We start from the raw sequence: 56,604 nt of genomic DNA, 5'->3' as shown, positions 1-56,604 counted from the left end.
TTCTCGACCAGGTGCGGCGCGACCTGGGCCTGGATGGAGACCACCGACATGTGGTGGGCGACCACGTCGTGCAGTTCGCGGGCGATGCGCTGGCGTTCCTCCAGTACGGTGCGCCGGGCGCGCTCCTCCGCCGTGATCACTTCCTGCTCGACCAGGCGGCCGCGTGCCACCCGGCCGGCGCGCAGCGAGGAGCCGACGAGCACCGCGCCCGCCATGTATCCGACGGCCCGGGTGACGCTCCGGTTGTGGGCGTGGCCGGCGAGTTCCACATTGGCGGTCCCGGCGAGGACGGTGATGAGCAGCGCCTGGACCGCGACCCGGGGGCGCACCCGCAGCGCGAGCAGGAACAGCACCAGCGTGTGGAGGACGATGCCCGAGATGCTCCATGGCCACAGCATGTCCGGGCCGACCAGGGGGTCGGCGAGCGCCGCGGCCGCGAAGAGCGCGGCCGCCGACAGCCACCAGCCCGCCACCGGGCGGGACATGGTCAGGGCGACGGCGCCCGTCTGCGCGGTGACGAGCAGCTGGAGGAACACCGCGGACCGCTCGGCCGCGATCCCGTACTCGCTGAGGCCGTAGACGCCCACGATCGCGGCGAGCAGCAGCAGATGGACGTGCGGCAGTCGGCCCAGCGACGGCTGGCGCGGCAGCGGGTCGCGCGCCGTCGTCAGCAGGTCCTGCCGGAGGGCGCGCGGCACGGCGGCCAGCGCCCTCCGTATTCGCTGCCACCCCGTCGCCGTCTTCGCGCCCACCGTCGCGCCCCCCACGCTCACAAGATCCATCCTAGGCTCGCCGGGCCGGCGCGACGCTTCCGGGCAGGCGGGTCCGCACCACCGTGCCGCCGCCCCTCCGCCGCCCCCGCTCGGCGCGGTGGAACACCGCCCAGCAGGCCAGCAGCGCCACCGTGAACACCGGCAGCCAGGCCAGCCGGGCGAGCACCCAGCCGGGGCCGTCGGGGACGGTGTGGAGGCCGGGGAGGTCCGGGGCCGCCGGCAGCCCCAGCGCCGTGACGGCCATCATGGCCGTCTGGTGCCAGAGGAAGACGGTCATCGCCGACAGGTTCAGCAGCGCCACCGCCGCCCACACCGCCGGGCGCCGCAGGACGCGCCGCAGCGGGCCGAGCAGCAGCAGGGCGGCCCCGCACTGGGCGAGGCCGAAGGCGACGGCCGCGAGGGTGGGCGGGCTGAGGTTGGAGACCGGGGCGCCGGGCACCCCGACCATGGAGGCCGGGTAGCCGGCCCACAGGACCAGTCCGGCCGCGGCGGCGGCCCCGCCGAGCAGCAGCGCCCAGCCGGCCGCCCGCCCCCGTATCGCCTCCCGGGACCAGGCGGTGCCCAGGCAGTAGGGGACCAGCCAGCCGGCCGCCACGTTGACCCAGCCCAGCCAGGAGGGCCCGCCCAGGGCGAAACGGCCCAGGTCGGCGAGGGCGACCACGGCGAGCGGCACCACCGGGTTCAGCCGGGCGACCAGCGGCGTCGCCGCCGTCAGCGCGGCGAAGACGAGCAGGAACCACAGCGGCGAGAGGGCCAGCTTCACCAGCGTGCGCACCGTGCCGGCGTCCGCGTCCGCCGCCAGCAGCGCCCCCGTCACCACCGTCCAGACGGCCGGCACGGCCGCGACCGGCCGGAACAGCCGCGTCAGCCGCCCCCGTAGCCACTGCCCGTACGTGGCGCCCCGGGCGCGGGCCGCCCGGTGCCCCGACGCGGCCACCCGGCCGCCGACCAGGAAGAACACGGCTAGGGTCTGGAACAGCCAGGAGAGGGGGGTCAGTTCGGGCAGGTGGGCGAGCGGGCTCGCGGTGCGCAGCGTGCCGTCGCGGTGGACCAGCGCGGTCACCAGCCAGTGGCCCAGCACCACGCCGAGGACGGCGAGGGCACGCAGGGCGTCCACGGCACGGTCGCGGCCGGGCGGCGTCGCGGATTCGATCCGCCGGATGAGTTCACGCATGCCGGGATCGTCCGGCGCGGACACCGTGACCGGCGTCGGCCCGTGGTGCTCACTCGGCCGTCGTACCGGAGTATTACGGGTAGGGGGGGCGGGGGTGCGGGCGGGGGGAACGGGGCAGGATGCCCGCATGGTGACCACCCTGCGAACGCCCCGACTGACGCTGCGCCGTTGGCGCGAGGACGACGTCGCCGCGATGGCGGCCATCAACGCCGACCCGGAGGTGATGCGCTGGATCTGCGACGGCTCGGTACGCGACCGGGCGCAGACCGCGGAGGGCATCGCCGCGTGGGAACGGGAGTGGGAGGAACGCGGGGTGGGGCTGTTCGCCGTGGAGGACCGCGCGTCCCGGCGGCTCGCCGGGTGCGTGGGGCTGACCGTGCCGGCCTACCTGCCCGAGATCCTGCCGGCCGTGGACATCGGCTGGCGGTTCGGACGGCCGTTCTGGGGCCGGGGCCTGGCCACGGAAGCGGCGCGCGTCGTGCTGGACTTCGCGCTGCGCGACCGCGGGCTGGCCCGGGTGGTCGGCGTGCACGCGGGCGGCGACGGCGCCTCCGAGCGGATCATGCGCAAGCTGGGGATGCGGCCGGAGCGCGAGACGACGCACCCGGCCTGCGGACGGCCGCTGCGGGTGCACGTCATCGAGGCGCGGTCCTGAGGCACCCTGGCGGTGTGCCCGTGGACATCACCTGGTGGGGACACGCGACCGTGACCGTGACGGACTCGGGGGTGCGCGTCCTCACCGACCCGCTCTTCGCGCCGCGCCTGGCCCACCTGCGGCGGCGCGCGGGTCCCCCGCCGCCCGCCGAGGCGGCCGCGGCCGACCTGGTCCTCGTGTCCCACCTCCACGCCGACCACCTCCACCTGCCGTCCCTGGCCCGCCTCGCGCCCGGCACCCGGCTGGTCGTCCCGCGCGGCGCGCCGCGCGCGGTGCCGGGCCTGGCCCGGCTGGCCGCCGCGCGCCGGCTGGCCGTCACCGAGGCCGTGCCGGGCGACGAGGTGACCGCCGGGCCGGTGCGGGTGCGGGCGGTGCGGGCCGCGCACGACGGGCGGCGGCTGCCGTACGGGCCGCGCACGGTCCCGGCGCTGGGCTATGTGGTGCGGGGCACGGCCAGTACGTACTTCGCCGGGGACACCGGCTGGTTCGACGCGATGGCCGAGGAGGCCGGGCCGGTGGACGTGGCGCTGCTGCCGGTGGGCGGCTGGGGCCCGTTCCTGGGGCACGGCCACCTCGACGCGCGCCGGGCCGCGCGGGCGCTGGCCGCGCTGGGCGCCGCGAGCGCCGTGCCCGTGCACTACGGCACGTACTGGCCGATCGGGATGGGCGCGGTGCGGCCGTACGAATTCCACGCGCCCGGCGACGAGTTCGCGCGGCACGCCGCGCGGCAGGCACCGGAGGCCGTGGTCCACCGGCTGGGGCACGGCGAATCGGTGCGGCGGTCGTGAGCGGGGCGCTCGCGCAGGCGGTGGGGACGGTCGTCCCGGCGGAGTCCACCCAGCAGGCGGTGGGCTATCCGTCGCTGTTCCTGCTGGTGGTGCTGGGGTCGCTTGTTCCCGTGGTGCCGACGGGGGCGGTGGTGAGCTCGGCGGCGGTGGTGGCGTTCCACCAGAGCTCGCCCCTGCCCCTGGCGGGCGTCTTCCTCGTCGCGGCCCTCGCCGCCTTCCTCGGCGACCTGGCCCTCTACGGGCTGGGCCGGCGCGGCGTCGCCTCCCGCGACGGCTCGCGCCGGCTGCGCGGGCTGCGGGAGCGGGCCGCGCCCGAGCGGCTGGAACAGGCCCGCGCGGGCCTGGAGGAGCACGGGGTGACGGTGCTGGTGCTCTCCCGGCTGGTGCCCGCCGGGCGCGTCCCGGTGATGCTGGCCTGCCTGCTGGCCAGGGTGCCGGCGGCCCGCTTCGCCCGCGGCGACGCCCCGGCGTGCCTGGCCTGGGCGGCCACCTACGCGGTCGTCGGGATCGTGGGCGGCTCGCTGTTCGCCCGGCCGTGGCAGGGCGTCCTCGCCGCCGTGGCACTGACCCTGGCCGTGGGCGCGACGCCCGCGCTGTGGCGGCGGCTGCGCTGACCGCCCGCGTGCCACCGCGCCGGCGTCACCCGTTCGGCCCACCGCGCGTGCCGGGGCCCGTCCCGGCCACCAGCGTGGGAGGTGCTGCGCGCCGCGAGTGAAGGAGGGCCCATGTCCGTGCACTTCGCCGAGCGGGAGTCCGGGGAGCCGGCGGGCGATCCCGCCCCGCCGCGCGCGGCCGGGACGCTGTCCGCCGCGGGCCTGGACGGGCACGGGCAGGTGTCCGGCGTCCTCCGGCAGGCGGCGGACGCGCTGGTCCGCTCCGTCGCCGCGGGCGACTACCACAGCCTGGCCGTGACCGACGAGGGCCGGCTGCTGGCCGCGGGCCTGGACGAGGACGGGCAGGTGACGGGGATCGTGGCGGCGGCGAGCGGGCGGGCCGTCGCGTTCGTGGCCGCCGGCAGTTTCCACAGCCTGGCGGTGACGCGCGACGGGCGGCTGTTCGGCGCGGGCAAGGACGCCAACGAGCAGGTGTCCGGGCTCCTCGCGGCGGCCGCGGACCGGCGGATCGTGGCGGCCGACGGCGGCACCGTGCACTCGGTGGCCGCGACCGGCGAGGGCGAGCTCCTCGCGGCGGGGCACGACGGCGACGGCCAGGTCTCCGGCATCCTGGCCGCCGCCGCGGGCCGGCGCGTGGCGGCCGTGGCGGCCGGGGACTTCCACACCCTGGCGGTCACGGCCGACGGCCGGCTGCTGGCGGCGGGCCGCGACGAGGACGGCCAGGTGTCGGGCATCCTGGCCGCCGCCCGCGACCGGAAGGTCGTCGCCGTCTCGGCCGCCGCCCTGCAGAGCCTGGCGCTCACGGACGACGGCCGGCTCCTCGCGGCGGGGCGGGACGGCAACCACCAGGTCTCCGGCATCCTCCGGGAGGCCCAGGGCCGGCGGATCGCCGCCCTCGCCGCGGGCAGCCTCCACAGCCTGGCGGCGACCCGGGACGGGCAGCTGCTGGCCGCCGGCAAGGACGGCGACGGCCAGGTGTCGGGCATCCTGGCGGAGACGGCGGACCGGCACGTCACCCTCGTCGCCGCGGGCGGCTTCCACAGCCTGGCCGTGGTGCCGCCCGACGGGCCGAAGGGCCGCACGGTCGGCGCCGACCTCCGCCGCGGGGCCGGCCCCGCCGAGGGCCTCACCCTGCGCCTCCTGCCCGCGCACGACGGCATCGACGGCCTCGCCGACGTCGTCCTCGCGGCCGGCGAGGAGGCCCGGGCGTTCCGGGTCCGGGAGGGGACGACGGTGCGGCTGGTCGTCCGGGAGGGGGAGCGGGTCGCGGCCGAGGGATCGCTGGCCTTCAGCTACGACGAGATCACCGGCGTGGTCGGCGTGGACACCCGCGCCAGCCGCCTCCCGTCCGGGCTGACGTGCACCGGCCACGGAGCCAACCGGTTCACGTTCACGTGGCACCCATGAGCTTCCGCGAGGCGCCCACCGGCAGGTCCCACAGGTCCTCCCGGGGGCGCCCGGCGGCCTCCCAGGCCGCTCGCACCCGGTGCAACGGCTCCAGCGGCGGTTCGGCGGACAGCAGGAACGTCCCCCAGTGCATGGGGGCCATCGCCCGGGCCCCCACGTCCGCGCAGGCCCGTACGGCCTCCTCGGGGTCGGTGTGGACGCCGCCCAGCAGCCGGCGCGGCGCGTACGCGCCGATGGGCAGCAGGGCCAGGTCGATGCCGGGGTGACGGGCGCCGATGCGCTCGAACCAGTGGCCGTAGCCGGTGTCCCCGGCGAAGTACACCCGCTGCCCGCCCGGCGCGGTGATCACCCAGCCGCCCCACAGCGAGCGGCAGGTGTCGGTCAGGGTGCGCTTGCTCCAGTGGTGGGCCGGTACGAAGTCGAAGCGCACCGGCCCGGCCGGGCCCGGCAGCTCCACGGCCTCCCACCAGTCCAGCTCGGTGACGCGGGTGAAGCGCCGGCGGCGCGCCCAGCCGGCCAGCCCGGCCGGGAGCAGCAGCGGGGTGTCGCGGGGGAGCCGTCGGAGGGTGGGGGCGTCGAGGTGGTCGTAGTGGTTGTGGCTGACGACGACCGCGTCGACGCGCGGCAGGTCCGCCCAGGGCACTCCCACCGGGGTCACCCGGGGCGGCGTGCCCAGGATGCGGCGCGACCAGACCGGGTCGGTGAGGACCGTGAGCCCGCCCGTGGCGATCACCCAGCTGGCGTGGCCCGCCCAGGTCACCGCCGTGGTGCCGGGGCCGACCACCGGCAGTGGGCCCGGCGCGACCGCCTGCCCGGCCAGCTCCCGCAGCATCCGCGGCGTGGGCCGCGGCCGGCCCCGGCGCGCGAGGCGGGCCAGGGCCCGTACGCCCGGCAGCGGAGCGGTGAGGCGGTCGGCGAAGGACCGGGGCCAGGCGCGCACCTCGCCGAGCGGCCGGGGCTCCGCGAGGGGGCGCTCGGTCTGTTCGGACATCCGGGGCTCCATTCGTGGTGAACCGGAACCGGGGGCGCGGCGCGGGCCGCCGGGGGCGGGCGGGCCGCGGGTTCCCCGATCGACGGTAGATCAGGGACCGGCCAGTTCGCTGAACGCCGTTCCAAGAGCGGACAACGCCTGCGCGACGTCCGGTCGCCGCGGCAGGTCCGGCGCGTCGAGGGCGTGCCGCGCCTCCTCCTCCCCGGCGCCCAGCAGCGGGAGGACGGAGAGCCGTACCCGCAGCGTGTCGGGGGCCTCGCCGAAGCGGTGCCCGCCCGGCACGAGGTGGCCCAGTGCGGCGCTCAGGTGGGTCTCCAGCTCGAAGGAGTCGGTGATGCCCCGGGCGGCGAGCGCGTCCCGCAGCTCGCCGAGGTCGGCGTAGAGGTGGGGCCCGGTGCGCGGGGGCCGGCACAGCACCCCGGTGCGGTCCAGCCGTTCGCGGAGCGCGGCGCCCAGGACGCCGTACAGCCGGGCGGCGGCGGCCGTACGGGCGCGCACCGGCGCGGGTTCGGCCAGCGCCCAGCGCGCCGCGGCGGCGACGGGCGGGGCCAGCTCGGCCCGTACGGCCGTCAGGAGCGAGGCGGCGCGGGCGCGCAGGGCCTGCCCGGTGCCGCCGGCCGGGAAGCGGGCGACGGCGACGGGCCAGGTGGGCGGGGCGAGGGCGCCCCCGAGGTCGGTGAGGACGACGACCCGGTCGGGGTCCATCTCGGCGGGGCTGACGAAGACCGTCCCGTGCGGGTCGTGGCGGGTGTCGCGCCAGGTCTCGTCGCTGACGACCGTCAGGTCCTCGGCGGCCGCGACCTCGCAGACCTCGTGGACGAGCTCGGGCGGGGCGACGGTGCCGGTGGTGTCGTCGGCGACGGACAGCACCAGGAAGCGCGGCCGGCCGCCCTCCGCGCGGATCCGGCCCACGGTCTCCAGCAGCGCGAACGGGTCGGGCACGCCGCCGGACTCGGCCGGCACGGGCACGTGGTAGGCCAGCCGCCCGGCCAGCCGGGCGAGCGGGCTGTACGAGGCGGCGCACGGCCGGGTCAGCAGCACCTCGCCGCCCGCCGACGCGAACAGCGCGAGCAGCAGCGGCTCGGCGCCGGGGGCCGCGAGGACCAGGCCGGGGTCGCAGGACAGACCGCGCCGGGCCCAGTGGCCGGCCGCGGCCGTGCGCAGGTCGGGGCCGCCGCCGACCGGCTCGGGGGTGGTCGTGGCGGCCGCCTCCGCCAGCCGCTCGGCGAGTTCCGGCAGCACGGGCAGCCCGCGCTCGGGCGCCGGAAGGGCGGAGAGCGCCGCAGAATCCCGCCGCATCCGCGCCTCCTCCGTACCTCGGCCGGGACCGTGCCCGCCTCTGCCGTCCACCTTGGCAGACGGGAGCGCCCGGGGCCGGGCCGACACGGGCGGGCGGGTGAGGAGGCGTCCCACATACCGGGACGGGGCTCTCGTCATGCGAGACGTGAGGCGTACCGTGGAGACGGCCGCCCACCGCCGCGGCCGCCGTCACCGAGCGAAGGGAACCACCATGCCCGAAGCGCGCGACGAACGGGAAGAACAGCCCAAGGAGCACGTCTACATCCACGGCCACCACGAGTCCGTGCTGCGCTCCCACGGCCGGCGCACCGCCGCCGACTCGGCGGCCTACCTGCTGCCCGCGCTGCGCCCCGGGCACCGCGTCCTCGACATCGGCTGCGGCCCCGGCAGCATCACCGCCGACCTCGCGACGCGGGTCCCGGACGGCCGGGTGACCGGCCTGGACGCGGCCGAGGGCGTCCTCGCCCACGCCCGTGCCACCGCCCGCGAACGCGGCGTCGCCAACGTCGACTTCACCACCGGCGACGTGCGCGCCCTCGCCTTCCCCGACGGCTCGTTCGACGTCGTCCACGCCCACCAGGTGCTCCAGTACCTCCCCGACCCCGTCGCCGCCCTCCGCGAGATGCGCCGCGTGACCCGGCCCGGCGGCGTCGTGGCCGTGCGCGACGTGGTCTTCACCTCCATGGCCTGGTACCCCCGCGTGCCCGGACTCGACGACTGGAGCCGCCTGTACGAGCGGGTCGCCCGCGCCGGGGGCGGCGAACCGGACGCCGGCAGCCGGCTGTTGTCCTGGGCCCGGCGCGCGGGCCTGACCGACGTCACCTCCTCGGCGGACGCCTGGTGCGTCGCCGCTCCCGCCGACCGCCTCTGGTGGGGAGACCTGTGGGCGGACCGCACCCTCTCCTCGGCCTACGCCGGCCACGCGGTCGGCGGCGGCCACACGGACCGCGCGGGCCTGGAGGCGATCGCGGACGCCTGGCGGACATGGGGACGTCACGAGGACGCGTGGTTCTCCGTGCTCCACGGCGAACTGCTCTGCAGGGTCAACTAGCCTGGTTTTCATGAACATTCTGGGGACTTCGCTACGGGTGTGCGTCAGTGATCTGGAAGCGTCCATCGCGGTGTACGAACGGCTGACGGGGGCCGAGGCGCTGCGCTTCCGGCGGGGCGCGGTCTCCGTCGCCGCGGTCGGCTGCTTCTTCCTGATGAGCGGCCCGGAATCGGAGGTGTCGGTCCTGCGCAGGATCACGGCGACGATCGCCGTCACGGACGTCGACGAGGCCCTCGCCGACCTCCAGGCGGTCGGCGCGGACATCATCGCGGGCCCGGTGCCCACGCCCATCGGGCGCAACCTGGTGGCCCGGCACCCGGACGGATCGGTGTTCGAGTACGTGGACCGCAGGGCGGCCTGACGCCACACCGTGACCACCCCGGACGGGCCGCCCACGCGGCCCGTCCGGCACGCTCAGGCACGGACCCCGAAGTCGTAGCGCTCCGGCAGCGGATGCAGCTCCCGGGCCCGCTCCCGCACCTCCCGCGTCACCGGGCCGTCCCCGGCGACCAGCCGCTCGGCGATCGCGAACCACACCTCCGCGAGCGCCGTCTCGCCCTCCCTCGCGTCGTCGAGGTCGAACCCCTCGTCGAACACCGCCCGCGCGGCCGCCGCCTCGCCCCGCGCCAGCGACACCCGCGCCCCCAGCAGCCGGAAGCGGCCCCGGGCGCGGTCGGCGGGGTGCGTCCCCGCCAGCACCTCCGCCGCCGCGTCGGCCCGCCCGGCGGCCAGCAGCGCCGTGACCGCCTCGTGCGCCAGCGCGGCCAGCGCCGCCCGGGACGCCCGCCGCTCCCGGGCCCGGCCGATCGCGTCCGCGTAGCGGTCGGCGGCCCGCTCGTGGTGGCCGGCCGCCCGGTCGGCGGCGGCCAGGCAGCGCAGCGCGGGCCACTCCAGGCCGTCCCGCAGGGCCCGCTCCCAGCTGCGCACGGCCTGCGAGCGGTCGCCGGCGTGCCACTGGGCGACCCCCAGGTGGTAGGCGGCGTACGGGCCGGGCTCGGCGTGCTCCAGCAGGTCCCGCCAGCGCGGGGAGACGAGCGACGGCCCCGGCTCGGAGCCCTCCTCGGTGAGCGCGCCCGTGTGCAACAGCTCCTGCCACGGCCGCTGTTCGGGGCCCAGCGTCGCCGCGGGGAAGGGCGTCCCGGGCAGCTTCAGGCCGCCGCGCTCCACCTCCAGCGCGCCCCAGCCCGACCCGGTGGCCAGGAACTCCCCGGGCTCGTGGTCGGCGTACGGCCGCCAGGCCGCGTGGGCGGCCTCCACGTCCGCGCGGGGCAGCGCCGCCTGGAGCCGGTCCGCGACCTCGGCGCGCGCCGCCCGCCAGTCGGCGCCGTGCACGAGGGCGGGGTCGGCGGCCAGCGGCCCGTACGCCTCCAGCCAGGCGAACTCCCCGCCCGCCTCCAGCGGTACGTGCTCCAGCTGGGTGCGCGCCAGGCCCGCCTGGATCTCGGCGTAGCCGCCGGTCCCCGGCTCGGTGAGCCACCCCTGCCGGCGGCGGCCGGCCGGGCCCCCGCCCCACAGGAACAGCTTGCGGCCGCGCAGCAGGTCGGTGGACGTCTGGACGAGCCCGCGGCCGTCCGCGTCCAGCGAGGCGATCCAGCGGCGCTCGCCGTCGGGCAGGTCGTAGAAGTAGTCGGCGGGCCGGTCGCCGTCCGCCGGGTAGGAGCGGTCGGCGTCCTCCCAGCGCGGCACCGGGACGTGGCGCAGTGAGCGGGTGTAGCCGAAGTGCCAGGCGGACTCCGCCGGGGCGAGGACGCGGGTGCCCGGGGCCTCCGGGACGGCGGTGTTGGACCACCAGTACACCGGCGCCGGGCGGTCGTGCGGATTGCGGACGCGGACGCCCGCGTAGAGGAAGGCCGAGCCCCCGGGCAGCCAGAGGTCCACCTGGAACGGCAGGTCGCGCAGCCGCTCCCACTCCCACAGGCGCAGCATCTCCCCGCCGTCGGGCGCCGGGACGCGGGCCGCGTGGAGCGGGGCGACGGACAGCGGGCCGTGGCCGGTGGCGCCGGTGTTCCACTCGATGCCGCCGGAGAACCAGGCGCCGTTGAGCGCGTAACCGGCGGGCTGCACCACGGGGTTGCGGTAGACGAGGGAGCGGCCGCCGGCCTTGTCCTCCAGGGAGTGCACCCGGCCGCCGAGCGAGGGCAGGACGGTGGCGCGCAGCCGCTCGTTCTCCAGGACGATCGCGTCGATCGTGGTGGGGACGCGGGTACGGGAGTAGTCGTCGCGGCGGCGCACGGGCAGCAGGGAGCGCAGCGGCGCGTAGCGCATCTGCCGGGCCATGTCCGCGGGGAAGCCGTCGAGCCCGCCGGGGCCGAGCCGGTGTACGTCGGCGAGGACGGCCAGCGGCGGCAGCGGGTTCTCCGGCCCCAGGGGCGCGGCGGGCAGGGACAGCACGGTGCGACGGATGGTCGTGACCATGACGGACTCAGCTCCTCGTACGGGCCGCCGTGCGCCCGGCGCCCCCCTCATGACTCCATGTCTCCCCGGACACCGGAGTGCTTCCCCCCGCCGCCCGTGCGTGAACGGTCGCGGACGGACTCATGGAATGCCGTTTATCACTTCCTGGCCGGCCGGGGTCCGCCGCCGTCCGTCCGCCGTCCCGCCCCCGCCCGGGATCACCCGGACGGGTGACATCGGGCGCACACGCCGCACGGTCGCCGCCGAGGTCTACGCTGAGGGCCGGTGAGCGACCCCGTGAGCGACGAAGACGACCGCCCGCCCGCCCCCGGGCCCGAGGGCAGGACCTGCCAGTGGTGCCACGGCGCCGGATACGTGACCCGCGCGCTGGCCTACGTCCCCGGCCCGGACCCGTTCGAGGGCCCGGCGGAGACCGTCCACCGCGCCGGGCAGTGCCGGCACTGCCGGGGTTCCGGCCTCTACGACTCCGATCTCGACCCGACGCTCTGAACGGGCGTTCTACCCTTCCCGCATGGGTCTTGTGCGCGGCGCCGCCCATCGCGTGGGCCGGCTGATCGGCGAACGGTGGCTCGGCGTCGTCCTGCCCTGGGTGGTCTCCACCGGCACCCTGCTCCTCCTCGCCGCCCTGCTGCCCGACTTCCGCATCCACCCCGCCGGCGGCGACGGCCCCTCGCGCACGGTGCTCGCGGCCGCGCTGGGCGCGGGGGCGTTCGGGCTGCTCGGCGCGGTGGTGTGGCCGCTGCTGGTGCGGGCGCTCCTGCTGGTGCCCGCCGTCGTCCTCGGGCTGCTCGTCTTCGTCCTCAACGGCACGCTGCTGCTGACCGCCCTGGCCCTGCTGCCCGTCGGCGGCGGCACGGCCCGCCCCGGCACCGCCGTGGTCGTCGCGGCCGTCGTCTCGGCCGCGTCGTCGGCGGCCGGCGCGTTCGTCGCCGTGCGCGACGACGGGGCCTACCACCGCCGGCTGGCCCGGCTCGCCGACCGCCGCCGGCGCCGCCGGGGGGAGGCGACCGGCCGGCAGTCCGTGCCCGGCACCGTCTTCCTCCAGCTCGACGGGGTCGGCCACGACGTCCTGCGCGAGGCCCTGCGGGAGCGGACCGGCCCGCGCGGCCGCCGCCGGCCGCCCCTGATGCCGACCGTCGCCGCCTGGGCCGCCGACGGCCACCGGCTGACACCCTGGCGCACCGACTGGTCCAGCCAGACCGCGGCCAGCCAGCTCGGCATCCTCCACGGCTCCAACGAGGACGTACCCGCCTTCCGCTGGTACGAGAAGGAGACGGGCGAGGTGATGGCGGGCAACCGGCCCGCCGCCGTGGCCGAGCTCCAGCGCCGGGCCGCCGCCCGCACCGGCCACGGCGGGCTGCTCACCACCGACGGCGCCAGCCGCGGCAACCTCTTCACCGGCGGCGCCGACCAGCTGGCGCTGGTGCTGTCCGTCGCCGCCCGGCGCGACCGCCACAACCGCTCGCGGTCCGGCTACTTCGCCTACTTCTCCGACCCGGCCAACGCCACCCGCACCGCCGTCTCCTATCTCGCCGAGGTCGTGCGCGAGATCAGCCAGTCCCTGCGCGCCCGGCTCCGCCGGGAGCGGCCGCGCCTCGGCCGGGGCGGCCTCTACCCCTTCGTCCGGGCCTTCGTCACGGTCGTGGAGCGCGACGTGATCGTCGCCGCGGTGCTGGGCGACATCCTCTCGGGGCGCACCTGCGTCTACGCCGACCTGGTGGGCTACGACGAGGTCGCCCACCACTCGGGGCCCCGCGGCCGGGACACCCACCAGGTGCTGCGCGGCCTCGACCGGGCGATCGCGCTGATCGCCCGGGTCATCGAGCACGCCCCGCGCCCGTACCGCGTCGTGCTCCTCTCCGACCACGGCCAGAGCCCGGGCGAGCCCTTCGCCGCCCGCTACGGGCTGACGCTCGCGGACCTCGTACGCGGCGGGCTGACCGCCGGCCCGGGGCGCGGACGGCGGCCGGTCGTGCTGGCCTCCGGCAACCTGGGGCTGGTCTCCTTCCCCGACGTGCCGGGCCGGGCGAGCCGGGAGCGGATCGACGCGGACCACCCCGCCCTGCTGCGCACCCTCGCCGACCACCCCGGGATCGGGTTCCTCCTCGTCCACTCGCGCGAGCACGGGCCCGTGGTGCTGGGCTCCGGCGGCCGGGAGCACGTCCTGGACACCGGCGAGGGCGCCGCGGACAGCCCGCTGCGGGCGCTGGGGCCCGGGGCCGAGGAGGCCGTACGGCGCACCGCGGGCTTCCCGCACGCGGCGGACATCATGGTCAACTCCGCCTACGACCCCCGCACGGGCGAGGTGCACGCCTTCGAGGAACAGATCGGCTCGCACGGCGGGCTGGGCGGCGAGCAGAGCCGGCCGTTCCTGCTGTGGCCGGGGGAGCTGAGCCCGCCGGTGGGGGAGGGGGAGGAGCTGGTGGGCGCCGAGCGGGTGCACCGGGTGCTGCGGCGCTGGCTCCGCGAGGCGCGTGGGCGTCCGCAAATTCCGGCCGTGCCCCCTCCGGCGGCCGCGCCGGCACCGGAGCGTGCCGGAGTGGACGAATCGCGGTCCGGGGCCGTGATCGCGCAACCTTTTGCGGTCGGCGGGCAGGCCCCGCGGGACAAAAAAATCTAATTTGGCGGTGCGCGGGGCTGCGGTCAATATGTGCTGTCGCACATACCTGTGCCCTTGCACGGGTGTGCGACGTCGCCCCAGAATCGGCGACCTGTCCGCAGCACGAGAGGTGCGATCACCCCATGCACGACACCGACGGCACACCCTCACGCCGTTTCGGCCTCCCCACCGCCATCACCCTGGTCATGGGGAACATCATCGGCGGCGGCATCTTCATGCTGCCCGCCTCGGTCGCCCCGTACGGCACGGTGAGCCTGCTGGCCTTCGGCGTGCTGACGGTGGGCGCGATCGCGCTCGCCCTCGTCTTCGGCCGCCTCGCCGGGCGCTTCCCGCGTACCGGTGGCCCGTATGTCTATGCACGCGAGGCCTTCGGTGATTTCGCCGGATTCCTCTCGGCGTGGTCGTACTGGACCATGACCTGGGTGAGCAACGCCGCCCTCGCCGTGGCCGGTGTCGGCTACCTCCACGTCCTCACCGGCAGCGGGTCCAAGGAGCTGGACCTGGTGCTGGCCCTCGCGCTGCTGTGGCTGCCCGCGCTGGCGAACCTCGCCGGTACGCGCTGGGTGGGCGCGGTGCAGCTGGTGTCGACGGTGCTGAAGTTCCTGCCGATGCTGTTCGTGGCGGTCGTGGGTCTCTTCTTCTTCGACCCGGACAAGCTGGGCCCCTTCACCGAGGGCGGCGGCAGCTGGACGGGCGGCCTCACCGCCTCCGCCGCGATCCTCCTCTACAGCTACGTGGGCGTGGAGTCGGCCGCCATCAGCGCGGGCGAGGTGCGCGACCCCGAGCGCAACGTGGGCCGCGCCAGCGTCATCGGCACGATCGGCGCCGCCGTGGTCTACCTGCTCGGCACCGTCGCCGTCTTCGGCACCGTCGCGCACGACAAGCTGGTGGACTCCACCGCGCCGTTCTCCGACGCGGTCGACGCGATGTTCGGCGGCCACTGGGGCGGCACGCTGATCGCGCTCGCCGCCGTGATCTCCATCACCGGAGCGCTCAACGGCTGGACCCTCATGAGCGCCCAGATGCCGTACGCGGCGGCCCAGGACGGGCTGTTCCCGGCCGCCTTCGGCCGGAAGCGGCGCGGAGTGCCGACGGCGGGCGTCATCGCCGCCGCGGTGCTGGCCTCGGCCCTGACGGTCATCAACTACACGGCGGGCGTGGGCGGGGTCTTCGAGATCCTGGTCCTCATCACCACCTTCTCCGCCACCGTCCCCTACCTGCTGGCCACCGCGGCGCAGGTGTACTTCCTGCTCAACGGCGAGCGGGACAAGGTCCACGCGGGCCGCATGACCCGCGACCTGGTGCTCGCCCTCGGCGGCTTCGCCTTCTCCTTCTGGCTGGTGGCCGGCGCCGGTTACGCGGCCGTCTACCAGGGCGTGCTCTTCCTCTTCGCGGGGATCATCGTCTACGTGTGGATGGTGGCCCGCCGCCCGGCGAAGGCGCCGGAGGCGGAGGGAGCCGCGGACGCCGCGGAGCGGCAGGCCACCGACGAGCCGGAGCTCGTCGCCTGAGGGTGCCGGAGCGCGGCCGTCAGGCCGTGACACCGCCGTCGAGCACCAGCTCGGTGCCGACGGCATAGCCCGCCTCGTCGGAGGCGAGGTAGAGGACCGCCGCGGCGATCTCCTCGGGCGTGCCCGCACGGCCCGCGGGGACGTCGCGGCGCATCCGTTCCGCCTTGGCGCCGGCGGTCTCGCCCGGCCGGGTCGACATCGGGGTCTCGACGGGGCCGGGGCTCACCGCGTTGATGCGGACACCCTCGTCGATGTGGTCCAGCGCCGCGCCGCGGGTCAGCGTGGAGACGGCGGCCTTGCTGGTGGCGTAGGCGCCGAGGCCGGCCAGGCGCTTGTGGCTGCCGAGGTTGGACGAGACGTTCACGATGGCGCCGCCGCCGTTCTCGCGCATGTACGCGATCTCGTACTTCATCGACAGCCACGCGCCGGTGACGTTGGTGGTCAGGGTGGCGTGCCAGTCCTCCTCCGGGATGTCCGCGACCTTGGCGGGCGTGGCGAGCACGCCGACGTTGTTGACGGCCACGTCGAGGCCGCCGTGGCGGGCGACCACCGTGTCGACCAGGGCCCGGACGTCCTCGGCCCTGGTGACGTCGGCGGTCACGGCGCCGGCGCGGCCGCCCTCGGCCTCGACGAGGGCCACCGTCTCCTTCAGCGGCTCCTCCCGGCGGCCCGCCACGACGACGGTGGCGCCCTCACGGGCGAAGGCGAGCGCCACGGCCCGCCCGATGCCGGTGCCGCCACCGGTGACGAGGACGGTCTTTCCGGTGAAACGTGCGGTCATGGTGCCGTCTCCTCTGTGGATGTACACGCTATTTGAGAACGATCGGTCTTGAATGCGGGCAGGGGTCCCCCCTGGCGGGGTCGTCCCGGTCAGTCCAGCAGGGTCAGCGCCTGCTCGGCCGCGCCGTGCAGGAGCTCGGGGGCGGGGGAGACCTTGCCGACCACCCGCAGGCCCTGGAGGAACACCAGCAGGGTCCGGGCGAGCGCCACCACGTCGCGGTCGGCCGCCAGCTCCCCCTGGGCCCTGGCCCGGGTGAGCGCCGCCGTCAGCAGCGTCTCCACCGCCTGCCAGCTCGCCTCCACCCGGCGGGCGCACTCCGGGTCGTGCGGTCCGAGCTCCACCGCCGTGTTGGTGACGAGGCAGCCGCGTCGCAGCGTGTCCCGCGACGCCTCGTCGGCGAACCGCCGCACCAGCCCCCGTACGGCCGGCAGCACCGGCCCCGGCCGCGAGAGCTCCTCGGTCATCAGGGGCCCGTTGAGCTCCCCGTAGCGCTCCAGTGCCTTGAGGTACAGCTCCCGTTTGCCGCCGAAGGTGGCGTACAGGCTCGCCCGCGCGATGCCGAGGTGCGCGACGAGGTCCGCCATCGACGTCGCCTCGTAGCCCCGCCGCCAGAACAGCTCCATGGCTGCCAGCAGCGCGGCGTCCGGATCGAATTCCTTGGTCCTGGCCACGTCGACGATCTTAGGTTTTTCGAGAACGATCGGTCAAGAATGGTGGAGTGGTTCGCGGGAGTGGTTCGCAGGAGTGGTTCGCGAAGGCGCCTACCCCAGGTCGAAGACGTTGCGCAGGCCGAGGCGGTGGCGCGTGTCGTCCTGCCGGCGCAGGAGCTCGAACTCCGGGGCGCGGTAGAGCGGGGTGACGGCGCAGCGCCCGGCCGTCGAACCGGTGGCGTCCAGCAGGGCGTTGACCGCCGCGCGGGCGGAGGCGTTGGCGCCCTCCATGGTGGCCAGGTCGATGTCCACGGCCACGTAGTCCCCGGCGAGGAAGAGGTTGGGAACGGCGGTGCGGGCCTCGGGACGGTCGTACCAGGTGCCGGTGGGGTGGATGAGGAGCTGCTCGTCGTTGGTGGCGGTGGAGCCGCCGAGCTCCACCGCCGGGTCCAGGAACCACGAGTGCAGCCGGGAGTCGCTCAGGACCGTGCGGCCGGTGTCGTTGAGGCTCGCCTTCATCTGCGCCCACACCTCGCGGGCGACCTCCTCGCGGGTGCACTGCTTGGCCGTCCTGCCGTAGAGGATGCCGGGCCGGTCCCACTCGGAGACGTCCACCGACAGGCAGTCGGCCACGGTGCCGTCGCCGTAGTCCCGCCGGAAGTCGCGCCCCGACCAGTACTGGGCCTGGCCCACCGAGGTGATGGACCACGGTGAGTCGATGTGGTTCACATGACCGTGGATCACCGGCGTCGGCTCGGTCAGATAGAACTGGATGCCCGTCATCCAGTCCGTCCGCAGCCGGTCGCAGCGCGCGAGGCGGGGGTCGGCGGCGCGCAGCCGGGCGTTCCAGGTCCGCCGGGCGTGCTCGACGGGCATCGCGGAGACGAAGTGGTCGGCGACGGCCGTCGCCCGCTCGCCGCCCGCGCTCCGCAGTACGGCCCCGGTGACGCGGCCGCCCTCGAACGTGAGGTCCTCCACGGCCCAGCCGGTCCGGAAGGTCACGCCCAGGGAGCGCAGGTGCGCCACCCACGGGTCGATCCACGCCTCGTTGGTGGGGGCGTTGAGCACCCGGTCCGGCTCGCCGTCGGCGCCGCGGCCCAGCGCGTTGTAGAGGAACGCCTCCATACAGGTGGCGACGGTCTTGGTGCTGGCCACCTCGGCCTTGGTGGCGACGATGTTGCGGGTGATGCCGACCGCGAGCAGCTGCCGGTAGTTCGCCGACATCCGCGCCGCCTTGGTGAACTCGAACCAGGGCACGCGCTCCCAGCTCTCGGCGCGCCGCCGCTCGCCGCTGGTGAACCACACCAGCAGCCGGCCCGCGAAGTAGGCGATCTCGTGGGCGGGCAGCGCGGCGAAGGTCTCGAAGAAGGCGGTCAGCGCGCGCAGGAACGCGTCCGGGGTGAGGACGGGCGGCAGTGTGCCGATGCTCGCGAAGGGGATGCGGATGTCCTCGCGGCCGCCGGAGCGGGCCAGCATCACCTCGGTGGAGGGCACGAGGTTGTCGTGGCAGCCGTGGGCGTTGCCGGGGAAGGGGATGCGGCGCAAGGTGTCGGGCAGGTTGCGGTAGAAGCCGGGGATGAAGCGGAAGCCGTGCTCGCCGGGCAGGGGTCTGCGGCCGCCGCGGGCGCTGCCGGGGACGTCCATGCTGCGCGCCTTGCCGCCGAGGGCGGACTTGCGCTCGTACACCGTCACCGTGAAGCCCCGCTCGGCCAGTTCGTGCGCCGCGGTCAGCCCCGCGACGCCGCCGCCGAGCACCGCGACCGTACGCCCGGCGGCGCGCCGGGCGGCCCGGGGTGCCGTACGGGGCGCGGCCCATGCCGTCGCCCCGCCGCCGAACGCGGCCGTCGCGGCGGTGGCCGTGGCGCCGCCGATGAATCCTCTGCGCGTGCTCCCGCTCGTGCCGTCCGCCATGACCACAGCCCCCTGCCGCCGGTAACGTGTCATGTCCGGCGCAGGAGCATAGGAGTGTCCCCTGTACCCCGGAAGGCCGCGGCGGACGCTCCCGTGACACCGGCCGCACATTGGCGCGAATGTGCCCCCGCCCCATGGGACGCTGGCGTCGACACCCGTGACACCGCGGAAGGGATGTGTGATGGCAGTCGAACCGCTCTCGCAGCAGGACGTGGAGGACCGCCTGAGGGAACTGCCCGGCTGGACCACCGACGGGCTCCGGATCGCGCGGCGGTACGCCTTCGACGGGCACTTCCAGGCGGCCGCCATGGTCGTGCACATCGCCCAGATCCAGGAGGAGCTGAACCACCACGCGGACGTGACGCTCGGCTACAACACCGTCGCCCTCTCCGTGAACACCCACAGCGTGGGCGGCAAGGTCACCGGGCTGGACGTGGAACTGGCCCGCCGGATCGAGGCGGTCGCCGCCGGGCACGGGGCGCGCTGAACCGGGCCCCGGGGCGCGTCGCCCCGGGACCCGGCGTCCCGTCCGGTCCGGCCGAGGGCCGGCGCCGGGTCAGCTCCAGTCGAACTCGTCCGGGTCCGGGCCCAGGCGGGTGCCGGTGTCCAGGCCCGCGATCGCGGCGAGGTCCTCGGCGTCCAGCTCGAAGCCGGTGACGTCGATGTTCTCGCGGATGCGGGAGGGGGTCACCGACTTGGGGATGGCCACGTTGCCCTGCTGGAGGTGCCAGCGCAGCACCACCTGGGCGGCGGACTTGCCGTGCTTGGCCCCGATCCGGGCGAGCACCGGCTCCTCCAGCAGACCGCGGCCCTGGCCGAGCGGGGACCAGGCCTCGGTGGTGATGCCGTGCTCGGCGTGGAAGGCGCGCAGCTCGGTCTGCGGGAAGTTCGGGTGCAGCTCGACCTGGTTGACCGCGGGGACGAACGAGGTGTCGGCGATGACGCGCTCGAGCTGCGGCCGCTTGAAGTTGGACACGCCGATGGCCCGGACGCGGTCGGTGCCCGCCAGCTCCACGAGCGTGCGGTAGATGGTGACGTAGTCCTCGCGCATGGCGCGCGGCCAGTGGATGAGGTACAGGTCCACGTAGTCGAGGCCCAGCCGCTCCAGGGAGGCGTCGAACTCGCGCAGGACGCTGTCGCGCGTCCAGGTCTCGGAGGCGCTGTTCCACAGCTTCGTCGTGACGAACAGCTCGTCACGGGCGATGCCGGAGGACGCGAGCGCCTTGCCCGTGCCCACCTCGTTCTCGTAGATGACCGCCGTGTCGATGCTGCGGTAGCCGGCCTCCAGGGCGGTGGAGACGGCCGCGGTCGCCTCGTCGTCGGGGACCTGCCACACGCCGAAGCCCAGCTGCGGCATCACGACGCCGTTGTTCAGGGTGATGGACGGGACGTTGCTCACGGGCAATCGATCCTTACTTCCGTCGAGGGGTCTCCTTGCCCCGGGAACAACCCTGGCGTTCCGCTTTACATTCCCGGTACAGCCATCATGGCGTCACGCATCGCCGTAGAGCGCCTCCACCTCCCGGGCGTAGGCCCGCTCGATCGCCTTCCGCTTGAGCTTGTGGGTGGGCGTCAGCAGGCCCAGCTCCTCGGTGAACCGGCCCGCCAGGATACGGAACGCGCGGATCGAGCCGCCGGGCGGCTCCGGCGCGTTGGCCGCCAGCACGGCCCGCCCTATCTCGGCCTCCAGCTCCGGATCGTTCACCAGCTCGGCCGCCGCCATCCGGGGCCTGCCGCGCATCGCCAGCCAGTGGGCCACCTCCCCGGGGTCGAGGGTGACCAGCGCGGCCACGTACGGGCGGGCCTCGCCGACGACCACGCACCGGTCCACCAGCGGATGCGCCCGTACCCGCTCCTCCAGCGCCGCCGGCGAGACGCTCTCCCCGCCCGCGGTCCGCAGCACCTCCCGCTTCCGCCCGGTGATCGTCAGATAGCCGTCGTCGTCCAGCCGGCCCAGGTCGCCGGTGGCCAGCCAGCCGTCCCGCAGCACGGCCTCCGTGGCCCGCGGGTCGCCCAGGTAGCCGGCGAAGACCTGACCGCCCCGCAGCAGCACCTCGCCGTCGCCGGCGAGGCGCACGGACGTCCCCGGCACGGGCAGGCCGACCGTGCCGAAACGGGTCCGCTCGGGAGGGTTGGCGACGGCGGCCCCGGTGGTCTCCGTCAGCCCGTACCCCTCGAGGACGGTCACGCCGGCGCCCGCGAAGAACAGCCCCAGCCGGCGCTCCATCGCCGAGCCGCCCGACATCGCGTAGCGGACCCGGCCGCCCAGCGCCTCGCGGATACGGGTGTAGACGAGCCGGTCGAAGACCTGGTGCTGCACCCGCAGCGCGGCGCCGGGCCCCGCGCCGGTGCCGAAGGCGCGCTCCTCCACGGCCCGTGCGTAGCGCACCGCCACGTCCACCGCCTTCTCGAACGGCCTGCCCCGGCCCTCACGTTCGGCCGCCCGCCGGGCCGCGTCGAAGACCGACTCGAAGACGCGCGGCACCGCCAGCACGAACGTCGGCCGGAACCCCCGCAGGTCGGGCGGCCCGTCCGGGCCCGCCGCCGGCTGGTGGCCCAGCTTGACGCGCCCGCGGACCGCCGCGACCTCCACCATCCGGCCGAGGACATGGGCCAGCGGGAGGAAGAGGAGGGTGGCCGCCTCCTCGCCGGGCCGGGAGCGGAAGACCGGCTCGTAGCGGCGCACCACGTTGTCGGCCTCGGCCATGAAGTTGGCGTGCGTGAGCACACAGCCCCGGGGCCGGCCCGTGGTCCCCGAGGTGTAGATGACCGTCGCCGGCGACTCGGGGGTGAGGGCGTGGCGGTGGCGGTGCACCACGTCGTCGTCGATCACCGCCCCCGCCGCCGTCAGGTCGCCCAGCGCGCCCGCGTCCAGCTGCCACAGCCGGGCGAGGCGCGGCAGCCGGTCGACGACCGAGCCGATGGTCATCGCGTGGTCCTCGTGCTCGACGACGCAGGCCGAGACCTCCGCCTCGTGCATCATCAGGAAGACCTGCTCGGGCGAGGAGGTGGGGTGCAGCGGCACGGGCTGCGCCCCGATGCACCACAGCGCGAAGTCGAAGAGGGTCCACTCGTAGCGGGTGCGCGACATGATGGCGACCCGGTCGCCGAACCGCACGCCCTCCGCGAGCAGCCCCTTGGCCAGCGCCAGCACCTCGTCCCGGAAGGCCGCGGCGGTCACGTCCCGCCACCGGCCGTCGGCGGTCCTGCGGCCGAGCGCCACTCTGCCGGGGTCCTCGTCCGCGTGCTCGAACACGGCGTCCGCCAGTCCTCCGACGGGGGGCGCCGTCACCAGGGAAGGGACGGTGAACTCGCGCAACTCTCGCTCCTCGCGACGCTCCGCACAGCGCCGTGACCGTACCCGGTCCCGTCCCCGGCCGAACCCCTCCCGCCCGCGCCCGTCTCGGGGCGTACGCCGCGGCGACCGGATCCTTACGGTTCCCCGCCCGGCGCGGGCGAGGAGGCCGGCGCGGGACCCGGTGCCGTCAGCCGGTCCAGGGGCAGCCGGAGCACCGTCTCCCGCGCCGCCGGCGGGGTGTTCGCCTCCCGCAGCGCCGCCAGCTCACGGTCGGTCAGCCCGCGCGCGTACACCCGGACCTCGTCCAGCTCGCCGGTGAGATACGCCCTCCCGTCCGGCTTCTGCCCCAGGTGCACCCCGAACGTGGTGTTGCGGCTCACCGTCCCCGGCACGTCCGGCACGGAGGTGGACACGCCGTCGACGGTCAGCGTCAGCCGGCCGCCCGCGCGGCGCAGCGCCAGCTGGTGCCACCGCCCGTCGGCGTACGCCTCCGCCGCCCGCACCGTCGCCGTCCGGGCCGGCTCCACCCCGCCGGGCCGGGCGGTCAGCTGCCCGGCGATCCGCCCGGTGCCGGGCTCGCCGCGCAGCGCCACCTGTGGGGCCCCGCCGACGCCACCCATCCACAGCAGCGGCTGCTCCCCGGTGCCGGCCCCGGCCCGCCGGCGGAACCACAGGACCGCCGTGAAGTCCCGGCTCCCCAGCGGCAACGCGTCCCGGTACGGCAGGAGCACCGCGTCGTCCACGCCGTCGAAGCCGAGCCCCGCCCCGAACCGGCCCGGCACCGGCCGTGCCCCGCCGAGCACCCGCGCAGGGCGGGCGCCGGGGGCGCGATCCGGCGTCGTCGGATCCGGCCCGCGGCGCGGCCCCAGCCACTCCTCGGTGAACCGGGCGAAGCGGATCTCCTGCCGCGCGTCGCTCCGCCCCGCCTCGTAGAGCAGCCCCACGGTGCCCGGGCCGGTGACCGCCATGTCGGAATAGCCGGACCAGTCGGTGGTCACCCGCCGCCCGCGCTCGGCGCCCTCCCAGGTGCGCCCCTGGTCGTACGAGGAACGGATGGTCATCGTCCGGCGGCGGTCGGGGTCGGCCGGCGCCGAGAACAGCCAGCGCCCCGGCCGGGCCGCGACCACGGCCGCCTGCACCATGGGGGCGTACAGGCCGGGCAGGGCCCGGAAGGGCGCGGCGAAGCGCGACCCGCCGTCCACGGCGACGGCGTCGTCGCGGTGGCCCAGGTCGGTGCCGTCCTGCTCGCGGCCGTTGACGTAGACCGAACCGTCGTCGCGCTCGGCCGGCGTCAGCTCGGAGGGCTTCTGCCGGTAGGTGCCGTCGGGCTCGTAGCGGTGGGTGTCCACCGCGCCGAGCCGCCAGTGCTCCCCGCCGTCGTCGCTGAGGGCCAGCGCCGCGTGATTGGCGGTCATCCGGACGCCGTCGTGGCTCTCGGCGTTGAGCCCGACGACCAGGCGGCCGCGGTGGGGGCCGTGGGCGAGCTGGACGCCGTGCCCCGGCCCGGTGGCGTACCAGGAGTTCCAGCCGGGCGGGCGGAGGTCCGCCGTCACGTCGCGCGGGCGCGACCAGCTGACGCCGTCGTCGTCGCTGTACTGCGCGTGCGGCGTCCGGTCGCACGGCACGTCGCAATTCCCGTCGTCCTCCCGGCCGTCGTTGTACGTGCTGAGCAGCGCGACGCGGCCCGTGTCCCGGTCCACGACGGGGGCCGGGTTGCCGTGGGTGTCGCCGTCGCCCGGGTCGACGACCGTCGCCGGCTCCCAGGTGCGGCCGCCGTCGGTGGAGCGTTTGACGACGATGTCGATGTCGGTGGCGTCTCCGCAGTTGTCCCTCCTCCCTTCGGCGAAGGCCAGGAGCGTGCCGCGGTTGGTGGTGACGAGGGCCGGGATGCGGTAGCAGGCGTACGCGCCCCCGTCCGGCTCCAGCCCGGCCCGGAACAGCACCAGTTCCTCGAATCCGCCCTCCGGCGCCCCGTCCGGCCCCGTCGCCGCCGAGACCCCGCCCGGCAGGACCGGAAGGGCGAGCAGGGCACCGGCCAGGGTGACGGAGGCGGCGCGGCGCACGGCCCGGGGGCCGGCACGGCGGCCGGGGGAGCGTCCCGCCCGCGTGGTGGTCGCGGGGCGCCGGTCACCGTCAGCAGGATGCGCCGCCATGGCCCGTCCCTTTCGCGTCAAGGCCGTCGCGGCCCCACGTGTCCGGTGGGCCAACGTACGGGGCGGACCCTCCTCCCACAAGGACCGCGCGCCCGACGGCTCACACGGGTCGCAGCACCACCTTTCCCCGATTGGCGCGCGCCTCGATGATCCCGTGGGCCCTCGCCGCCTCCTCCAGCGGCAGCTCGGCGTGGATGTGCGGCCGCAGGCGCCCCGCGAAGAACAGCTCCCACAGCTCCCGGCGCCACCGCTCCATCAGCTCCGGCCGGTGCCGGGCTATGAGCGCCATCTGGAAGCCGATGGCCGATTTCGCCCCCACCAGCAGGTCGTAGGCCTCGATCGTGCCGCCGCCCGAGCCGTAGGTGACCATCCGGCCGTGCGGCGCCAGGGCCGCCACCGCCGGCCCGAGCAGCTCCCCGCCGACCGACTCCAGCACGATGTCCACGGGCTCGCCCCAGGAGGCGTCGCCGTAGACCACGACCTCGTCCGCGCCCAGCGACCGGACGAAGTCCGCCTTCGCGGGCGAGCCGACCGCCGCCACCACCCGGCCCGCCCCACGCGCCTTGGCCAGCTGCACCGCCAGCTGCCCGGCGCCGCCCGCCGCGCCCGTCACCAGCACCGACTCGCCGGGCACCGGCCGCGCGGCCTCGTAGGCGCCGAGGGCCACCAGCCCGCACCGGACGAGCGCCACGGCGTCCACGGCGCTCGCCCCCGGCGGGACGGGGGAGGCCATGGCCACCTTCAGCACGGAGTACTCGGCGTATCCGTCGCCGAAGCACAGCCCCGTCACCCGGTCGCCGACCGCGAAGCCGCTCACCTCCGGGCCGAGGGCCACGACCTCCCCGGCCACCTCGCCCCCGATGCTCGCGGGCAGCGGCAGACCGCCCTCGCGGACCTTGCGGACGACGGGCAGGGTGACCCCGACGGCCTCGGTGCGCAGCAGCAGCTCGCCCGGGCCGGGCACCGGGATCCCGGTCTCCTCCAGCCGCAGGACCTCGGGACCGCCGTTCTCGTAATACCGGACGCGACGCACGCGCACCCACCTCCGCACCATGGGATCTCCCAACGTTGGACCCCCCAACGTTGGTGGTCCCTACGGTACACCTCTTCGTTGGGAAGTCCAACGGTTTCCCGGGTACGCTCGCCCCATGGCAGAACACGCGTCCGTGACCGGGGCCGGGCCCGCCACCGAGCCCGCGCTCACCCGCATCCGCACCCTCCCCAGCTGGCTGCTCAACCGGGCCTCCGCGCGCGGCCGCCGCCTGGTGGCCGAAGCGCTCGCGCAGGACGGCATGCGCATGGCGCACCACGCCGTGCTCTCCGCCGTCGCCGACCTCGGCCCCGTCGCCCAGGCCGAGCTGGGCCGTACGACCGGCTTCGATCCCAAGGACATGGTCGGACTCCTCAACGACCTCCAGGCGCAGGAGCTCGTCACGCGCGCCCCCGACCCCGCCGACCGGCGCAAGAACGCCATCACGCTCACACCCGCCGGGCGCCGTCGTCTCACCCGCCTCGCCCGGCTGGGCGACGAGGCCAACGAGGCCCTCCTCGCCTCGCTCACCCCCGCCGAACGCGAGCTCTTCCTCGCCCTCCTCACCCGCGTGGTGGAGGACGACGACTGAACTTCCCGCGAAATCCCGGGCGGCGGCCCACCGGATCTGGTGGGATGTCACCCGATGTAAGGAAGAGGATGTAAGAGATGTAGATGTAAGAGAAGAGAAGGACGAGAGGGCGAGAGGCGCGAGGGGTGCGTGTGATCCTGCAGCAGCTGCATTACACCTCCACCGCCGTCGCACCCGGCCCCAACGGCTCCGGCTTCCGCTTCACCGCCGCCAGCCCGGAACTGCCCATCACCCTGCTGGGCGAGGCCGAGCAGCTGATCGGCTACGAACCGCCCAGCGACGCCCCGGGCTGCCCCTCCGCCGAGGAAATCGCCGTCTTCCCCGTGGCGTTCAGCCACAACCGGCTCTCCGACGGCAGCCGGCTGCTCTGCCGCACGGTGCGCACCGGCCCCGGCCGCGTCGGCCGGCACGGCAACTTCCACGCCCACGCCGTGCGCCTGCCCGAGGGCGGCGGACTGCCCGGCGGCCTGCTGCCCATCGAGGCCTGGGAATCACCCACCTGGGCGGACCGCACCCCGGACGGCGGCATCCCGCAGCCCCTGGCCGGCCTCGTGCCCGCCCGGCGGATCGACAGGACGGGCCTGTTCGAGTTCGTCCACGCCCGTCAGGAGCGCCTGGAGCCGTTCCTGACGGACGTACGGACCCTCTTCCGCACCCCGGACGCCCAGCAGATCCTCGTCATCGAACGGGACAGCGCCCACATCGCCCACTGGATCGCCATCGCCAGCGCGGTCCTGCCCCGCGAGCTCGCCGACCGGCTCACCTTCACCACCTACACCCGCCGCCCCATGCTCGCCCGGCACCAGATCGTCGGCGCCTTCCCCGACGCCGATTTCGACTACGTCTCCGCCGCCGCCCAGCACCGCTACCGCGTCCACGACTGCACCGGCGGACCGTGCAGCCCCGCCCGCGCCGAGCGCGACCTGTGGGCCGCCGTCGCCGCCCGCGTCTGGCTGGCCGGCCGTCCCGCGCTCTTCGCCGAGGCCGCGCGGCGCACCGGCATCGGCCCCGGCGGGACGGACGAGGCCGACCGCCTCGCCGCCCTGGCCGCCCGCGAGGGCATCGCCCTGGAATCCGGCGGCCGCACCGCCGCCGCCCGCTGGACCCGCGAGCAGGCGCTGCGCGGCGACCTCGACGACACCCTGCGCACCCGCCTGCTGGCCACCCTCGCCGCCGGCGGCACGGACCGCACGCCCGAGGAGTGGACCGTGCTCGCCTCGCTCGCCGAGGAGTTCTCCCGGCCGGCCTCCCGCACCGCCGTCGCCCCCCTCCGCCGCGACCTCCGCGCGGAGCTCACCCGCGCCGCGGAGAACGCCGACACGCCCCTCGTCCGCTTCCTGACCCTCCTCCGCCTCGCCAAGGCGCTCCGCGTCGACCACGGCCCCGTCCTCCCGGTGCTGACCGCGCGTCTGACCGCCGTCCTGCTCGACGACACGGCCCCCGACCGGAAGGTCGTCCGCGCCGCCATCGACGCCCACAAGGAACTGCGCGCCGCCGTCCTCGACGGACTCGACCGCACCGCCGCCACGGAGGACCCCCGGCCCATCACCCGGCTGCTGGCCGCCGAGCTGCCCGGCGCCGACCTCACCGGCCGCCCCCATCTGCGCATGGCCGCCGCCATGGACGGCCGCCCCGCCCCCGAGGGGTACGACCGCCCGGCGCTCCTCCACACCCTCGTCAGGACCGCCGGACGCGAGCACGGGGAGACGCCGTCCGTGCTGCGCACGGCCTTCCGGCTCATCTGGGGCGACGCGCCGCCGACCACCGCCGAGGCCGACGCGCTCCTCGGCTCGCTCCCCGACTCCTGGCCGCACGCGGACGGCCTGCACGACGCCTTCGTGCGCGCCGCCCTCGGCAGCGACCACGACGACCCGGTCGCGCCCCGGCTCGCCGGCCGGCTGCTCGCGTGCCCGCCCGCCGGCGGCGCGGAGCTCCCACCGCGCCCACGGGCCGCGCTGACGCTCCTTCAGGAGGCCGGGGCGCTGGCCGCCGGGGAGGCCCCGCCCGGCTGCGTCGTCCGGATCACCGCCCTGCGCCGCCGGGCCGCCCCGCTGGAGGCCGGGGTCGACGAGCGGCTGACCGGCGCCGTCGCCCGCCACCTGCTGTCCATGGACCCGCCGCCCGACCCCGGCGAACTGCCCGACCTCGTCCACGCCGAGGACGAGCGGCTGCTGGAGGCCTACGCCGAGGAGGCGCGCGGCGAGGCCGTGGCCGACCTGCTCGCCGCCACCCCCACGTACGCCGCCGTCTGCTTCATCGCCTGGCACACCGCCCCCGGCGTGAGCGACCTGTGGGACGGCCTGCGCACCGAGCTGCTGAACACCGTGCTCCGCCCCGAGGTGCGCCGGATGTCCGCCGACGACGTCGAGGAGGTCCGGCACTGCCTGCGCCAGGTCGGCGGGCAGTGGGCGGAGATGTTCCACGAGTGGGACCGGTTCGGGGTCCTGGGCCGGCTCAGCGGCCGCTGGCGGGGCTTCGGCCGCCAGGGCTGACCCCGGCGCTCACTCCCCGTCGGCCCGGTCCAGCACGACGCGTTCCTCCCCGGCGTAGACGTTCATCGACGCGCCGCGCAGGAAGCCGACGAGCGTCATCCCCGTCTCGGCCGCCAGGTCGACCGCCAGCGACGACGGGGCCGACACGGCCGCCAGCACCGGGATGCCGGCCATGGCCGCCTTCTGGGCGAGCTCGAAGGAGGCGCGCCCCGACACCAGCAGGATCGTGCCCGACAGCGGCAGCAGCCCCTGCTGCAGCGCCCGCCCGACGAGCTTGTCGACCGCGTTGTGCCGCCCCACGTCCTCGCGCACGTCCAGGAGCTCGCCGTCGGCACTGAAGAGCGCGGCGCCGTGCAGCCCGCCGGTGCGGTCGAAGACCCGCTGGGCCGCGCGCAGCCGGCCGGGGAGCTCGGAGAGCAGGGCGGGCTCGATCCGCAGCGGCGCCGGCCCGTCGGAGAGGGGCCAGCGGGCCGTGGTCCGGACGGCGTCCAGGCTGGCCTTGCCGCACAGGCCGCAGGAGGAGGTGGTGTAGACGTTGCGCTCCAGCCCGGTGTCCGGGACGGGTACGCCGGGCGCGAGCCGGACGTCGACGACGTTGTACGTGTTCGAGCCGTCGTCCGTGGCGCCCGCGCAGTAGACGATGTTGGTCAGTTCGTCGGCGGCCCCCAGCACGCCCTCGCTGACCAGGAAGCCGGCGGCGAGCGCGAAGTCGTCGCCGGGGGTGCGCATGGTGATGGCGAGCGGCTTGCCGTTGAGCCGGATCTCCAGCGGCTCCTCGGCGACGAGGGTGTCCGGGCGGGCGCTCTGGGCCCCGTCCCGGATGCGGATGACGCGGCGGCGTTCGGTGACCCGTCCCATGGCGATCAGTCCCGGAGTGAAGTGAGTGAGTACGCGACGAACGCTCTCACGCGACGGGGGCCCCGCCTCGGTCGGGGGCCCCGCCTCGGTCGGGTGCCCGCCCGGGGGTGCCCTAGCCGATCCCCTGGCGGTCCGGCAGCAGCGCGAAGTCCCGGTCCGCCGCCTCGCGCTCCGTGCGCTCCACGGCCTGCTCCAGGAGCGTACGGTGCCGCTCCAGCGGCGTCCGCCGCTCGGCGGGGGCCAGCCACCACAGGTCCTCGAAGGCGGCCATCAGCCGGCGGGTCACCTGGGGGCTGTCCGTGGCGCACCCCCGGACCTCGGTGAAGCCGAGGTCGACGAGGTCGCCCCAGCCGGGCAGGTCCTGGACGAGCCGGACGGCACCCCGGCGGTCGCGGTGGTGCAGCGCGCCCAGCGGTCGGCCGGCGACGGCGGCGAGGAACTGCGTGATCCGGTCGAGGCACTGCACGGCCGTCGTGGGGTCGTTGACGGCGGGGGAGAGGGCGCGCTGGGCGATGTCCGACAGCTGCCGGAGGCCGAACCCCAGGTCCTGGTGGAAGGTGCGCTCGACGCCGACGTAGACGGTCCAGCGCAGGGCGCGCCGCGGCGGGGCCGTCGTGCCGCCGTGCACGGCCAGCAGCGGGGTCCCGGGCACCACGAAGTCCCCGATCCGCGGGACGAGCCGCAGCACCACGCCCTGCCGGCGGGCGGCCCGCACCAGCCGGGCGATGTTGACGTCCCGCAGCACGCCCGCGGCCCCCGTGTGGGCGACCTCGGCCCCGGCGTGCGGCAGCGCGACCGACCGGTCCTCGCCGGCCGCGTACCGCTCGATGACCCGGAAGGACTCCCGGGTGATCCGGTCGATGACGTGGCTCACCCGCATCAGCCGCAGCGTGGAGTTCACATAGGCGATGAAGAGGCCCAGGCTCACCAGCACCAGCAGGACGCACGCGATGCCGGAGACCACGGGCACGGTGGTGACGGTGCGCGGATCGTCGTTCCCCTCGTACGACGCCTGCACCAGCAGGGTGAAGAGGAACGTGGCCAGGAACACCGCGAACGTGCACTTGGTGATCCGGCTGCGGACGTAGAGCCGTACGACGCGCGGCGAGAACTGGCCGCTGGCCATCTGGAGCGCCACGAGCGAGATCGAGAAGACGACGCCGATGAAGGTCAGCATGGCCGAGCCGACCGTGGTGATGATCGTCTTGGCGTCGTCGGCGATCCCGATCAGCGACGCGACGGCGGCGTCGTCCCCGTGCTCGCGCAGCGTCCTGATCAGCAGCTCGTCCACCGCCAGCGCCCCGGTGGCCAGCACGCCGGCGCCCACCAGCCCCACCGTGGGCGTGAACCAGAAGGTGTCCCGGAGGTGCTCCCGCAGGGGCGACAGGGCCCGCGGCCGCCGTCTGGGGCCACCCGGGGCGGTGGAATGTCCGGGATCGACCATGCATGGACCTTATGCCCCGGACGAAAGGCCTGGTGAAAGGCACTCCGAAACCTTGATAGAGTTATCCATGTCGCCGCGGGGAACACCCCGCAGAGACAGACACCTGGTCCGGGTGGCGGAATGGCAGACGCGCTAGCTTGAGGTGCTAGTGCCCTTTATCGGGCGTGGGGGTTCAAGTCCCCCCTCGGACACAACGAAAAACCCCAGCTGAGCTGGGGTTTTTCTGTGTGTGCAGTTCCCAGCGGAGATCCATCAAGCATGAACGTTTCCACCACCGAACGCGCGGACAGCGTCGCCGGTGACCGGTCCGCCACCGATGTGACGGGCCGCCGTCCCGTCCGCGTGGGTGTGCTGGTCACCGCGCTCCTGACCGCCTGTATCGCCTTCCAGCTCAACGCCAGCATGCTCAGCCCCGCGCTGAAGAGCATCGAGGACAGCCTGGGCGCCAGCTCGGCCGAGATCGGGCTCACCCAGACCGCCTTCTTCACCTCGGCGGCGCTGTTCTCGCTCTTCCTGCCCCGGCTGGGCGACATCGTCGGCCGCCGCAAGGTGCTCGTCGGCATGCTGGTCCTCATGGCCGTCGGGTGCGTCGTCGCGGCGCTGGCGGAGAGCGTGCCCATGCTGTTCGCCGGGCGCATCCTCCAGGGCGCGTCCGGACCCACCGTTCCGCTCTGCCTGATCATGCTCCGGGTCGAGGTGACCGAGCCCAAGCGCTACGGCACCCTGCTCGGCGTGATCACGGCCGTCAACGGTGGCGTCGCCGGCGTCGACTCCCTCGCGGGCGGCTTCCTGGCCGACGAGCACGGCTTCCAGTCCGTGTTCTGGGTCATGGCCGTCGTCGCCGTCCTCGCGGCCGCCCTCGCCGCGTTCATGACCCCGGAGTCCAAGGTCGCCGGTGCGGACCGGATGGACTGGCCGGGCGTCGCGCTCCTCGTGGTGTCGGTCGGCTCCCTGCTCGTCGCGCTCAACGAGGCCGGCAAGCTGGCCGCCGCGAACTGGGCGATGATCGCCGCCCTGGCCGCCGTCTCCGCCGCCGCCTTCGCGCTGTTCTGGCGCACCCAGGACCGCGGCACCCGTCCGCTGGTCGCCACGCGCCACCTCAAGCAGCGCGGTACGTGGGCGACCCTGCTCACCACGGTGCTCACCATGACCGGCGTCTTCGCGGTCATGAACGGCCTCATCCCGTCCCTCGCCCAGGACGTGCACGCCGGTCTCGGCATGTCCGCCGAGGCCTCCGCGTGGTGGACCCTCACCCCGTACGCCCTCGCCGGTCTGGCCATGGGCCCGGTCGCCGGCCGCCTCGCGGCCACCTACGGCTACGGTCGCGTGCTGCGGCTGGGCCTCGTCGGGTCCGCGGCGTCCGTCGTGCTGATGATCCTCACCGTTCCCGCCCACTCGCGGGTCCTGCTGCTGGTGACCTCGCTGCTGGTCGGCATCACCTACGCGGGCGTGGCGAACATCGTCCTCAACGGTCTGGGCATCGTGCTGTCCCCGAAGGAGAACCCGGGCTTCCTGCCGGGCCTGAACGCCGGTGCCTTCAACCTCGGCGCGGGTCTGAGCTTCGCCCTCCTCTACGCGGTCAAGACGGCCACCCAGCCCTCGGACCCGTCCTCGTCCACCGGCTATACGGCCGGCATGATCGCGGGCGTCGTGATCATGGCCGCCGCGCTGGCGACGTCCTTCCTCGTCCCGAAGCCCTCGGGCGCCGAGGAAAGCGCCTGAGCGTTCGGCGGAACCCATGAGAACCCCGGCCTCCGCCGGGGTTCTCTCTTTTGCCGGTACCCCCGCGCCGACTTCCGAGGCAAGGTGGAGGCAGGGCCTTGAGCGCTCGACGGGGGGAGACAGTGATGGGGGACTTCCGGGACGTCGTGGTCATCGGGGCGGGGCCCACCGGGCTCGCGCTCGCCATAGGACTGCGGCGGTACGGCGTGGACGTCGTCGTCGTGGAGAAGGAGGCGCGCGGCAAGCGCGAGGCGCGCGCCGGGGTGGTGTGGCAGCGGGCGCTGGAGGTGCTGGCGGACCTGGGCTGCGCCGAGGAGATGGTGGCGGCGGGGGTGCTGCTGCGCGGGGTGGAGCTGTTCGCCGAGGGGCGGCACGTCGGGGGCATGGCGATGGGGTGCGGGGGGACCGCGTTCCCGTATCCGCTGTCCATCGAGCAGGACACCGTCGAGCGGCTGCTCGGGGAGCGGCTGGCGGCGGTGGGCGGCGAGCTGCTGTGGTCCACCGAGGCGCAGGCGGCGCGGGTGACGGAGGACGGGGCCGAGGTCGACCTCCGGTACGCGGGCGGGGGCACCGGCACCGTCCGCTGCGGCTGGGTCGTGGGCTGCGAGGGCGCGCACAGCGTGGTGCGGAAAGGGCTCGGCATCCCCTTCGAGGGGGATCGGCGGCCCGACCTCCAGTGCGTACAGCTCAACGCCACGGCCGAGTGGCGGCATCCGCACCACTCCGACCGGATCTCCTTCTTCCTGGAGCGCGGCGCCTCGCTCGGGGTCTCGCCCCGGCCGGGCGGCGGCTACCGCTTCTTCTGCTTCCGCACCGACCCCGACCCCTCGGTGGAGGAGCCGCCCGGGGTGGCGGAGATGCGCGACCTGGTGGCCAGGACCGCGCACGACCCCGGCGTACGGCTGACGCCCACGGACCCGCCGTGGGCCAACCGGGCGCGCTTCCAGGACCGGGTGGCCGCGACGCTGCGCTCCGGCAGCGCGCTGCTCGCCGGGGACAGCGCCCATCTGTGGGCGCCCATCGGCGGGCACGGGCTCAACACCGGGCTGCGTGGCGCCCACAACCTCGCCTGGAAGCTCGCGTCCGTGCGGCGCGGCCTGGCCCCCGTGGAGCTGCTCGACACCTACGACACCGAACAGCGGCTGACCGCCCACAAGGTGATGCGGGAGATGCGGCACAACCTGCTGGAGCTGCCGCCCACCGCCGTCACCCTCAAGGGGATGCGGCTGGCCGGGCCGCGGCTGATGGGCAGCGAGCGGTTCGCCGAGCGGATCCGGACGACGCTCAGCGACCTGGCCATGCACCACCGCGAGAGCGCGCTGTCCGAGGGCGGGGGCGGTGACCGACTGGCCGATCCGCCGGTCACGCTCGCGGGCCGCAGGGGCAGGCTGCACGACGCGCTCTCGTACGGGCGCTGGACCCTGCTGGCGGCCCCCGGGGCGCGTCTCGACGAGGGCCGCCTCCTGGCGTTGACGGGGCGTCATGCCGACCGGGTCGCGGTGGTGCGGCCGCGACTGGACCCGGGGATGGAACGCCGGCTGCCCGCGACGGCTCTGGTGCTCGTCCGCCCCGACCGGCACATCGGGCTCAGTACCGATCGGGTGGAGGAGCTGGAGGCGTACATGCGACGGTGGTTCGTACGAAATAGCTAATATCGGAGAATAGCCTCCTATTGAACCCCCGGCGGGTCATCCCGGACCATGAGGAAGAGGGATGAAGCGGAAACGGGGGGACACCATGACCGACGACTCCTGCCGGGATGTCCTGATCATCGGCGGCGGGCCCACCGGCCTCGCGCTCGCCGTCGCGCTCCGGCAGTACGGGCTCGACGTGGGCGTCGTCGACAAGAAGCCCGGCACCCAGCGCGAGGTGCGGGCGAGCGTCATCTGGCAGCGGGCGCTGGAGATCCTGCGCGACCTCGGCTGCGCGGACCGCTTCATGGACCGCGGACTGCCGCTGCGCCGGGCCGAGATGCACGTCCGGGGGCGCTTCGTCGGCGGGCACGACAACGCCATGCCGCACACCGCCTTCCCCCGGCCGCTGGGCATCGAGCAGATCGCCATGGAACGCCTGCTGGCCGAGCGGCTGGCCGAGACGGGCACCGCGGTGGAGTGGGAGACCGAGGCCCTGGCCGTCCGCACGTCCGCCGGCGGCGCCGAGGCCGACGTGCGCGGTCCCGGCGGACGGCGGCGGACGATCTCCTGCCGCTGGGTCGTGGGCTGCGAAGGGGCGCACAGCCTCGTCCGCAAGACCCTGGGCATCGCCTTCGAGGGCGAGCGCCGCGCCGACCTCCAGGCCCTCCAGATCAACGCGGTGCCCGAGTGGAAGTACCCCGTCGCCACCGACGTCACCTACTTCTTCCTGGAGCACCGGGTCTGCCTCATCGCCTCCCCGCGCCCCGGCGGCGGCTACCGCTTCTTCGCCTTCTGCCAGGACCCCGACCCCGGCCTCATGGACCCGCCCGGGCCGGCGGAGATGCGGGACCTGGTGGCCCGGGCGGCCCACGACCCGGCCACCCGGCTGCTGCCGACGGAACCGCCGTGGCTCAACCGCGCCCGCTTCCACGACCGCCTCGCCGCCTCCCTGCGCCACGGGCCGGCCCTGCTGGCCGGCGACAGCGCCCACATGTGGGCCCCGGTCGGCGGGCGCGGCCTCAACACCGGCTTCCGCGGCGCCCACAACCTCGCCTGGAAGCTGGCCGCCGTGCACCGCGGCTGGGCCGTCGACGCCCTCCTCGACACCTACTCCGCGGAACAGCGGCGCGTGGCCCAGGAGATCATGCGGCAGATGCGGCGCAACCTCCTGGAGCTGCCGCCGGCCCCCGCCACCCTGGGCGCCATGCGGCTCCTGGGCCCGGTGCTGCTGGGCAGCGAGCGGTTCAACCGGCGCGGCAGGGCCCTGCTCAGCGAGCTCACCCGGCACCACCGCGACAGCGCCCTGTCCACCGACACGGCGGGCGCGCGCGGCACGCTGCGCGCGGGGGACCGGCTGCCCGACCTCCCGGTCGGCGAGGGCGGCAAGCGGGGCGGGGCGCACGACCTGCTGGCCTACGACCGGTGGACGCTGCTGCTCGTCACCGAGGGCGACGCGGTCGGCAACGACCACCAGTTCGCCCCGCTCAGCCGGCTCGTCGGCCGGTACGCCATCCCCGCCGACGTCTCCGTCCTGCGGCCCGGGCAGCTCGACGACGGCGCGCTGCCCGGGGGCACGATGCTGCTGGTACGGCCCGACGGCCACATCGGGCTGCGGGCGCGGCTGGCCGACCAGCGGGCCCTGGAGGACTACCTGCGGCGGTGGTTCGTACCCAAGAACTGACCTCGGCCGGTCCTCATGACGCCGTCCTTATGACCATCCGCGACGGCCCGTGGAAGACCAGGTCGTCGGCGTAGCGCACCGGCTCGTCCGCCAGGGCGAGCCCCGGCAGCGCGCGCAGCAGCTCCAGCAGGCCGGCCTCGGCCTCGGCGCGCGCCAGCGGGGCGCCGACGCAGTAGTGCGCGCCCATGCCGAAGCCGGCGTGCCGGCGCGCGTCACGGCGGACGTCGAGCAGATCGGGGAGGGGGAAACGGGCCGGGTCGCGGTTGGCGGAGCCCAGCACCAGGGTCACCTTGTCACCCTTGGCTATCGCCCGGCCCCCTATCCCGTCGTCCGCGTACGCCCACCGGCTGATCATCTGCACCGGCGAGTCGTAGCGGATCAGCTCCTCCACCGCGCCCGGCATCAGCTCGGGCCGGGACCGCAGCAGGGCGAGCTGATCCGGGTGGACCAGCAGTGCGAGCAGGCCCTTGGACAACAGGTTGGTGGTCGTCTCGTGACCAGCCGTCAGTAGGTGGATGCAGGTGCCGACCAGGACGTCGTCCCCCAGCGGAAGCCGCTCCTCGGCGCGCAGCATCCCCCCGATCAGATCGGCGTCGTAGCGGTGCTGGGCCGCCCTGCGGCGGGCCAGCTCGGCCCGGAAGTACGCGTCGAGCTCCCGCGCCGCCGCGTCCGCCACGGCGAACCCGTCGGCCCGCCGCGCCGCCCGTGCGCTGGTGGCCTGCTGGAGGTCCACGGCCCGGGCGCGGAACCACGGGCGGTCCGCCGCGCGGACGCCCAGCAGTTCGCTGATGACCAGAATGGGGAGGGGCGCGGCGAAGCGGTCCACCAGGTCCGCGGTGGCCGACTCCCGCAGCCCCTCGGCGAGCTCCGCCGCCAGTCGGCGGATGCGCGGGCGCAGCCCGTCGACGATGCGCGGCGTGAAGCTCCTGGCGACCAGCGCGCGCACCCGCGTGTGCTCCGGAGGGTCCATGAAGACCATCCAGTTGGCGGTGGTCCGCCGCAGATGGGGACAGTCCCCGGGCAGCCGGGACGGCAGCGCGCCGCGCCCGTAGTGCCGGCTCGTCAGCACCCTCGCCACGTCGTCGTGGCGGAAGAGCAGCCACCCGTCGGCGGCCCTGTGCACGGGGTCCCGCTCGCGATAGCGCCGGTAGAGGGGGTACGGGTCGGGGACGGGGACGTCCGCCGTACGGAACGGGGGCAGGGGCGTACCGCTCATCGCGCGCCCCCCGGGGTGACGGTGCCCCGTACCGTGTCCGCCAGGCCGTCCGGGTCCGCCGGAAGGGCCGTGCCCCGCCAGGCGACATGGCCGTCGGGGCGGACCAGCACGTGCGATCCGCGGTACGGCTCCGGCGCCGCCGCGCGGTCCCAGCGCGTGACGTCGAGCGGCACGCCCCGCCGGCCGAACGCGTCCTCGAACTCCTTGAGCCGTGCCTCGTCCGGCTCCGCCGCGCACAGCAGCCGGAAGGAGCGGCCGAAGAGGTCGAGCACCGAGCGCCCCGGTGCCAGCCACGCGTGCGGCGCCCGGCCGCCCGGCAGGGGTGTGTGCCGCCAGTCCCCGTCGCCCGCGTCCCCCGCCTCGTCGGCCGCGATCAGCGGGGAGTCGTAGCGGTGGCCGAAGTGCACGTCGGGCGACTCGAACTCGCGCCGGACCCCGCTCTTCCGCAGCCCCTCCGCCAGCCGCGCCCGGGCCGCCGCGCCCTCGGGGGCGTCCAGCAGGATCTCCTCGGGCACCGGGCGGCGCACCGTGCGGAGCAGATGGGCGTTGGCCTCCTCCAGGCTGTGCGCCGCGACCGGGCGGCGCTCGGCGTCGTAGGAGTCGAGCAGCCCGGGGCCCGCCCAGCCGGCCAGGTCGCCCGCGAGCTTCCAGCCGAGGTCGGCGGCGTCCGCGATGCCGGTGTTCATCCCGAAGCCGCCGGAGGGCGAGAGCGTGTGCGCGGCGTCGCCCGCGAACAGCACCCGGCCGGCGCGGAAGCGCTCGGCGACGCGGTGGGTGAGGTGCCAGACGTTCTCGGAGAGGATCTCGACCGGGGTGTCGAAGGCGATGGCCGAGTGGACGAGGGAGAGGGCGTCGCCCTCCAGGGCCAGCTCGTCCCCGGCCGTGAGCCGGAAGAGCTCCCGGCCGTCCATCGACCGCAGCGGGAAGCGCAGCCCGCCCGGCCGGACCAGGAAGTGGACGAGTGCGGTCCGGTCGCCCAGGCGTTCGCGCAGCCCGGGCGCCCGGAAGAGGATGTTGCGGAAGACCCGCGTGGGGTGCGCGGCGGGCGCCGCGACACCCAGCGCCTTGCGTACGGGCGAGGAGGCACCGTCGCAGGCGACCAGGTACCGGGCCCGAACGGTCCGGAGCCCGGCGTCCCCGTCCGGGCCGGTCACCGTGGCGGTGACCCCCTCGTCGTCCCGGGCGACCTCCTCCACGCGGTGCCGTAGCCGCAGCGGCCCCGCAGGGTGGACCCCCACCGCCCGCGCCAGCAGCGGGGACAGCCAGTGCTGGGGGCACACCTGCTCGGGCTCGGGCGTCCAGGGCAGCTCCGGCCGGCCGGCGACCGTGCCGAAGTCCAGGCGGTGGATCTCGTGCCCGCCCAGCGCGGTCACCCAGGCGACGTCCAGGGGGTGGTCGGCGGGCCAGCCGGCGGCGCGGATGGCGTCCGCGACGCCCCAGCGCCGGAACAGTTCCATCGAACGGGGCCCGACCGTCCCCACCTTCGGGTGCGGGACGGCGCCGTCCGATGCCTCCAGCACGGTGTGGGCGACGCCCCGGTACGCCAGGTCCAGGGCCAGCGCCAGGCCGACCGGGCCGGCCCCCACGATCAGGACGTCGGTCTCGTCGTACGTCGTCGCGGTGTTCCTCATGCCCCTCGTTCCTCACTCCGGCGGAAGAAGTCGGCGTAGAAGGCGGCCATGTCGGCGACCTGCGCGGGCACCGGCTCGCACTTGCGCGCCGCCGCCGACAGGTGGTCGAGGCGCAGGGCCAGCGAGCGGCGGGCCACGTCGGGCCGGGGCACGCCGGCCGGCCGGGCGTCCAGTTCGAAGGTGGGGCCCGCGGTCCGGCCGCGCCGGCCCGACTCCATCGTGACCAGCAGCTCCGCCAGCGGGCGCATCATGCCGGTCATCACGTCGATCGACGCGTTCATCAGCCTCGAGCGCCGCAGGCTGCCGTCCGGGCTCTCGGTGAAGTGCTGCGCCATCAGTTGCAGCATCAGGTGGTAGGAGTGGTTGAAGAGCCGCCCCACGGCGCGCGCCTCGGGGTCGGTGACCGCCTCCTTGGCGCCGCCGCCCCGGCCCAGCGTGGGGTTGCGCGGGACCGGGTAGGCCGGGTTCCACGGCAGGAGCCGCCCGTACGGGCCGGGCACGCGTTCGGTGGTGAGCGCCTCGCCGATCCGCAGGAAGCTCTGGAAGTGCGAGTCCTCCGAGGACGCCGAGGACTCCGCGGGCGCCGCGCCGCCGAGGACCCCGCCCTCGCCCTGCTCGGTGATGAAGTCCACCGCGAACAGGGCGCTGGAGAGGTCGTCGACCTCCAACTGGTAGTCGGGGTGCGCGGTGTTCACCGACTCGCGCATGAACAGGTGGTGTTCGCCGCCCCCGCGGCCCTTCTCGACCAGGAACAGGTCGGGGACGCGCCGCAGGCCCTCCCGGATGCCCGCGTACAGCTCGCTGACCGAGCTCCAGGTGAAGCCGAGCGGCCGGGGCCCGCCGTTCCGCCCGCCGCCGCCCTCCCGGTGGACGTCGGGGACGAGCCCCGCGGGCTGCTCGATGGCGATGTAGCGCTGCACACTGCCGACGCTCAGCCCCTCCAGGGCGAAGTCCAGCGGCACCGGCAGCTCGGTGTTGATCGTGCCGAAGTCGACGAGCGGGATGTGGAACGGCTCGCCCATCGCCGTGATGATGTTGTTGACCAGCAGGAAATGGATCATCTCCTCCCGGGCCACGTCCAGCAGAACGCCCCGGATCCCGTCGTCGCGGGTCGCCCCGCCCTGTCCGCACGCGAGCTCCAGCTGCCCGGCGGTCCACTGCCCCCGGCGCACGTACTCCCGGCCCGCGCCGTGTGTCGGCACGGAGAACGCCGCGTAGAGGTACTGGAGGGTGACCGCCAGCTCCAGCGCCGCCGCCTGCTTCAGTACGGTCCACAGCTCGCCGCGGGTGCTGATCGGCGGCCCCGAGCCCAGCACCGCCGGGACGGTGAGCGGGGGACGCGTCCTCGCCTGCTGGTTGCGCAGATATGCGAGCAGCAGCCGGGCCTTGGCGTCGGTGAGGTCGCGGGTGGGCGGCATGTAGTACGTCTTGTCCTTGTTGCGGGGGTCGCACATCTGCCACACGAGCTCGGCGTAGGTCTCCACCTTGCAGCGGTCGGCGAGGCTGAAGACCTCCGCCCGCATGAAGCCCGACAGATGCTCGTAGTAGGCGAAGACCTCCCGGTGCAGCAGCGCGAAGTCCACCTCGGGCCGGGGCACGTCGTCCAGGTGCCAGTCGTCGGGCAGCACGCGCACGGCCAGCGACCCGGCGCCCGCCCAGAAGCCGAGCGCGTCCGCGTCGTCGTACGCCGCCCACGCCGACCCGGGCGCGGCCGGGTCGACGGGCGGCACGGCGGCCGGGTCCGCGGCGAGCAGGACGCGGCAGGTGCCGGCCGCCTCGCCGCGCAGGGTCAGCAGGCCGCGCCCGTGCGCGTCGGTCTCCACCGCGCAGGAGGCGGCGTACGGGCCCTCGTCGCGCATCCCGAGGAGCACGGCGTCGTCGCACCGGGCCGCGGCGGCCCCCGCGACGGGGTCGGCGGGCAGGGCGCGGGGATTGAAGTACTGGAGGGCGCGGACCGTGCCCGCGCTCGCCGGGCGGCCGCGCACGAACGACCGCAGCGGCACGCCGACCGCGTGGTCGTGGCCGTGCGCGCGGTCGCGGTGGTGGAGGACGACCAGGGCCTCGTCCGTCTGGACGTTGACCTCCCGCTCGGTCAGCAGCGTCGCCCGCCGCCCCGTGCCGTCCGGGACGGTGCCCGTCAGACACAGCCCCTCGTCCGCCGCCGCCTCCCAGCCCGGCTCGGCGGGGACCGTGACGACGCCCGAGGTCGCGTCGGAGGGGTAGGCGCCGGCCGGCACCCGGGCGATCAGCCGCCCGGAGCCGGCCGTGCGGAGCTCCAGTTCGCCGGCGTCCAGCGGCGGCCCGAGCCGGTGCAGCGGGCCGGGGCCGGCCCCGGGCGCCCGGTGGGTGAGGGGCACGGCGGAGACCATGTTGAGGCCGGCCCGGCCCTCCGCCACCTCCACCGTCATGTGGTGCAGCGCCCCGCCGGCCCCCGGCGCGGGGACGAGCAGCCGCCCGGCCGGGTAGGAGCGCATCTCCGTGGCCCGCCAGGGGGCGATCGTGCCGCGCACCCGCCAGTGGCTGGGGGCGTCCGGCACCGTGGGCGACGTCATGGCGTCCAGCGCGAACTGGACCACCAGCCCGTCGGCGTCCTCCGCCGCCCGGCGCAGCGCGCCGACGGCGGGGGAGAGGGCGCTGTCCGGCAGCCACCCGAGCCCGCCCGCCGGGCCGCCGGGCGGTGTCAGGACGAACTGGTGCACGGCGCAGTAGCGCAGCTGGTGGGCCAGGACGTGTTCGCCGACGTCCAGGATGTGCCCGAAGTCGATCCAGCGCGGCGGCTGGAGACCGGCGACGGGGCCGGTGAGCATATAGCCGTCGTCGTGGGACCGGCCGAGGCGGCCGAAGCCGAACCGGCCGATCATCAGGGCCGTGGTCCACCCGGAGGCCGGGTCGAGGTCGAAGACCCGGGCCCGGTTGACGGTGGTGCGCAGGTAGTCGTTGTAGTGGCCCCAGACGTCCACGGCGCGCCCGACGACCGGGTCGTCCGTGGCCGGCGGGTCGCCGGGCGCGGCGTCGGGGCCCTCCACGGAGACGACCTCGGCGGTGATCCAGAAGTGGCCGTTGCCGTCGAAGTTCCAGCCCTTCGCGGCGCTGAACTCCCCGTCCGGCGTGGGTCGTCCGGCCGCGTCGTAGTGCGGGCCGCGGCGTCGCAGCCAGTCGTGGTACTCGGTGGCGGGCCGTTCGGCGGGGAACGGTCCGTCGTCGGTCAGCGCCCGGTGGGCCGCCAGGTCGGCCAGCCCGCAGCGCGGGCCGGTCGGCAGCTTGGTGGTGGCGGTTCCGGCGAAGTGCAGCCTGGGCAGGTCGAAGACGCTCATCACAGGGCTCCCGCGGGGTCGTGCCGCCCGGCGGCGGTCGTGGTGCGGTGGGCCGGCTCGTGCCGCTCCACCGCTTCGACGGCGCGCAGCGCGGACTCGATGCCTCCCTCGATCCACGCGGAGGCCGCCGAGCAGTGCTCGCCCGCGAAGAACAGCCGGCCCACCGGTCGGAAGGCCCGGCGCAGCTCCTCCGCGCACCGTTCGTCGCTCTTGCCCCAGCGGAAGGCGCAACCGCCGCCGCTCCAGGCGACGTTCCCCCAGGCCACGCTGACGACGTCCAGCACCATGCCGGGGGTCATCAGCTCGGGGTGGGCCACGCTGAGCTCGTCGAGGACGAGGCGGTGACGGCGCCTGACGGACATCCGGCCGAAGCGGGCCGCCTCCTCGCCGATGGTGTAGCTGGCCAGCAGCGCGGCGCCGCGCCCCGGATCGCCGTCGGGCACCGGGTAGTACGTCTGGCGTACGCGGCCTCCGGTGAACGAGGCGCCGCCCTGGATTCCGCTCTCGCGCCAGAACGCCTCGCGGCAGTGGACGGCCACCTTGGTGGCCGGGCAGTAGTCCACCTCCCGCAGCACGGCCAGCTTGTCGGTGTCCAGGCCGCGCAGCCGCATCCGGCGGACGGCCGGGAACGGCGCGGTGCACACGACGAGGTCCGCGTGCGCCGCCCAGGTCCGGGCGCCGGCGCGGACCGTGAGCAGCACCCCGTCGTCGCGTACGTCGATGCCGGTGACCCGGTGGCCGAGCAGCACCGGCCCGCGCAGCCGGCCGGCCACGGCACGCGTCAGCTGGTCCATGCCGCCGTGCAGCCGCAGCAGATCCGGGCTGGTCTCGGCGAGGATGTCGTCGAGGAAGCTGTTGAGCCGGGCGCTGCAGCCGGCCCGGATGCCCGGGTGGTCGGCGAACAGCGCGTGGAGGTCCACCCGGTCGCCGGCCGGTCCGCGCAGATACGGGTGGGGGTCGACCCCGGCGACGAGGTCCAGCAGCTGGTGGCGCAGGTCGGCGCGGAGCGCCGCCCGCAGGTCGGGCGGGGCGATGGCGTCGACGATGGCGGTGAGCCAGGCGCCGAAGACCACCAGGCCCTCGTCGTGGCCCCGCCGCGGGCGGTCGCGTTCCAGTTCGCGCCGGAAGTCCTCGCGCAGGGTGCGGGCGGCGTCCCGGACACGTATGAATCCGCTTCCGGTGCGCAGGAACGTGTTTTCGTCGGACAGGAGTGTGGGAAAGGAGCGGAGTTTCCCGTCCAGTCCCGTACGGTGAATGTAATCCAGGGTGTTCCGGTGGTGGGACGGAATGCGCATGGCGCCGAGTTCCACGGATGGGGCGCCGGGGCCGGATCCGAACCGGTGGGTGTGAATGCGTCCGCCGATGCGCGTGGTACCTTCCAGTACCCGGACGAAGTACCCCCTGCGTTCCAGTTCGAGGGCGGCTGTGAGGCCGGAGATTCCGGCTCCGATGACGGTGACCCGGCGGCCGGGTCGTTCGAATTTATCGAATGTGTGAGCATGCCAAACGCGCTCGGCGCCGTCCATGGTGTTCCCCCCGTGACCTGCTCAATTCCCCGGTCGAGCTCGCTTAGATATTTCATATGCGCGGGCTCCCGGCAATGGTAATTCAGGCCGATGCCTTTCCGGCGAGGGGTTTTCGGGGGGCGTCGACAAATGTTTAGACGGCATACGCAGGAAAGCGTCCGGAGGTCGTCCGGGAATCCCATCGGGGAATGCGCAGAATCGGGTCGGGGAACCCGACGCCGGCCCCATGTCACCCATGGGTCGCTCCCGCCACGGCGGCGTACTCCCTGAGGAGTACGGAAAAGCCCGTACTCAAGTACGACGCCCCGGGTGTGCGGAAGAGGCATCGTGGAGGTATGGATCAGCAGGGGACGGGGAACGCGGGAGGGAGGGGCCGGCGCGGCCCGGGCCAGGGGGGACGGCCATGAGCGCGCTCGTGGCCTCGGTGCTGCTGTGCCTGGTCTCCGCCCTCTGCTATGCCGCGGCCGCCATCGCGCAGGAGCGCGTGGCCGCCACCGGCTCCTCCGGCACGCCCTTCGGCCCGCTGCGCCGTCCGGGCTGGTGGGGCGCCGTCGGCCTGACCGGCCTGGGCGCCGGCCTCCACGTCGTGGCGCTCGCCCTCGGACCGCTCAGCCTGGTGCAGCCGCTCGGCGCCCTGACCATCGTCTTCGCGCTGCCGATGGCCGCGCTCTTCGCCCACCGGGCCGTCGGCCCCGCGGGCCGGCGCGGCGCGTTGCTGGCCACGGTCGGGCTGGCCGGGCTGCTCGGCCTGACCGGGCCGCCCCGCACGGAGTCCCTGGGCGCCACCGAGCGGCCCGTCCTCGCCTCCGTCGTGCTGGGCTTCATCGCCCTGGTGGCGCTCGCCGCGCGCCGGGTGAACCGCCCGGTCGTGCGGGGCGTGACGCTGGCGACGGCGGCCGGCGCGGCCTTCGGCATGGCGTCGGTGTTCACCAAGGACGTCGCGGAGGACGTCGCCGACGGCACGGCCGTGGCCGCCCTGCTGCCGAGCCTGGGCGTCGTCGCCCTGCTCGCCGCGGCCGGCATGCTGCTCTCGCAGGCCTCCTACCGCGGCGCCGGCCTCGCCGCGCCGCTGGCCACGCTGACGGTCGTCAACCCCGTGGTCGCCGCGGCGGTCGGCGTCGTCGCGCTCGGCGAGGACTTCCGCTACGGCGTGACGGGCGGCCTCCTCGCGGGCCTGGCGGGCGCGATGGCGGCGGCGGGCGTGGTGGTGCTGACGCTCCAGGGCCCGTCCGGCGGGACGCGGGAGATCGTGGTGGCCGCGAGGCGGCCGGCGGGCGGGGAAGCGTGCCCGACGGCCCCCCGGGTGCCCTCGCCGCGCTCGCGCGGCCGGTGCCCGGTTCCCACCCGTTCCGGCGGCAAACGCGGCTGAGGGGAAGGGCCTTGCGGCCGGTCACGCGTCCGTCCGGGCGCGGACGCGCCATGGCGCTCGTAGGCCGGCGCACGCCACGATGGTGATCCCGCCGCCTCTCCTCGGAGGAGCCCCATGGACTTCGACGTCGTCGTGGAGATCCCGCAAGGCAGCCGCAACAAATACGAGATGGACCACGCGTCGGGGCGCATCCGGCTGGACCGGATGCTGTTCACCTCGACCCGCTACCCGGCCGACTACGGCTTCATCGACGGGACCCTGGGCGCCGACGGGGAGCCGCTGGACGCCCTCGTACTGGCCGGCGACCCGACCTTCCCCGGCGTCGTCATCCGGTGCCGCGCCATCGGGCTCTTCCGGATGCGCGACGAACGGGGGCCGGACGACAAGGTGTTGTGCGTGCCCTCCGCCGATCCCCGGCACGAGCACCTCAGGGACCTCAGGCACCTGCCGGAGTTCGACCGGCTGGAGATCCAGCACTTCTTCGAGGTCTACAAGGAGCTCGAGCCCGGCAAGTCGGTGGAGGCCGCCCGCTGGGCGGGGCGCGACGCGGCCGAGACGGAGATCGCCGCCTCCCGGGCGCGGGCCGAGCGGGCGGGCCCGGACGAGAGGTGGTGAGCGGCCGTCCCCGGGGCCGCGAGGAGTCGCGGCCCCGGGGACGGCCGCCCCGGGTCTCAGGCCTGGCGCAGCAGGGCCGCCAGGTCGCTGTCCACGTCGAGGTGACCGCCCTCGCCGCCGGCCGGCACCAGCGTGTACGTGCGGGCCAGGAACGCCCGCAGTTCCGGCGTGTCGATCTGCACCATGGCCACGCCCTCCGGCGCGTGGAACTCCAGCACCGTGCGGTGCGGGCCGCACGGCCACACCTGTACGTCGCCGCCGCCCGCCGAGCGCAGCAGCCCCCGGGCCAGCAGTTCCCGGCCGAAGGCCCACTCGACCTCCTCGCCGTCCAGCGAGGCCGCCGGCGGGAAGGCCACGCGCACGGCGAAGGGGTCGGTGCGCCGGTACAGCAGCCGCGCGGGAACCGTCCGGGACGGCGGGGCCGACGCGATGATCCGTGCCTGGACAGCCTGCTCGATGACCATGGACAACGCCAGCTCCCTTGCGGTTGTGTTCCGGTCGTGCTCTTCCGTGCCGTTACGACTCACGACGTCCTCGAGTGAGACGTCCTCGAGTGATGAGACGAGTGAACGATCGCGGTAGTGCACATGATTCGAGCGTGAGCTGCATCACGGCCCTTGAAAAAGAAGACATTTGTGTTCTACGTCAATGAACTTGAAGGAATAAGGCCAAGGGTGGCGTGACGGTGGCGTACTCATGGGGCACACGAGCTCAACGCCGCACCGGCAGCACCGCCCAGTCGCCCTCCGGCGACGGCCCCGCCGTCGTCGCGCACCGACACCACCAGCCGCTCGCCCGCCCTCCGGCTCCTCCCGGCGGCCACGGTCCGGTGGCCAAAAGGATGAAAGTTTGATGGCTTTTGTGCCCTGCCGTACGCGTGGACGCCCGCCCGGGGGTCCGCTAGCTTCCCGCCTCATGAGACGGATGAGGATGTCGTTACGCGGAGCGGCGGCGGTGGTCTGCGGGGCCGCCCTCGCCCTGACGGGCATGGTGTCCCCGGCCCAGGCCGGACCGCCCCCGCACCCGCCCCGGCCGTCCTGGGAGACCCGGGACACCGGCACCGACGCCCGCTTCCGGGGGCTCGCGGCCGTCAGCGGCACCACCGCCTGGGCGGCCGGCACCCGGGGCACGGTCCTGCTCACCCGGGACGGCGGCCGGCACTGGCGCGACGTCTCGCCGCCCGGCGCCACCGGCCTGGAGTTCCGCGACGTGGAGGCGTTCGACGCCCGGCACGCCGTGGTGCTGGCCATCGGCGAGGGCGAGGCGTCCCGCGTCCTGCGCACCGACGACGCCGGAGCGACCTGGACCGAGACCTTCCGCAACACCGACCCGAAGGCCTTCTACGACTGCCTGACCTTCTTCGACCGCCGCCACGGCATCGCCCTGGGCGACCCCGTCGACGGCCGGTTCCGGGTCCTGGCCACCGACGACGGCGGCCGCGCCTGGCGGGTCCTGCCCGCCGCCGGCATGCCCGCGGCGCTGCCCGGCGAGGCGGCCTTCGCGGCGAGCGGGCAGTGCGTGGTGAGCTCCGGCCCCCGCGACGCCTGGATCGCCACCGGCGGCGCGGCCGTCTCCCGCGTGCTGCGCTCCACCGACCGGGGCCGCACCTGGACGGCCGCGGAGACGCCCGTCCCGGCCGGCGACCCGGCCCGGGGCGTGTTCGGCCTCGCCTTCCGCGACCGCCGGCACGGCCTCGCGGTCGGCGGCGACTACCGCGCCGGACAGCCGTCCCCGCAGGCCGCGGCCCGCGGCGGCGACGGCGGCGCGCGCTGGACGGCGGCGGCCCGTCCGCCCGCCGGCTACCGCTCCGGGGTCGCCTGGCTGCCGGGCACCCGGGACGCGGCCGTGGCCGTCGGCCCGGCGGGCAGCGAGGTCAGTACGGACGGCGGCCGCACCTGGCAGGGCTTCGACACGGGCTCCTACGACACGGTCGACTGCGTGCCCGGCGGCTGCTGGGCGGCGGGGGAGCGGGGGCGCGCCGCCCGGCTGCGGACCCGGTGAGACGGGGCGCCCTTCACCGCCCGGCCCGGCGTCAGGAGCGCGGGTCCTGCCGGTAGGGGGCCATGGCCTCCGAGGTCTTCGTCGGGACGAACTCCGTGATCGTGTACTCGCACACGCCGGCCACGGTGAACGGGTCGCTCCGGGTGATCTCCTCGATCTTCTTCCGGTCGTCGCCGAGGGCCAGGATGATGCCGCCGTCGCGGGGCACCTTCCGGCCGGAGGCGATGAAGATCCCGGAGGCGTAGTGGGCGTCCAGCCAGGCGACGTGCTCGGCCAGGGCCGCGTCGATCCGCTCGATGGGGGCGATATAGGTCAGTTCCAGTACGAACATGATCCACAGGCTACTTCGCCGGGTGCCCCGGGGGTGCCCGGCGGCGGGCGTGGCGCGCGTGTCCCGTAGCGTGGGGGCATCATGACCGAGACCCCGCACGCCCTGCCGCCCGACTGGCCCGTCACCGAGGCGGAAGCGACCGCCGTCCAGGAGGAGTTGCGGGGGCGGGTGGTGCTGGACGAGCCGGGGCCGCCGCCCGGCACGCCCCTGGTGGCGGTCGGCGTGGACGTCGCGTACGACGACGAGCGGGACGTCGTGGCGGCGGCCGCCGTCGCGCTCGACGCCCTGACGCTGGAGGTCGTCGCCGAGGCGACGGCCGTCGGACGGGTCTCCTTCCCCTATGTGCCGGGCCTGCTGGCGTTCCGTGAGATCCCCACCGTCCTCGCCGCCCTCGACCGCCTGGACGCGATCCCCGGCCTCGTCGTCTGCGACGGCTACGGCCTCGCCCACCCCCGCCGGTTCGGCCTGGCCAGCCATCTCGGGGTGCTGACGGGCCTTCCGGTCGTCGGCGTCGCGAAGAACCCGTTCACCTTCGCCTTCGAGCCGCCCGGCCCCCGGCGCGGCGACACCTCGCCGCTGCTGGACGGCGCGGAGGAGGTCGGCCGGGCGCTGCGCACCCAGCCGGGCGTCAAGCCCGTCTTCGTCTCCGTCGGCCACCGGGTGGGCCTCGACCGGGCGTGCGAGCACGTCCTGCGGCTCGCCCCGCGCTTCCGGCTGCCGGAGACCACCCGGGCCGCGGACGCGCTCTGCCGGCGGGCACTGGCGGGCACGGCCACTTCCTAGGGCCGGACAGGCCCTGGGGCGCCCTTGACGCCGTCGGCGCGGTGGGCGAGAGTCGGCGCGTGCTGGTGTCCGGGGTCGTCCCCCCGCTCTGTACGCCGCTCACCCCGAGTGGCGAGGTCGACGTCCGCTCCCTCGGCCGGCTGGTCGAGCACGTCCTCGCGGCCGGCGCCCATGGCGTGTTCGTGCTGGGGACCAGCGGGGAGGGTGCCCATCTGGACGACGCCCGGCGGCGGACCGTCGTGGCGGCCGCGGTCGAGGCGGCCGGCGGCCGGGTGCCGGTGCTGGCCGGCGTCATCGACATGACCACGGCCCGGGTCCTGGACCACGCCCGCGCCGCCGCCGCGGCGGGCGCAGACGCGCTCGTCGTCACCGCGCCCTTCTACACCGGCACCCATCCGGCCGAGACCGCCGGCCACTTCCGGCGGGTCCGGGAGGGCGCCGGACTGCCGCTGTTCGCCTACGACATCCCCTCCGCCGTGCACAGCCGGCTGCCGTCGGCGGTGCTGCTGGAGCTGGCCGCGGACGGCACGCTGGCCGGGCTCAAGGACAGCAGCGGGGACCTCGGCTCCCTGCGGCGGCTGCTGGTCGCCCTCCGCGCGGACGGCCGGGCGCCCGGGTTCACGGTGCTCACCGGCTCCGAGCTGACGGTGGACGGGGCGCTGCTCGCGGGCGCCCACGGCGTCGTGCCCGGGCTGGGCAACGTCGACCCGGCGGGCTACGTACGCCTGTACGAGCACGCCCGGGCCGGGCGCTGGGAGGGGGCCGCGGCCGAACAGGACCGGCTGGCCGGGCTCTTCGCCCTGGTCGACGCGGGGGACCCGGCGGTGATGAGCGGGAGCGCGTCCGCGCTGGGGGGCTTCAAGGCGGCGCTGCACGCCCTCGGCGTCATCGACTGCCCCGCCGTCAGCGCCCCCCTGACGCCCCTTCCGGACGCCTCGGCGGCCGAGGTGCGGCGGCTGCTGGCGGAGGCCGGCCTGCTGTAGCGGGCCCGCCGGGCCTCCGGGCGTGGGGCACCATCGGACACGATGATCCTCAAACGTCACACGGAGGCACCAGTGTCCCGCACGAAACGCGCCCAGGTCCGCGACTTCGCCCTCTCCCTCCCCGGCGCCGTCGAGGAGTTCCCCTGGGGCGACGACGCGGTCGTGAAGGTCAACAAGAAGATCTTCGTCTTCCTCGGCACCGAGGGGGACACCGAAGCCCCCGGCATCTCCCTCAAGCTCGCGGACGACGAGGCCCACGGGCACGCCCTGGCCGTCCCCGGCGCCGCCCCCACCGCGTACGGCCTGGGCCGGTCCGGATGGGTGAGCGTCCCGCTGGCCGGCGCCCCCGCCGAGCTGCTGTGCGACTGGGTCGAGGAGAGCTACCGCACCATCGCGCCCAAGCGGCTCGTAGCCCAACTGGACGCCGAATAAAGGGGGGAATGAGGGGCGGTGGGGGCTTGTGGACGGTGGAACACGTTCTTAACATCCTCAACAGCATGAGTGTTACAGCGGTTGTGTCATAGGGCATCGGATCGGACGTGGGGGACCGCATGGCGGAGACGAAGAACAGCGGTCCGCTCACCGGAGTGCGCGTGGTCGAGCTGGCCGGCATCGGGCCGGGGCCCTTCGCCGCCATGCTCCTCGCCGACCTGGGCGCCGACGTCGTCCGGGTCGACCGGCCCGGCGGCCCGGGGCTGCACGTCGACCCGGCGTACGACATCACCAACCGCAACAAGCGCTCGGTGCTCGTCGACCTCAAGAGCGAGCACGGCCCGGCCGCCGTGCTCGGCCTCGCCGAGCGGGCCGACATCCTCCTGGAGGGCTACCGCCCCGGCGTCGCCGAACGCCTCGGCGTCGGCCCCGACGCCGCGCTCGCCCGCAACCCCGCCCTCGTCTACGGCCGGATGACCGGCTGGGGCCAGGAGGGCCCGCTCGCCCGCGCCGCCGGGCACGACATCGGCTACATCGCCGTCACCGGCGCCCTCGGCATGACCGGCCCCGCCGACGGCCCGCCCTACCCCGCCGCCAACCTCCTCGGCGACTACGCCGGCGGCTCCCTCTACCTCGTCGTCGGCGTCCTCGCCGCCCTCCAGCACGCGCGCGCCACCGGCACCGGCCAGGTCGTCGACGCCGCCATCGTCGACGGCACGGCCCACCTCACCGCGATGATCCACGCCATGCTGGCCGCCGGCGGCTGGCAGGACCGGCGCGGCGCCAACCTCCTCGACGGGGGCGCGCCCTTCTACGGCACCTACGAGACCGCCGACGGCGGCCACATGGCCGTCGGCGCGCTCGAACCGCGCTTCTACGCCGAGTTCGCCCGCCTCCTCCGGCTCGGCGAGGCCGCGGAGCTGCGCGCCGACCCCGCCCGCTGGGGCGAGCTCCGCGCGGCCGTGGCCGACCGCTTCCGGCGGCGCACCCGCGCCGAGTGGACCGAGGTCTTCGAGGGCACGGACGCCTGCGTGGCCCCCGTCCTGTCGCTGCGCGAGGCGCCGGACCACCCGCACCTGGCCGCCCGCGGCACGTTCGCCGAGCACGCCGGTCTCACCCAGCCGGCCCCGGCGCCGCGCTTCTCCGTCACCCCCGGCGCCCTGCGCCGCCCGCCCGCGCGGCCGGGGGCCCACACCGCCGAGGTGGCCCGCGACTGGGACGTGCCCGGCCTCGAACCGACCGAGCGGCAGAAAGGCAGTCCCGACCGATGAAGCGTGAGATCTTCACCGCCGACCACGAGGCCTTCCGGGAGACCGTGCGCGCCTTCCTCGCCAAGGAGGTCGCCCCGCACTACGCGCGCTGGGAGGAGGCCGGCGTCGTCGACCGCTCCGCCTGGCTGGCCGCGGGCCGCCAGGGCCTGCTGGGCCTCGCCGTGCCCGAGGAGTACGGCGGCGGGGGCGAGCCGGACTTCCGCTACAGCGTCGTGCTCTCCGAGGAGTTCGCCCGGGCCCAGGTGGCGGGCCTCGCCGTCCCGCTGCACAACGACATGGTCGGCCCGTACCTCACGGGCCTGGGCACCGACGAGCAGAAGCGCCGCTGGCTGCCCGGCTTCTGCTCGGGCGGGACCGTCACCGCCATCGCCATGACCGAGCCGGGCGCCGGCTCCGACCTCCAGGGCATCCGTACGACCGCCGAGGACCACGGCGACCACTGGCTGCTCAACGGCGCGAAGACCTTCATCTCCAACGGCATCCTCGCCGACCTGGTCGTCGTCGTGGCCCGGACCACGCCGGAGGGCGGGGCGAAGGGGCTGAGCCTGCTCGTCGTCGAGCGGGGCACTCCGGGCTTCGAGCGGGGCCGCAACCTCGACAAGATCGGCCAGAAGGCCCAGGACACCGCCGAGCTCTTCTTCCGCGACGTGCGGGTGCCCAAGGAGAACCTCCTGGGCACGCTCCACGGCGCCTTCGGGCACCTGATGGCCAATCTGCCGCAGGAGAGGCTGAGCATCGCCGTCAGCGCCGTCGCGGCCGCCGAGCGGCTGCTGGAGACCACCACCGGCTACGTCAAGGAGCGCGAGGCCTTCGGCCGGCCGCTGGCCGCGCTCCAGCACATCCGGTTCGAGATCGCCGAGATGGCCACCGAGTGCGCCGTCACCCGCGCCTTCCTCGACCGCTGCGTGACCGAGCACACCCGGGGCGAGCTCGACGCGGTGCACGCCTCGATGGCCAAGTGGTGGGCCACCGAGCTGCAGAAGCGCGTCGCCGACCGCTGCCTCCAGCTGCACGGCGGCTACGGCTACATGAGCGAGTTCCCCGTGGCGCGGGCCTTCACCGACGGCCGCATCCAGACGATCTACGGCGGCACGACCGAGATCATGAAGGAGATCATCGGCCGCTCGCTGCTCTCCTGACGCCCTCCCGACGCCTTCCCCACCCGCCATTTCCCCGAAAGGCCCACGCCCTTGACCACCGAAGCGTACGTATACGAGGCGATCCGCACCCCGCGCGGGCGCGGCAAGGCCAACGGCGCGCTGCACGGCACCAAGCCCGTCGACCTCGTCGTCGGCCTCATCCACGAGCTGCGGCGGCGCCTGCCGGGGCTGGACCCGGCCGCGATCGACGACATCGTGCTCGGCGTCGTCAGCCCCATCGGCGACCAGGGCTCCGACATCGCCCGCATCGCCGCGATCGCCGCCGGGCTGCCCGACACCGTGGCCGGCCTCCAGGAGAACCGCTTCTGTGCCTCGGGCCTGGAGGCCGTCAACCTCGCCGCCGCGAAGGTCCGCTCCGGCTGGGAGGACCTCGTCCTGGCCGGCGGCGTGGAGTCGATGTCCCGGGTGCCCATGGCGTCCGACGGCGGCGCCTGGTTCGCCGACCCGATGACCAACGCCGAGGTGAACTTCGTCCCCCAGGGTATCGGCGCCGACCTGATCGCCACCCTCGGCGGCTTCTCGCGCACCGACGTCGACTCCTTCGCCGCCCGCTCGCAGGAGCTGGCGGCGGCGGCCTGGAAGGACGGCCGCTTCGACCGCTCGGTCGTCCCTGTGCGCGACCGCAACGGCCTCGTGGTCCTCGACCGCGACGAGCACCTGCGCCCCGGTACCACCGTGGAGACGCTCGCCGCCCTCAAGCCCTCCTTCGCCACCATCGGCGAGCAGGGCGGCTTCGACGCCGTCGCGCTCCAGCAGTACCACTGGGTGGAGCGGATCGACCACGTCCACCACGCGGGCAACTCCTCCGGCATCGTCGACGGCGCCGCGCTGGTGGCCATCGGCAGCAAGGAGGCCGGCGAGCGCCACGGGCTGCGGCCCCGGGCCCGGATCGTCTCCGCCGCCGTCTCCGGCTCCGACCCGACGATCATGCTGACCGGCCCGGCGCCCGCCACCCGCAAGGCACTGGCCAAGGCCGGGCTGACGATCGACGACATCGACCTGATCGAGATCAACGAGGCGTTCGCGGCCGTCGTGCTGCGCTTCGCCGAGGAGATGGGCGCCGGGCTGGACCGGATCAACGTCAACGGCGGCGCCATCGCCCTGGGCCACCCGCTGGGTGCCACCGGGGCCATGCTGCTCGGCACCCTCGTCGACGAGCTGGAGCGGCGGGAGAAGCGCTACGGACTGGTCACGCTGTGCGTGGGCGGGGGGATGGGGGTCGCGACCGTCATCGAGCGCGTGTGAACGCGCCCGCCCCCGGCCGGACCCCCACCCCACCCCTGGAGACCGTGAACATGACCGAGTCAGCGCAGCCCACCACCATCCGCTGGGAGCAGGACGGCGACGGCGTCGTCACCCTCGTCCTCGACGATCCCCGGCAGTCCGCCAACACCATGAACGAGGCCTTCGCGGCCTCCCTCGCCGCCGTCGCCGACCGCCTGGAGGCGGAGCGCGACTCCGTCCGGGGCGTCATCGTCACCTCGGCCAAGAAGACCTTCTTCGCCGGGGGCGACCTCCGCGAGCTGATCGCCGCCACCTCCGCCGACGCCCAGCGCGTGTTCGAGGCCGGCCTGGCCGTCAAGCGCGACCTGCGGCGCATCGAGACGCTCGGCGTGCCCGTCGTGGCCGCCCTCAACGGCGCGGCCCTCGGCGGCGGCTACGAGATCGCCCTCGCCTGCCACCACCGCGTCGCCCTCGACGCGCCCGGCTCGAAGATCGGCCTGCCCGAGGTCACCCTGGGCCTGCTCCCCGGGGGCGGCGGCATCACCCGTTCCGTACGCCTCCTGGGCATCACCGACGCCCTGCTGAAGCTGCTGCTCCAGGGCACCCAGTACAGTCCCCGGCGGGCGCTGGAGGCCGGGCTGGTGCACGAGGTCGTGGCCGACGCCGACGAGCTGACGGCCAGGGCCCGGGCCTTCATCGAGGCCCACCCCGAGGCGCGGCAGCCCTGGGACGAGAAGGGGTACAGGATCCCCGGTGGCACCCCGGCCAGTCCGCGCTTCGCCGCCAATCTGCCGGCCTTCCCGGCCAACCTGAAGAAGCAGACCGGCGGCGCCCCCTACCCCGCGCCCCTCGCCGTCATGGCAGCGGCGGTCGAGGGCTCCCAGGTCGACTTCGAGACCGCCCAGGTCATCGAGGCCCGCTACTTCACCGGGCTGGTCACCGGGCAGACCGCCAAGAACATGATCCAGGCGTTCTTCTTCGACATGCAGGCCGTCAACTCCGGCCGCAGCCGCCCCCAGGGCGTCGAGCCGCGCACCGTCCGCAAGGTCGCCGTCCTCGGCGCGGGCATGATGGGCGCGGGCATCGCCTACGCCTGCGCCCGGGCCGGCATCGAGGTCGTCCTCAAGGACGTCACCGTGGAGAACGCGCTCAAGGGCAAGGCCTACTCCGAGGGCCTCCTCGCCAAGGCGCTGGCCAAGGGCCGTACGACGGAGCGTCAGCGGGACGAGCTGCTGGCCCGGATCACCCCGACCGCCGACGTCGCCGACCTGGCTGGCTGCGACGCCGTCATCGAGGCCGTCTTCGAGGACCCCGCGCTCAAGCACAAGGTCTTCCAGGAGGTCCAGCACGTCGTGGCGCCGGACGCGCTGCTGTGCTCCAACACCTCCACCCTGCCCATCACCCTGCTCGCCGAGGGCGTCGAGCGGCGCGCCGACTTCGTGGGTCTCCACTTCTTCTCGCCCGTCGACAAGATGCCGCTGGTGGAGATCATCAAGGGCGAGCGGACCGGCGACGAGGCGCTCGCCCGCGCGTTCGACCTGGTCCGGCAGATCCGCAAGACGCCGATCGTGGTCAACGACTCGCGCGGCTTCTTCACCTCGCGCGTCATCGGGCAGTTCATCAACGAGGGCGTGGCGATGGTCGGCGAGGGCGTCCCCGCCGCCTCGGTCGAGCAGGCCGCCGCCCAGGCCGGCTATCCGGCCAAGGTGCTCTCCCTGATGGACGAGCTGACCCTCACCCTGCCCCGGCGCATCCGCGAGGAGGGCCGGCGCGCGGTCGAGGAGGCCGGCGGCACCTGGACCCCGCACCCGGCGGACGCCGTCATCGACCGGATGGTCGACGAGTTCGGGCGCACCGGCCGCAGTGGTGGGGCCGGCTTCTACGACTACGCCGACGGCCGGCGCGCCGGCCTGTGGCCGGGCCTGGCCGAGCACTTCGGCGGCGAGGGCGCCGGGATCCCGTTCGCCGACATGAAGGAGCGGATGCTCTTCGCCGAGGCGCTGGACACGGTCCGGTGTCTGGAGGAGGGGGTGCTGACCTCCGTGGCCGACGCCAACATCGGCTCGATCCTCGGCATCGGCTTCCCCGGCTGGACGGGCGGCGCGCTCCAGTACATCAACGGCTACGAGGGCGGCCTGCCCGGCTTCGTGGCCCGCGCCCGGGAGCTCCAGGAGGCGTACGGAGAGCGGTTCGCGCCCCCGGCCCTGCTGCTGGAGAAGGCGGAGCAGGGCGGGACCTTCACGGACTGACCCGCCGCGCGGCCGCGTACGGGGGCGGCGCCGTCAGTCCCCGTACGTGGCCCGCAGCTCCTCCTTGAGCGACCGCTGGAAGGCCGTCACCAGCGCCTGCACCACCAGCGGCTGCATGTGGGCCGACAGCGACCGCATGGCCTCGACCTCCTCCGGGTCGCTCTCCCGCGCGCTGTAGGGGCCCCAGACCTCGTCGTGGAAGAGCCGGGTCAGCTCCCGGGCCGTGGCCCGGGCGTGATCGGTCAGCACCGCCCTGGCCGCTCGTATGGTCTCCAGCGGCATGGGCAGGTCCAGCAGCTGGACGCCCAGCCCCAGCAGACCGGGGTCCACCCGGAAGGTGTCGGCGTCGCCCTCGGTCCGCTCCAGGACGTTCATGGCGGCGAGCCGGTCGATGTCGTCGTCGGTCAGAGACCGTCCCGCCCGGCGCTCCAGCCGGTCGCGGGGCGTCTCCTCGGCCTCGTCCGGGGTCCAGGAGGCCACCAGGGCGCGGTGGATGGCCAGGTCGTGGGCGCTCAGCCCGGCGGGGAGCCGCCGCAGGTAGCGCTCGATGGCGGACAGGGTCAGCCCCTGGCGTTGCAGCTCCTCGATCAGCGCCAGCCGGGAGAGGTGGTCCGGGCCGTAGCGGCCCACCCGGCGCGGGCCGATCTCGGGCGGGGGCAGCAGGCCGCGGGTGCCGTAGAAGCGCACCGTGCGCACGGTCACCCCGGCGCGGGCCGCCAGTTCGTCGACGGTCAGGTGCGCTTCCGCCGTGTCCCCGGCTTCGGTGGCCATGTGCCGTGCCCGCCTCTCTGTCGCGCCCTTCCGGTGCAACAGTATTGCTGTGCCACCACCGCTGTGAAACCTCGCGCCCGGACGACGACACGGGGCGGGGGGGGGGGGGGGGGGGGGGGGGGGGGGGGGGGGGGGGGGGGGGGGGGGGGGGGGGGGGGGGGGGGGGGGGGGGGGGGGGGGGGGG

At 75.2% G+C, this 56,604-nt stretch carries 46 protein-coding genes and 1 tRNA gene (1 of these 47 only partly in view); 26 read left to right on the top strand and 21 right to left on the bottom strand.

Translation table 11 applies throughout. The features are described 5' to 3' along the window. Together AC07BS_RS19880 and AC07BS_RS19875 are read right to left on the bottom strand one after the other, a co-directional pair. Window positions 1-782, bottom strand: partial view of a sensor histidine kinase gene (locus AC07BS_RS19880; protein WP_478933466.1) — the 5' portion only. Its footprint begins 541 nt before the window's first position; the window shows 782 of its 1,323 coding nt (coding positions 1-782); it begins with the start codon at window positions 780-782; its stop codon lies beyond the left edge, outside the window. A gap of 1 nt (window position 783) precedes the next feature. Beyond that, window positions 784-1,947: an acyltransferase family protein gene (locus tag AC07BS_RS19875; RefSeq protein ID WP_478933464.1), complete on the bottom strand. Its 1,164-nt coding sequence runs from the start codon at window positions 1,945-1,947 to the stop codon at window positions 784-786. A gap of 130 nt (window positions 1,948-2,077) precedes the next feature. Between AC07BS_RS19875 and AC07BS_RS19870 the strand changes: the two genes are divergently transcribed. From AC07BS_RS19870 to AC07BS_RS19855, 4 genes are all read left to right on the top strand, one after another. Beyond that, on the top strand, window positions 2,078-2,602 hold the full coding sequence (locus AC07BS_RS19870; RefSeq protein ID WP_478641077.1) for a GNAT family N-acetyltransferase: 525 nt from the start codon (window positions 2,078-2,080) through the stop codon (window positions 2,600-2,602). Between the two features lie 14 nt (window positions 2,603-2,616). Then, entirely contained in the window at window positions 2,617-3,390 is a 774-nt protein-coding gene (locus AC07BS_RS19865) for an MBL fold metallo-hydrolase (protein WP_478640232.1), read from the top strand. Continuing rightward, entirely contained in the window at window positions 3,387-4,004 is a 618-nt protein-coding gene (locus AC07BS_RS19860) for a DedA family protein (RefSeq protein ID WP_478640229.1), read from the top strand. The genes AC07BS_RS19865 and AC07BS_RS19860 overlap by 4 nt, the downstream gene beginning before the upstream one ends. 111 nt (window positions 4,005-4,115) lie before the next feature. Beyond that, complete coding sequence (locus AC07BS_RS19855; protein ID WP_478640226.1) at window positions 4,116-5,411, top strand: RCC1 domain-containing protein; 1,296 nt, start codon at window positions 4,116-4,118, stop codon at window positions 5,409-5,411. Here the strand turns inward: AC07BS_RS19855 and AC07BS_RS19850 are convergent. After that, on the bottom strand, window positions 5,395-6,414 hold the full coding sequence (locus AC07BS_RS19850) for an MBL fold metallo-hydrolase (RefSeq protein WP_478933462.1): 1,020 nt from the start codon (window positions 6,412-6,414) through the stop codon (window positions 5,395-5,397). The two genes, AC07BS_RS19855 and AC07BS_RS19850, sit on opposite strands and share 17 nt — an antisense overlap. A gap of 78 nt (window positions 6,415-6,492) precedes the next feature. Then, window positions 6,493-7,701 carry an aminotransferase class I/II-fold pyridoxal phosphate-dependent enzyme gene (locus tag AC07BS_RS19845; RefSeq protein ID WP_478640221.1) on the bottom strand — a complete coding sequence of 403 codons (1,209 nt, stop codon included), beginning with the start codon at window positions 7,699-7,701 and terminating at the stop codon, window positions 6,493-6,495. A gap of 211 nt (window positions 7,702-7,912) precedes the next feature. Between AC07BS_RS19845 and AC07BS_RS19840 the strand changes: the two genes are divergently transcribed. After that, window positions 7,913-8,752 carry a methyltransferase domain-containing protein gene (locus AC07BS_RS19840; protein WP_478933459.1) on the top strand — a complete coding sequence of 280 codons (840 nt, stop codon included), beginning with the start codon at window positions 7,913-7,915 and terminating at the stop codon, window positions 8,750-8,752. A gap of 10 nt (window positions 8,753-8,762) precedes the next feature. Then, the gene (locus tag AC07BS_RS19835; RefSeq protein WP_478640215.1) at window positions 8,763-9,113 is read left to right on the top strand and encodes a VOC family protein; all 351 of its coding nucleotides are present in this window, start codon (window positions 8,763-8,765) and stop codon (window positions 9,111-9,113) included. Between the two features lie 53 nt (window positions 9,114-9,166). On the opposite strand, the gene AC07BS_RS19830 is transcribed toward AC07BS_RS19835, so the two are convergent. Then, window positions 9,167-11,167, bottom strand: coding sequence for a DUF5107 domain-containing protein (locus AC07BS_RS19830; protein ID WP_478933457.1), 2,001 nt, complete (start codon window positions 11,165-11,167; stop codon window positions 9,167-9,169). A 264-nt stretch (window positions 11,168-11,431) separates the two neighbouring features. On the opposite strand from AC07BS_RS19830, the gene AC07BS_RS19825 reads away from it, so the two are divergent. The 3 genes from AC07BS_RS19825 to AC07BS_RS19815 all read left to right on the top strand — a co-directional run bounded on the left by AC07BS_RS19825 (window position 11,432) and on the right by AC07BS_RS19815 (window position 15,298). Then, window positions 11,432-11,656, top strand: a complete 225-nt coding sequence (locus AC07BS_RS19825) for a hypothetical protein (RefSeq protein ID WP_478933454.1) — start codon at window positions 11,432-11,434, stop codon at window positions 11,654-11,656. Window positions 11,657-11,678: 22 nt separating this feature from the next. Beyond that, window positions 11,679-13,787, top strand: coding sequence for a phage holin family protein (locus tag AC07BS_RS19820; protein ID WP_478933452.1), 2,109 nt, complete (start codon window positions 11,679-11,681; stop codon window positions 13,785-13,787). 122 nt (window positions 13,788-13,909) lie between these two features. Beyond that, window positions 13,910-15,298: an amino acid permease gene (locus AC07BS_RS19815; RefSeq protein WP_478640207.1), complete on the top strand. Its 1,389-nt coding sequence runs from the start codon at window positions 13,910-13,912 to the stop codon at window positions 15,296-15,298. 19 nt (window positions 15,299-15,317) lie between these two features. On the opposite strand, the gene AC07BS_RS19810 is transcribed toward AC07BS_RS19815, so the two are convergent. From AC07BS_RS19810 to AC07BS_RS19800, 3 genes are all read right to left on the bottom strand, one after another. Next, window positions 15,318-16,079 (bottom strand): SDR family NAD(P)-dependent oxidoreductase, encoded by a 762-nt coding sequence (locus AC07BS_RS19810; RefSeq protein WP_478640205.1) that lies wholly within the window; start codon window positions 16,077-16,079, stop codon window positions 15,318-15,320. Between the two features lie 89 nt (window positions 16,080-16,168). Next, window positions 16,169-16,750, bottom strand: a complete 582-nt coding sequence (locus tag AC07BS_RS19805) for a TetR/AcrR family transcriptional regulator (protein WP_478640202.1) — start codon at window positions 16,748-16,750, stop codon at window positions 16,169-16,171. 90 nt (window positions 16,751-16,840) lie between these two features. Beyond that, window positions 16,841-18,673, bottom strand: a complete 1,833-nt coding sequence (locus AC07BS_RS19800) for a hydroxysqualene dehydroxylase (protein WP_478933449.1) — start codon at window positions 18,671-18,673, stop codon at window positions 16,841-16,843. 148 nt (window positions 18,674-18,821) lie between these two features. Between AC07BS_RS19800 and AC07BS_RS19795 the strand changes: the two genes are divergently transcribed. Further along, window positions 18,822-19,127: a 4a-hydroxytetrahydrobiopterin dehydratase gene (locus AC07BS_RS19795; protein WP_478640198.1), complete on the top strand. Its 306-nt coding sequence runs from the start codon at window positions 18,822-18,824 to the stop codon at window positions 19,125-19,127. Window positions 19,128-19,196: 69 nt separating this feature from the next. Here AC07BS_RS19795 and AC07BS_RS19790 read toward each other — a convergent pair whose 3' ends face one another. The 4 genes from AC07BS_RS19790 to AC07BS_RS19775 form a co-directional block, all read right to left on the bottom strand. Next, window positions 19,197-20,039, bottom strand: coding sequence for an aldo/keto reductase (locus AC07BS_RS19790; RefSeq protein WP_478640196.1), 843 nt, complete (start codon window positions 20,037-20,039; stop codon window positions 19,197-19,199). A gap of 93 nt (window positions 20,040-20,132) precedes the next feature. After that, window positions 20,133-21,959, bottom strand: coding sequence for an AMP-dependent synthetase/ligase (locus tag AC07BS_RS19785; RefSeq protein ID WP_478933446.1), 1,827 nt, complete (start codon window positions 21,957-21,959; stop codon window positions 20,133-20,135). Window positions 21,960-22,072: 113 nt separating this feature from the next. Continuing rightward, window positions 22,073-24,091, bottom strand: coding sequence for an exo-alpha-sialidase (locus tag AC07BS_RS19780; RefSeq protein WP_478933444.1), 2,019 nt, complete (start codon window positions 24,089-24,091; stop codon window positions 22,073-22,075). A gap of 100 nt (window positions 24,092-24,191) precedes the next feature. After that, complete coding sequence (locus tag AC07BS_RS19775) at window positions 24,192-25,124, bottom strand: quinone oxidoreductase family protein (RefSeq protein ID WP_478933442.1); 933 nt, start codon at window positions 25,122-25,124, stop codon at window positions 24,192-24,194. A 115-nt stretch (window positions 25,125-25,239) separates the two neighbouring features. Between AC07BS_RS19775 and AC07BS_RS19770 the strand changes: the two genes are divergently transcribed. Together AC07BS_RS19770 and AC07BS_RS19765 are read left to right on the top strand one after the other, a co-directional pair. After that, window positions 25,240-25,713 carry a MarR family winged helix-turn-helix transcriptional regulator gene (locus AC07BS_RS19770; RefSeq protein ID WP_478640186.1) on the top strand — a complete coding sequence of 158 codons (474 nt, stop codon included), beginning with the start codon at window positions 25,240-25,242 and terminating at the stop codon, window positions 25,711-25,713. Between the two features lie 131 nt (window positions 25,714-25,844). Next, entirely contained in the window at window positions 25,845-28,205 is a 2,361-nt protein-coding gene (locus AC07BS_RS19765; RefSeq protein ID WP_478640184.1) for a GTPase-associated protein 1-related protein, read from the top strand. Between the two features lie 9 nt (window positions 28,206-28,214). On the opposite strand, the gene fdhD is transcribed toward AC07BS_RS19765, so the two are convergent. After that, window positions 28,215-29,063 carry a formate dehydrogenase accessory sulfurtransferase FdhD gene (gene fdhD, locus AC07BS_RS19760; RefSeq protein ID WP_478933440.1) on the bottom strand — a complete coding sequence of 283 codons (849 nt, stop codon included), beginning with the start codon at window positions 29,061-29,063 and terminating at the stop codon, window positions 28,215-28,217. 112 nt (window positions 29,064-29,175) lie between these two features. Next, the gene (locus tag AC07BS_RS19755) at window positions 29,176-30,507 is read right to left on the bottom strand and encodes a DUF2254 domain-containing protein (RefSeq protein ID WP_478933438.1); all 1,332 of its coding nucleotides are present in this window, start codon (window positions 30,505-30,507) and stop codon (window positions 29,176-29,178) included. A 106-nt stretch (window positions 30,508-30,613) separates the two neighbouring features. On the opposite strand from AC07BS_RS19755, the gene AC07BS_RS19750 reads away from it, so the two are divergent. From AC07BS_RS19750 to AC07BS_RS19735, 4 genes are all read left to right on the top strand, one after another. Next, a tRNA-Leu gene (locus AC07BS_RS19750) sits at window positions 30,614-30,698 on the top strand. Window positions 30,699-30,765: 67 nt separating this feature from the next. Continuing rightward, window positions 30,766-32,229, top strand: coding sequence for a uridine transporter UriT (gene uriT / locus AC07BS_RS19745; RefSeq protein WP_478933436.1), 1,464 nt, complete (start codon window positions 30,766-30,768; stop codon window positions 32,227-32,229). Between the two features lie 125 nt (window positions 32,230-32,354). After that, window positions 32,355-33,881 (top strand): FAD-dependent monooxygenase, encoded by a 1,527-nt coding sequence (locus AC07BS_RS19740; protein WP_478933434.1) that lies wholly within the window; start codon window positions 32,355-32,357, stop codon window positions 33,879-33,881. A gap of 61 nt (window positions 33,882-33,942) precedes the next feature. After that, window positions 33,943-35,544 (top strand): FAD-dependent monooxygenase, encoded by a 1,602-nt coding sequence (locus AC07BS_RS19735; RefSeq protein WP_478933432.1) that lies wholly within the window; start codon window positions 33,943-33,945, stop codon window positions 35,542-35,544. A 13-nt stretch (window positions 35,545-35,557) separates the two neighbouring features. Here AC07BS_RS19735 and AC07BS_RS19730 read toward each other — a convergent pair whose 3' ends face one another. The 4 genes from AC07BS_RS19730 to AC07BS_RS19715 are packed head-to-tail and all read right to left on the bottom strand — an operon-like array spanning window position 35,558 to window position 43,231. Then, complete coding sequence (locus tag AC07BS_RS19730; RefSeq protein WP_478933430.1) at window positions 35,558-36,760, bottom strand: cytochrome P450; 1,203 nt, start codon at window positions 36,758-36,760, stop codon at window positions 35,558-35,560. Next, on the bottom strand, window positions 36,757-38,391 hold the full coding sequence (locus AC07BS_RS19725; protein WP_478933428.1) for an FAD-dependent monooxygenase: 1,635 nt from the start codon (window positions 38,389-38,391) through the stop codon (window positions 36,757-36,759). The genes AC07BS_RS19730 and AC07BS_RS19725 overlap by 4 nt, the downstream gene beginning before the upstream one ends. Next, entirely contained in the window at window positions 38,388-41,705 is a 3,318-nt protein-coding gene (locus tag AC07BS_RS19720) for a ferritin-like domain-containing protein (RefSeq protein ID WP_478933426.1), read from the bottom strand. Before AC07BS_RS19720 ends, AC07BS_RS19725 begins: the two co-directional genes overlap by 4 nt. Further along, a complete protein-coding gene (locus AC07BS_RS19715; RefSeq protein ID WP_478640161.1) occupies window positions 41,705-43,231 on the bottom strand; it encodes a flavin monoamine oxidase family protein in 1,527 nt (508 codons plus the stop codon). Before AC07BS_RS19715 ends, AC07BS_RS19720 begins: the two co-directional genes overlap by 1 nt. 403 nt (window positions 43,232-43,634) lie before the next feature. Here AC07BS_RS19715 and AC07BS_RS19710 point away from each other — a divergent pair, with 403 nt between their 5' ends. After that, window positions 43,635-44,600 (top strand): DMT family transporter, encoded by a 966-nt coding sequence (locus tag AC07BS_RS19710; protein WP_478640159.1) that lies wholly within the window; start codon window positions 43,635-43,637, stop codon window positions 44,598-44,600. A gap of 114 nt (window positions 44,601-44,714) precedes the next feature. Then, window positions 44,715-45,215 carry an inorganic diphosphatase gene (locus AC07BS_RS19705; RefSeq protein ID WP_478933423.1) on the top strand — a complete coding sequence of 167 codons (501 nt, stop codon included), beginning with the start codon at window positions 44,715-44,717 and terminating at the stop codon, window positions 45,213-45,215. Window positions 45,216-45,271: 56 nt separating this feature from the next. Here the strand turns inward: AC07BS_RS19705 and ssgD are convergent, their stop codons facing one another. Continuing rightward, the gene (gene ssgD, locus AC07BS_RS19700; RefSeq protein ID WP_478640154.1) at window positions 45,272-45,685 is read right to left on the bottom strand and encodes a spore wall synthesis regulator SsgD; all 414 of its coding nucleotides are present in this window, start codon (window positions 45,683-45,685) and stop codon (window positions 45,272-45,274) included. Between the two features lie 460 nt (window positions 45,686-46,145). Between ssgD and AC07BS_RS19695 the strand changes: the two genes are divergently transcribed. Next, a complete protein-coding gene (locus AC07BS_RS19695) occupies window positions 46,146-47,216 on the top strand; it encodes a WD40/YVTN/BNR-like repeat-containing protein (protein WP_478640151.1) in 1,071 nt (356 codons plus the stop codon). A gap of 31 nt (window positions 47,217-47,247) precedes the next feature. Here AC07BS_RS19695 and AC07BS_RS19690 read toward each other — a convergent pair whose 3' ends face one another. After that, window positions 47,248-47,547 carry a YciI family protein gene (locus tag AC07BS_RS19690; protein WP_478640149.1) on the bottom strand — a complete coding sequence of 100 codons (300 nt, stop codon included), beginning with the start codon at window positions 47,545-47,547 and terminating at the stop codon, window positions 47,248-47,250. 81 nt (window positions 47,548-47,628) lie between these two features. Between AC07BS_RS19690 and AC07BS_RS19685 the strand changes: the two genes are divergently transcribed. The 7 genes from AC07BS_RS19685 (at window position 47,629) to AC07BS_RS19655 (ending at window position 55,649) form a co-directional block, all read left to right on the top strand. Further along, window positions 47,629-48,330, top strand: coding sequence for an endonuclease V (locus AC07BS_RS19685; RefSeq protein WP_478933420.1), 702 nt, complete (start codon window positions 47,629-47,631; stop codon window positions 48,328-48,330). Between the two features lie 59 nt (window positions 48,331-48,389). After that, complete coding sequence (locus AC07BS_RS19680; RefSeq protein ID WP_478640144.1) at window positions 48,390-49,313, top strand: dihydrodipicolinate synthase family protein; 924 nt, start codon at window positions 48,390-48,392, stop codon at window positions 49,311-49,313. Between the two features lie 42 nt (window positions 49,314-49,355). Beyond that, a complete protein-coding gene (locus AC07BS_RS19675; RefSeq protein WP_478640142.1) occupies window positions 49,356-49,745 on the top strand; it encodes an MmcQ/YjbR family DNA-binding protein in 390 nt (129 codons plus the stop codon). Between the two features lie 119 nt (window positions 49,746-49,864). Beyond that, window positions 49,865-51,016, top strand: a complete 1,152-nt coding sequence (locus AC07BS_RS19670; protein WP_478933417.1) for a CaiB/BaiF CoA transferase family protein — start codon at window positions 49,865-49,867, stop codon at window positions 51,014-51,016. Further along, the gene (locus AC07BS_RS19665; RefSeq protein WP_478933415.1) at window positions 51,013-52,155 is read left to right on the top strand and encodes an acyl-CoA dehydrogenase family protein; all 1,143 of its coding nucleotides are present in this window, start codon (window positions 51,013-51,015) and stop codon (window positions 52,153-52,155) included. Before AC07BS_RS19670 ends, AC07BS_RS19665 begins: the two co-directional genes overlap by 4 nt. Window positions 52,156-52,206: 51 nt before the next feature. Beyond that, on the top strand, window positions 52,207-53,421 hold the full coding sequence (locus AC07BS_RS19660) for an acetyl-CoA C-acetyltransferase (RefSeq protein WP_478640135.1): 1,215 nt from the start codon (window positions 52,207-52,209) through the stop codon (window positions 53,419-53,421). A gap of 50 nt (window positions 53,422-53,471) precedes the next feature. Then, the gene (locus AC07BS_RS19655; protein ID WP_478933413.1) at window positions 53,472-55,649 is read left to right on the top strand and encodes a 3-hydroxyacyl-CoA dehydrogenase NAD-binding domain-containing protein; all 2,178 of its coding nucleotides are present in this window, start codon (window positions 53,472-53,474) and stop codon (window positions 55,647-55,649) included. A 33-nt stretch (window positions 55,650-55,682) separates the two neighbouring features. Here AC07BS_RS19655 and AC07BS_RS19650 read toward each other — a convergent pair whose 3' ends face one another. After that, the gene (locus AC07BS_RS19650; RefSeq protein WP_478933411.1) at window positions 55,683-56,420 is read right to left on the bottom strand and encodes a MerR family transcriptional regulator; all 738 of its coding nucleotides are present in this window, start codon (window positions 56,418-56,420) and stop codon (window positions 55,683-55,685) included. Window positions 56,421-56,604: the final 184 nt, after the last annotated feature.

The organism is Streptomyces sp. NPDC044063 (assembly GCF_056434285.1).
This window is presented reverse-complemented; position numbering and strand designations above follow the sequence as displayed.

Bases quoted from the DNA above. Each gene is read 5' to 3' on its own strand.
- AC07BS_RS19780 (WP_478933444.1), bottom strand. From the start codon at position 24,091: ATGGCGGCGCATCCTGCTGACGGTGACCGGCGCCCCGCGACCACCACG.
- AC07BS_RS19695 (WP_478640151.1), top strand. From the start codon at position 46,146: ATGTCGTTACGCGGAGCGGCGGCGGTGGTCTGCGGGGCCGCCCTCGCC.
- uriT (WP_478933436.1), top strand. From the start codon at position 30,766: ATGAACGTTTCCACCACCGAACGCGCGGACAGCGTCGCCGGTGACCGG.
- AC07BS_RS19690 (WP_478640149.1), bottom strand. From the start codon at position 47,547: ATGTTCGTACTGGAACTGACCTATATCGCCCCCATCGAGCGGATCGAC.
- AC07BS_RS19720 (WP_478933426.1), bottom strand. From the start codon at position 41,705: ATGAGCGTCTTCGACCTGCCCAGGCTGCACTTCGCCGGAACCGCCACC.
- AC07BS_RS19675 (WP_478640142.1), top strand. From the start codon at position 49,356: ATGATCCTCAAACGTCACACGGAGGCACCAGTGTCCCGCACGAAACGC.
- AC07BS_RS19755 (WP_478933438.1), bottom strand. From the start codon at position 30,507: ATGGTCGATCCCGGACATTCCACCGCCCCGGGTGGCCCCAGACGGCGG.
- AC07BS_RS19820 (WP_478933452.1), top strand. From the start codon at position 11,679: ATGGGTCTTGTGCGCGGCGCCGCCCATCGCGTGGGCCGGCTGATCGGC.
- AC07BS_RS19845 (WP_478640221.1), bottom strand. From the start codon at position 7,701: ATGCGGCGGGATTCTGCGGCGCTCTCCGCCCTTCCGGCGCCCGAGCGC.
- AC07BS_RS19770 (WP_478640186.1), top strand. From the start codon at position 25,240: ATGGCAGAACACGCGTCCGTGACCGGGGCCGGGCCCGCCACCGAGCCC.
- AC07BS_RS19830 (WP_478933457.1), bottom strand. From the start codon at position 11,167: ATGGTCACGACCATCCGTCGCACCGTGCTGTCCCTGCCCGCCGCGCCC.
- AC07BS_RS19815 (WP_478640207.1), top strand. From the start codon at position 13,910: ATGCACGACACCGACGGCACACCCTCACGCCGTTTCGGCCTCCCCACC.
- AC07BS_RS19855 (WP_478640226.1), top strand. From the start codon at position 4,116: ATGTCCGTGCACTTCGCCGAGCGGGAGTCCGGGGAGCCGGCGGGCGAT.
- AC07BS_RS19875 (WP_478933464.1), bottom strand. From the start codon at position 1,947: ATGCGTGAACTCATCCGGCGGATCGAATCCGCGACGCCGCCCGGCCGC.
- AC07BS_RS19650 (WP_478933411.1), bottom strand. From the start codon at position 56,420: ATGGCCACCGAAGCCGGGGACACGGCGGAAGCGCACCTGACCGTCGAC.
- AC07BS_RS19715 (WP_478640161.1), bottom strand. From the start codon at position 43,231: ATGGACGGCGCCGAGCGCGTTTGGCATGCTCACACATTCGATAAATTC.
- AC07BS_RS19810 (WP_478640205.1), bottom strand. From the start codon at position 16,079: ATGACCGCACGTTTCACCGGAAAGACCGTCCTCGTCACCGGTGGCGGC.
- AC07BS_RS19840 (WP_478933459.1), top strand. From the start codon at position 7,913: ATGCCCGAAGCGCGCGACGAACGGGAAGAACAGCCCAAGGAGCACGTC.
- AC07BS_RS19735 (WP_478933432.1), top strand. From the start codon at position 33,943: ATGAAGCGGAAACGGGGGGACACCATGACCGACGACTCCTGCCGGGAT.
- AC07BS_RS19725 (WP_478933428.1), bottom strand. From the start codon at position 38,391: ATGAGGAACACCGCGACGACGTACGACGAGACCGACGTCCTGATCGTG.
- AC07BS_RS19710 (WP_478640159.1), top strand. From the start codon at position 43,635: ATGAGCGCGCTCGTGGCCTCGGTGCTGCTGTGCCTGGTCTCCGCCCTC.
- AC07BS_RS19835 (WP_478640215.1), top strand. From the start codon at position 8,763: ATGAACATTCTGGGGACTTCGCTACGGGTGTGCGTCAGTGATCTGGAA.
- AC07BS_RS19850 (WP_478933462.1), bottom strand. From the start codon at position 6,414: ATGGAGCCCCGGATGTCCGAACAGACCGAGCGCCCCCTCGCGGAGCCC.
- AC07BS_RS19705 (WP_478933423.1), top strand. From the start codon at position 44,715: ATGGACTTCGACGTCGTCGTGGAGATCCCGCAAGGCAGCCGCAACAAA.
- AC07BS_RS19670 (WP_478933417.1), top strand. From the start codon at position 49,865: ATGGCGGAGACGAAGAACAGCGGTCCGCTCACCGGAGTGCGCGTGGTC.
- AC07BS_RS19685 (WP_478933420.1), top strand. From the start codon at position 47,629: ATGACCGAGACCCCGCACGCCCTGCCGCCCGACTGGCCCGTCACCGAG.
- AC07BS_RS19730 (WP_478933430.1), bottom strand. From the start codon at position 36,760: ATGAGCGGTACGCCCCTGCCCCCGTTCCGTACGGCGGACGTCCCCGTC.
- AC07BS_RS19800 (WP_478933449.1), bottom strand. From the start codon at position 18,673: ATGACACGTTACCGGCGGCAGGGGGCTGTGGTCATGGCGGACGGCACG.
- AC07BS_RS19740 (WP_478933434.1), top strand. From the start codon at position 32,355: ATGGGGGACTTCCGGGACGTCGTGGTCATCGGGGCGGGGCCCACCGGG.
- fdhD (WP_478933440.1), bottom strand. From the start codon at position 29,063: ATGGGACGGGTCACCGAACGCCGCCGCGTCATCCGCATCCGGGACGGG.
- AC07BS_RS19655 (WP_478933413.1), top strand. From the start codon at position 53,472: ATGACCGAGTCAGCGCAGCCCACCACCATCCGCTGGGAGCAGGACGGC.
- AC07BS_RS19795 (WP_478640198.1), top strand. From the start codon at position 18,822: ATGGCAGTCGAACCGCTCTCGCAGCAGGACGTGGAGGACCGCCTGAGG.
- AC07BS_RS19665 (WP_478933415.1), top strand. From the start codon at position 51,013: ATGAAGCGTGAGATCTTCACCGCCGACCACGAGGCCTTCCGGGAGACC.